Below are 57,671 nucleotides of genomic sequence, written 5' to 3' on the forward strand. Positions count from 1 at the left end.
TTTTATAGTGATACCAATAATTAAAACCTTACAAAATTTTTTAAAAATCCATTCTTTTTTTTATCCTTGTGAATTTCATGAAATTCATTTATATTAATTTTTTTATTTTCACAAAGTTTTAGAATCTCTTCTCTTATTTCACAAGGAATTCTGGCCGCTGTTCCACAGCTTGAGCTTACTTGTCTGGGTACAGGCATGAGCTTTATTGAAATATGTTCCTTTTTCATTTCTGATTCAAAAGACAGAGCTTCCTGGATATTGTGAAAAGTTATGACACAGTAGAAATCATCCATATATTTCACCTATTTTTTTATGTGAATTGTATATTCTTTATCTTTTTCCTTTACATCTACTTTGTATCCCTTACTTTTTACGAATCGAATTATATTTTCCTTAGCTACATCCAAATCCACAAGTATTTTAAATTCTCCGCCGGGATTATTGTCTATAGCCTTTTTTGTCATTATAACAGGTTCGGGACATGATCTTCCCCTTGCATCCACAATGTTAGGCATTCTTTTCAACCTCCTTTGATACTCTTTCCTGACCTTGTACATTTTTAATTACACTGTATCCGATGAATAAAACTACAATAAATCCAATAATTACAGCTAACTTTCCGTTAAAAGGAACACCCTTTGGACTGGCGGCAATTTGAAAATTGTGGGCCAAAGCGGCGCCAACTATAAGTCCAAACACAGTGATTCCCGAATCGGTATCTCCTTCAGAAGCCAATATAGTTTGTCTTAACGGGCATCCTCCGAGGAAAATGGAGCATATTCCCACAAGAGACATGCCTAAAAAGTTCCATAGGGATTCGGTATGTGCAATGGGTTGATTTGCAAAGCCTATATGAAATGTATCGAAATTTAAAATAAGATTGCCAACTAAATTGAAAATAAATATTCCTATTATTCCCCATAAAAAATGGTAGTCTTTAATGAGCAAGACATCTCTGAATCCGCCTGCAGTACATATTCTACTTCTCTGAAGAATCAAACCTACTATTATTCCGAGAATCAGCGATAATATTATAGGTGCTCTCATAGAACCCGGGCCTTCCGTACTGAAAGATATAAAAGATGGTTTTACAATTAAGAATATAAGTAAGATTATTGCGAAGATTGGTATAACATACCCTGAAATTTTTGTTTGGTTAAAGCTCTTTCCCAAGGAATAGCCTTTTTTGATAAATTGTATTCCGATAAATATTCCGAAAACGTATCCAATGAGTCCAATCAAAGCGTTTAAATCTCCGTTGGCAAGCCTTAGTATCATTCTTAAGGGGCATCCTAAGAATACCAATGCACCAAACATTAAAAAGACTGATAAAACAAATCTTATTATAGGAGATGAACCTCCCCTTGATCTAAATTCCCCCTTTAAAGATGCTGCTATAAATCCTCCGAATATAAACCCGATTATTTCCGGTCTTATATATCGGACAGTTTCTGCGCCATGGAGACCTAACGCTCCGGCAATATCCCGATAAAAACAAGCTATACATATTCCCATATTGGCGGGATTTCCAAATTTCATGAGAATAGCTGCAATTAAGCCTATAATACCTCCACAGATGAATATCTTTTTATTACTTCCCAATTTTAATTCCCTCCTTTGTATTATTTGTCCAAATAAATTATATAATAGGAGAAAGATTAAGAAAAATAAGAAATATCTATAGCATTTAAATAAATATAAATTTTATCTATTTTAATTATAATAAATAGGATGATTTGAAGATTTTATTGAAAAAAGGGTATAAAAGTTGTATAAATAATTAAGAAAAAGTAATATATAATCGTAAGAAAGGAAGATGAGATTATGATACCTAAAAATGCGCAGCTTTTTAAAGAAATACTTAAATCTTATTACGAAGGAGTATTAGATGAAAAAGTTGAAGAATTAACTAAAGATGAAGAAGTAGATAAAGAGATTTTGGCAAGAAGAATATCCGCAATATGCGGAGTTGAAGTTGAATATGGGAAGGATTTTTCCTCTCAGTTAAAAGAAGCATTAAAAAATTATATACAATCAAACAAGGTGATAGTTAATACCCATGATTGTGTGGCTGACTGTGTAACGGTAAACGGGAAGACTATTTGTGAGAATGCCTGTCCTTTTAATGCAATAATTATAAATAAGGAAACTTCACAAGCTGAAATAAATGAAAGAGATTGTGTGAACTGCGGAATATGCGTTGATATATGTAAAAGAGAAAATTTTATTGATAAGATTGAATTTATTCCTCTTCAAGAAATTATAAAAGAGAATAAGAAGGTAATAGCAGCAGTAGCACCTGCCGTATCAGGCCAATTTGGACCAGATGTATCTATAGGACAAATAAGATCGGCATTGAAGGCTATAGGTTTTGCCGATATGGTAGAAGTGGCATTTTTTGCTGACATGCTTACAATAAAAGAAGCCTCCGAATTTAACAAGTTTGTTTCCGAAAAAGAAGATTTTATGCTTTCTTCTTGCTGTTGTCCTATTTGGATAGGAATGATAAAGAAAAAATTTAATGAATTAATAAAATATACATCTCCTTCGGTTTCCCCAATGATTGCAGCAGGGAGAGTAATTAAGGCAATAGATCCTGAGTGCAAAGTAGTATTTATAGGTCCTTGTATAGCGAAAAAGGCAGAAGCGAAGATGGAAGATATAAAAGGAGCCATTGATTATGTCCTTACATTTACGGAATTGAAAGATATTTTTGATGTTTTGGATATACATCTTGAAAAGCTCCCTGAAGAATTATCCACTCAATATTCATCAAAAGGAGGAAGAATATATGCAAGAGTTGGAGGAGTGTCTGAAGCGGTAAGAGAGGCTTTAAATGAGATGTTTCCCGATAAAATATCTTTGTTCACCTCGGACAAGGCAAGCGGAGTCCCCGAATGCAGAAAGATGCTTTCAGATATTACAGAAGGGAAAATAAGTGCAAGATTTTTGGAAGGAATGGGTTGCATAGGAGGTTGTGTAGGAGGACCGAAAGCCATAGTTCCAAAAGAAGAAGGCAAGAAAGCAGTAGATAAATATGGAGACGATTCAAAAATTAAGATATCCGTGTATAATGAAATAATGAATCAGTTCCTTAATGAATTGGGTATAAAATCTCTGAATGATTTTGAAAACAAAGAAAAGATATCAATATTTGAGAGAGAACTGTGATAACTTATATGTATACTCATGAAGGATGTATTTAAAATATGTTCTAAAAATAGAGTATATCTTTGGAGCCTGAGCCTCAGGCTCTTTTTTTAATCCATAGGAAATTATGCACTTCCTTTTAATAGAAAAAATTTTAAATTTAGTTTAGTCATAATTTACGACATTTTTTTTATTCCTTGTTTTATAAGAAAAATTTATCAAAAAAATGAGGATATAAGGATATCAAAAAATATGTCGCTTTTTATTGATAATCAAATAGTTGTCATTTCCTATATAAATTTATCTTTTCGACTTATTGTAAAATAATAACCGAGATATAAATATTTTTCAAAATATAAAATCTTATTTAAATTTAAATACACATATTACTTTTAATAGAAATTTTTAGTATAATATTTTTTCCAGAATAAGGTTGTGTCGCTAAAAGATATTTCAAAATCTATTAATAAAATATATTTTACGATAAATTTTTAAAGTTTATCTATGAAAAAGCCTTTTTTAAAACGATTATAACTCCATTAAAAATTTACATATATATAATTTTAAATTTTGCAATTAATTATCAAATAAACAAAAATTATGTGTAAGAAATTTTTTTAAAAGTAGGATAAAAAGAAATAATTAGTTTTTTTATGATCTATGGGAAAGGCCTAATTTCCTTAATTTATTAATATTTCAATAGAACTTTTTTTATTACTAAATAAAAAGACATGGTATTATTTGCCTTTTTTAAAAGCAGAAATTCTCAATAGCGGTTTTGAGGTATAAATCGAATGATGCTAAAAAAACGTATATCTGAAGAAAATATTGATATCATGAATCCAAAAAATTTAAGATATTATTTAAGTTAAAACAGAAATTACGGTATTATTGTCGATATAATCGGAGGCTTCTTATTTATAACAAGAAAAATTAAATTGATTAAATTGTTTTTTTATCTGGGATATAAGAGAATAAATGGGTAATATGTAACTAACAATTTAAGGGAGGGGAAATTTAAATGAGGCAATAAATAAATCTTATCAAAAGCTTATAATATATATTGATAAATTATGAAGTTTTGTGTAGAATTAATGAATGATCACAATAAATTAAAGGGGGACATCAGCTTGAAAAAGAAGAAAATATTTGTAATTATTTTAATATGCATCATCGCGGTTATAGGTATATATATATATTCTAAATTTGCAGTTAAGAGAGAAACCAGCCTCCTTTCAGATACTATCGAGGAGAAAGTTGAAAAGTTAGCCGAACTTTCTGCTATTAAATACAATTATACTAATGTAGTTACGTTTAAAGATGCAAAACAATTTAAAGGTATTGATATACCATTTACAAGCAAAGGATTTTTAATTAAATATTCTGGGTATATTAAAGGGGGTGTAGAACTTAATAATCCCCAAATTGATGTAAAAGATAATCTCAGAGTATCTATTGTATTGGACAAGCCTAAAGTTTTAGAAAATGTAATAGACGAAGAAAGTGTTTATATATATGACGAAAGAGATTCGGTTTTTAATAAATTAAGTTTTAATGATTTGTACGATGCCTTAATAAAGGAGAAACAAAAAACAGAAAAAGAAATAATAGATAAAGGTTTTTTAAAAGAAGCGGAGAATAATACTAAGGAAATAATTTCGGATTTTCTTACATCCTTAGGATTTAAAGAAATCAAGATAGAATTTAGATAGTAATATGACAAAGAAATTCTTTGTCATATTACTATGGAATCAGGTAGCAATCAACTATTTCTCCATAATATAATGTATGATAATCTCCGTCTTTATAGCATTTTTCACATATTTCTTTGTCCATAACTTGTAAGTTTATATCATGTTTATATACTATTTTACATTCATAATGAAGGGAACAATTTTCTATAACGGGAGAGGGTGTGTTTATCCCATCTCTTAATATTAAATTACATTCCTTTATTTTATCTACATCTCTGCCGGATTTGGTTCCGCAATATATTAGCTCTTTATTCATGTCTTTTTCCAAAGGAATACTTACTGTGAAATTATTGCTGTTTTCAATAAGACTGTGAGTATACCTTGAATTTCTGACGGCTACAGTAAATATGGGTTTTCCCCATATAATTCCTATACTGCCCCATCCTATGGTCATTGTATTTATTTTTTCTTTACTTTTTACAGTCAAAAATAGGCCTTTTTCCATTTTATCCAGTACTTCTCTTAAGTATTTGTCGTATTTTATGTGTTTAATCATGATAACACCTTCCCAACTTTTAATTTAATTATATTTTACCACAACTGACTTAGATAATATTCAAATTATCCGACTATATTTAAGTTTTTGTTATGCTCAAAGGAATTTTTTTAGTTTTAAATAATTTTAGAGGGCATATACTGTATAAGAGGGGGATTGAATCTATGGGGAGGATCAAAATAATAATTTTTTCATTTATTATGATTTTAATTGTTGTGATTATAGGGAATTATATTCATTTGGTATTGGTAAAAGAGGATGATGAGGATACTTATTTAAAAAAAAATGAAGGAAATTTTGCTGTACTTATTGAAGTAGATATGAAAAGATTATCCCTCATTGATTTGGACAATAACGAGATTATAAAGGAATATCCGATAGCAACAGGAAAGGCCGGCAGCCCTACTCCTTTAGGAAGCTTTAAAATTATTGAAAAGGCAAGATGGGGAGGAGGATTTGGTTCAAGATGGATGAGGATTAATGTTCCGTGGGGGAGATATGGAATTCATGGTACAAATAAACCGGGGACAGTAGGATATAATGCAAGTGCAGGCTGCATAAGAATGAGAAATAGCGACGTAGAGGAACTGTACGATTTTGTTAAAGAAGGTAGTTTGGTAACTATAACTAATGGCGTCTATGGTCCTTTTGCTAATGGTTTTAGGGATCTTCGCCCAGGAGACAGAGGGGCTGATGTTCAAGAAGTTCAAAAAAGATTGAAACAGAAAGGATATTATTCGGGAGCTATTGATGGCATTTACGGAGAAGAGATGAAGAGAGGAGTCGTAAAATTCTTAAAAGATAATAAAATTCCTATTACAGATAAGATAGGATATGATATATATGAAAAATTGGATATTATACTTATGGACTGAATGGAGACAATAATATTTAAATAAAATATAAGATAGGTCAAAAGAGACCTATCTTACTTTTTAAAATGTATTTATCTACCAGTTCCTCCACCGCTAATGTTCTTCTGTGCCATCTCAACTAATCTCTTAGTCATATATCCACCAACATAACCGTTTTGTCTGGATGGTAAATTTCCTTTATCCATTGAATCGTAATTAGTCATTCCAAGTTCATTTGCTATTTCAAATTTCATTTGATTTAATGCTTGACGTGCAGCTGGTACTAAAATTTTGTTACTTCCACTGTTGTTATTAGTAGCCACCTTTTTTCACTCCTTTCAAGTAATTTAAATATAATTTATTGGTGTATTAGTATTATGTGTAGAAAATTTTCTTATAAACCATGTAAATTTGTGAAGTATTAATTTAAATTTCTATAATATCCATAGTTTTCAAATGTAATATTATTAAAATTGAGTAAGATTAGATATATATAATGAGACGGAAAGTAGGAATATAGTATTGAAAATAGGAAAATAGATTTTTGTAGTAAAAAACAGAGAAAAAGGAATTGAGAGAATCTAAGATGAAAGTATTCCTAAAATCGGTAAAAAGAATATAATTTTTTATTTCTTTTCTGTTGAAAAATACAAAAAAGAATTTTTTTATTTTTGGCATGTTTATTGCAAAGCATTATAAAGAAACGATTTAAAGACGCAGAAAGGGAGGAGACAGATGAGCAATTTTTATTTTGGAGAATGTGATACGGTAGAATTAGCAAAAAAATATGGTACCCCTTTGTATGTAATATCCGAAGATTATATTAAGGAGAGATGTGATGAAATCAAACATGATTTTCTTCTAAAATATAAAAAAACTATGGCTGTATATGCCAGCAAGGCATTTTTGACTAAAGAAATGGCAAGAATTATTGCGAGAGAGGGACTTGGCCTTGATGTAGTATCTGGAGGTGAATTATATACGGCAGTTAAAGTAAATTTTCCCATGGACAAAATAATATTTCATGGAAATAACAAAACGGAAGAAGAACTGGAACTTGCTATTAAAAATAATGTGGGAAGAATAGTGATAGATAATTTGAGGGAGATAGATTTAATTGAAAAAACAGCGGAAAAATATGACAAAAGAGTTAATATACTGTTTAGAATAAGCCCTGGAGTGAACAGCCATACTCATAAATATATAAGTACAGGTCAAGTGGATTCAAAATTTGGTATACCTTTAGATGATAATATAATTCACAGAGGGATTAAAAAAGTCATAAATTATAAACATATAAAGCTTCTTGGTTTTCACTTTCATATTGGCTCTCAGCTTTTTGAAAATGATACTTATATTAGAGCAGTAAGGGTAATAGCAGGACTTATGAAGGAGGTGAAAGACGAGCTGGGCTTTATAACTAAGGAATTAAATACGGGCGGAGGATATGGAATCCACTATGCAGGAAAAGGAGAAAGAAAACCCTTAAAATATTTTACGGATGCAATAATGGGAGAGTTAGAAAAATGTTGTACAGAATATAATTTGGAGAGGCCATTACTTATGATAGAACCTGGAAGATGGATAATAGGAGAAGGAGGAATAACTCTTTATACCATAGGAACTATAAAAAATATTCCCGGAGTTAGAACATATGTAGCGGTAGACGGAGGAATGCCTGATAATCCGAGACCTAGCTTATATAGCGCAAAGTATGAGGCAGTCGTAGCCAATAAAATATTAGATGAAAGGAATGAAATAGTCACGATAGCAGGGAAATGTTGCGAAACAGGAGATATTTTAATATGGGATTTAAAAGTACCTAAAATTGAATCGGGAGATATTTTAGCAATAATTTCTACAGGAGCTTATAATTATTCCATGGCAAGTAATTATAATAGAATACCGAAGCCGGCAGTAGTAATGGTAAGCCAAGGAAAAGATAAATTAATAGTGAAAAGAGAATCCTATGATGATATGCTAAAGAATGAGATATAATTTTGTGCTTTATATGCTATATTAAAAAATCCTGTATTTTATATTTTATTAATGTAAAATACAGGATTTTTTATAGCCCATAGGAAAATTCTAATTTTTTTAATTTAGTAATACTTCAATATGAGCCTTCTACTATTCCCCTAAAACTTGAACTTTGCAGTGCCTGTCACGTACTCTGTTCTGATCCCAGTCAACAAAATATATATATCCGACTCCGCCGATCTGAAGTTTTGAATCCTGAACAATAAATGTCTGACTTGATCCTATAAGAGTTCCTTTTAAATGAGCCTCTGTATTCAGTAATGATCTTCTGTCACCGTCCGGAACATATTCTGAACCTAATGTGTCACCAAAAGCTATATGTTTTGGCCCCGGATGATAATACTGGCGTTCAGTTACACACCTTGGGATGATCTTCTCAAGCATATTATTAAGGTCAACCTGAAGATATTCATCTCCAGCATAGTTCCTATCGTGGGAATATTCTTCAAGAAATACTGAACAAGTCGTATGCGGTGAAGCTACTACGCATATTCCGTTTTTAATTCCGCTTTTTTCTACTATTTTTCTTACTTTATCCGTTATCTCAAAATATGAAACTCTGTTTCCATTTGATCTTAAAATCAATTCATCATTATAAACTGTCATCTCAATTCCTCCATTATTTCATTTTTTCTCTGCCTTTTTTAGCCTTAGCAATTGCCTGTACCATTTCTTCCAACATTTTTGCCTTGTTCGGAGCTTTAAGTATTCCGCTTGTTGCACCAGTTCCATCAGCACCGTTCATTATCATTTTATAAACATCTTCTCCGGTGGTTATTCCCGAAGCTTCCATAACGAGAATATTTCTATCAATTTCTTTTATTGAATTTACGGTTTGGGTTACATAGTGAGAATCACTGGTCTTTCCGGTACCAATTAGTGCGGTAGGTTCACATAATAATATATCGGGTTTTAACTTTGCGATAGCTTTGGCTTCCTCAATACAATCCGCACAGATAATTGTAATGATTCCAAGATCTTTTGCTCTTTTCGTAGTTTTGACTAAATCAACGAGTTTGAGTGAATGTTCAGCATGATTTAAGAATACTGCTTCCACTCCGGCCGCTTTTAATGATTCAGGAAGCACGTGACCCATTCCACGTCCCGGAAGTAAAGGATCCATATGCTGTGCAGTTACCCTTATATATTTCGTATGAGCTTTTATATTTGCTAAGTCCGTATATGGTGCTGTAAAAAATATGTCAACTTCGTATTTTAAAGCGAGTTCATCTGCAGTAAGCGCCAGTTTTAGACTTTCTTCCCCATATAAATATGATTTTGGATTACATATGAAAAATGGTGTTTGTATTTTTCGCATGTTTTCGCTTCCTTATTTTTTGAATTTTTTTGTTCCAAACACATCATAATAATGTTCAAGGCATTCCTTCATGCCTTCCTTTTGAGCATCTCTCAGTTCATAATAGTTATTCCAATTGCTGTCCTTTACTTTTTTATATGCAGCATTTACTAAATCAGTATAAATGTTTATTTTGCATATTCCTTCTCTTGTGCATTTTGCAAGATTGTCATCACCTGTTGATGAACCTCCGTGAAGTACCAGAGGGATATCCACTGCATTTCTTATTTCTTTTAATCGTTCAAAATTTATAATTGGTTTTCCTTTGTAAATTCCGTGAGCTGTTCCTATGGATACTGCAAGGGAATCCACATCTGTAAGTTCAGTAAATTTTTTTGCATCTTCGACAGTTGTATAGATATTGTCGCCATCATTACTGTTACTATAATTTTCTCCGCTTCCCACATGGCCTATTTCAGCTTCTACTACTGCTCCTCTCAAATGGGCATACTCAACGATTTCTTTTGTTCTCTTTACATTGTCTTCGAATGAGTCCATGGAAGCATCTATCATTACTGATTTAAACCCCTTATCTACAGCTTTCATTATAAGTTCCATAGTGGTACCGTGATCAAAATGAAGTACTGCCGGTACCATTGTTTTTTTACCGTAATATTTGCCTAAACATACGGCATCATCAAAGGGCAAGAAATCCTTATGTGCTTCTGCATATGCCAGAATAACCGGTAAATTTAGTTTTTCTGCCACTTCTATATAAGACTCGATAGAATTCTGATCTACAAAGTTTGGTGCCGGTATTGCAAAATTATTTTTCATCGCTGCCTTAAATAACTCTTTTGATGAAACTAACAAAGTATCATCTCCCTAAAAATTAATCGCTTAACATTAAACAACCGAATATTTAAATATACGGGTATTCAAAGTAATGCAATACCCGTATATAAATAAAATATTAGAAGAATCTGTCTTGCAATTTCCTGAGCTGAAATATCAATGATGATTCGTCAAGATCAACCATATCATAAGTTATAACTTCGCCTTTCTTTACATTTTTTTTGAGAACTGTCTTTTTGTTTATTAATCCAAGGGGAACTGCATTTATTTTTTTTGCGGTCTTCGCAAGCTCGATTGTACCATATACCGTATATCCGCCTATTCCGTCTAAATTCTGTCCTGCCTTTAAATCTTTCTTTGCTATAGTGATTACTTCCGAAACTGGTGCTCCCATCGGTACTATAGTTGATTGATGGTCCAATACGGCTTTTACCGCAGATAATGGAGTCTCTAAACTTGCTAAATGATATGGCCTGTACAAAACATAGTTTGGGCCATCACCCATACTTAAGTATTTCATTTCAGCTTTTACAGTATCAAGCTTGCTCGATACGATTACGAATACCCCGGGGGCTACACCCTTTATATATTCAACAACTCCGTATTTGTTAAGCACTCCGCCTTCTTCCTTCAAACTAAGCACTGAAGTAAGCTCATTTACTTTTGCTTCTGCACCATGAGCACCCCTTATATCCGGAACAAATCCCGTAGCATTTGACATACAGGTAAGTTCAACCATTGTTTTAGTGCCGTCCTTGAATGATGCGAGCATATGAGGACTTACTCCTCTTCTTGTTGCTTCTTCCAATACCGTATCAGGATTGCAGTCAAGATCTACTTTATTATTTTTTCCCTTTCCTATTACTTTCACATCGAACCCCGCAGCATCTGCAAAATCATATAGTTCCTTTACGGCCCCGGGTTCGTCTCCTGCTGACCCTGTATAAACAACACCCGCATTATCGGCAAGCTTCTTGAGTAAAGGACCTATGCACACATCTGTTTCAACATTAAGCATTACTATATGTTTTTTATTATCTATAGCATCAAGTGCAATTTTTGCCCCTACTTCGGGGACTCCGGTAGCATCTATAGCAACATCTGTAAGATTTGCCTTTGATGCTATTTCAGAATTGTCGGTGACAATATACTTGCCTTGTTCCATTTTTTCATTGGCTTCTGCTATAGTTGAAACTTTTGCTATATCATCACTTTTAATTCCAGCATTTATATATGCATTAAATGCTCTATTAAGATCTATGTCTGAAACAACTGCAGGTTTAATACCTTTCATTAACATTACTTGGCTTACCATGCCCATACCCATCTGGCCGGCGCCAACTATGCCTAAATTAATATTTTTGCCTTTTTCTTCGAGCTCAGCTAACTTATAATTTACTCCTAACATTATTGCACATCTCCTTAATTAAAATATTCTATTAATGTCGATTAGTTTTAACATCAAGAAACATACTTTTCTTCAGTCAAAACTGTAATTAAAGTGAATCTTCATATCATTTTTACATTTGTTCAGATTCTTTATCTTTGTTCTAAAGTATTTTACTTCGCATTATTTTTATTGTCAATATATTTTAAGATAATTTTATAATATTTCTATAAAATCACCGATTTTAACATCCGGCATACATTCACCTCTAAGTTCAATCTGTCCGGGAAGTTTAACATCCGGATTGCCGCTGAATTTTAGTGTACAATGTCCTAACTGTTTAAATGTTTTATTTGCTTCATCTCCAACTGCGGTAACCTTATATTTTTTATTACCGATTATAAATAAATCTCCGACTTCTATTTCTGAATCAAATTTTTCTATAGTATGTAAAATTGATATTTCAGCTATTTCTTTCGGAGCATTATCATTAAAAATGATTACAAAACCCGATTTTAAAGAATCCGTAACCATTTCACCAAGTCCTGTTATTGTTGATTTATACTTCATAAAATACCACACCTTCTTTATGTTTTAATAAAAATTTGGATTTTTATAACCCATAAGAAAGTTGAGTTTTCTTTAATACATACTTTCCCATGGGTTTCAAAAAAGGCTTCCTCAGTATATTAACGCTTTAATAGAAACCCTTTATAATTTAGGTCTGCAAATATGAATAAATAAAAACATCAAAAATTTATAGCCCTTATAGTTAGGAGAATATTGATACAAAATTTTTGATAAAAACATTATTCATATTTACAGGCCAATTTTCATATGATAGAATAAGATTGTTAAATTAATATTTATTAATATATCATGAAGTAAAAATATTTTGTTGTGTTTTTACTTTGTGATATTTTTTTATCTATGGGCATATAATCCAATGCTAAAGGCATATGCAATAAGTACTGCTATCGGTCCGGTTATAAGTCTTGAAAACAATACCGCGGGTACGCCTATTTCTATAGTCTCGGGTTTTGCTTCACCAAGACTTAGACCTACAGGTATAAAATCACATCCTGCTTGCGCATCTATTGCAAATAAAGCCGGAAGAGAATACTGAGGGGGTATATGCCCCAATCCGATTTCCGTTCCCACAAGTACTCCGACTATTTGAGCTATAACTGCACCTGGTCCGAGTAAGGGTGAAAGTATGGGGATTGCACAAATTATTGATATAATAAGCAATCCGGGTAATGATCCCGCATATGGTGATATTGTCTTTGCAATCCAGTTTCCAATTCCGGTTTTAAGTATAATTCCTACAATCAGTGATACAAATGCCATAAATGGAAGTATGTTTTTGATCACGGAATCTATTGCCTCTCTGCCGGCTTGATAAAATATTCCTACAACCTTTCCGGTACCCTTGCCTATTTTGGTTAAAATATTTGTCTTCTCCTCCTGAGAATCATACGTTTTTGCTTTTGTATCGGTTTTATCATCGTTATTTACTGCATAGGATTCTTCTGGGGCATCTTCAAATAATTGAATATTTTCATTTTTTACACCTGATACATAATTGCTTTCTTTCATGTATTGTGCTAAAGGTCCTGATTGACCTACCGGAGTAATATTAACCGTCATAATACCTTTCTTGGGATAAACTCCACACCTTGCTGTACCGCCGCAATCAACAACAGCTACGAGAATTTCGGATTCATCATCTATTCCTGTCTTAAATCCATCTACAATATCGGCACCGGATAATTCCGAAATTCTTTTAGAAATTGGAGATATTCCTCCACCCGTTACATTTAAGATTATATGTTTTTTTCCCGTAGGCTTTAATATAAGAGGTCCTCCCCATCCATCATTACCCTTTTCGACTTTAATAGTTCTGTACATAATCAAATTCCCCCTTTCATAACTATACAGTTACTTTAACATTTTTTGAATTATGTTTTATATTTTTTCTGCTTATCATAATGGATGTTATTTTTTCAGTCACAATACCTCTTATGAGAATTACTATAATACCTACTATAAAATATCTGATTGCCAAATCACCGAGACCGAATCCTAATTTTCTGATTCCGTTTGCAATCCCCATATATACAAACAATTCGGCCGCATTTGCATGAGGGAAAAGGCCTGTAATCGGATGAACAAATGATACTGCAGAATCGTAAAATGCCGGTTTATATTTTTCTTTTAGAAATTTTCCAAATGTATAACACATCGGGTTAGTCAAGAAAAATACCGATAACAATGGGAAAACGGTATATCTTGTGATAAAATTTTTTGTCGCAGATTGCGCTAACTTTTGTACTCTTTCTTCTCCGATTAATTTGACTACTGCATTTACTGCTGTCATCAAGACTATTAAAGTCGGAAGAATACCCGTGATGTTGTTTACAAATTGTTCACCTCCTTTTTGAAACAGGCCGATAAATGCCTGAGCACCATGAGCTAATGCATTCATTATAAGACTCCTTTCTTAAATATATTTATTAGTAAAACCTTTAGAAAAGGTTTACTTGCTTGTTTATAACTTGATTTTCAATCGATTCAACGGCTTTTAATAATGAACTTTTTACTTTTGTACTTTGAGTTTCTAATTTGTTTTTTAAAGTATGTACATTTTGTCCAACATAATCGTGATTTTCTTTAAATCGCGAAAATACGGTTCTACCCTTCATTTCCGTACAATCTGTAATGATACCCTTTTCATCACAGGCAAGGATAGTTATACTTCCTTGTCTTATATTTCCTTTTTTTATACCTATGCCTATTGTACCTTTCTTGCTTAATTCTTTTATTTTATTCCTATAGTCTCTAAATTGAAAATAGGATAGTCCAAACTGAACTCCGATTAGTACAAATGCCAATATAGCCAAATTAGCCATAAATATCTCCCACCTTAAACAAATTCATTTATTTTTTTTGCACAACTATAATTTGTTATAAGCACATTTATATATTTGCCCTTTATTGCGCCAATGATTGATTCTGCTTTTTCATTTCCCCCAGCTACGCCTATAACTCTATCGATATTTTTAAGTTTTTGAAGTTCTATTCCAAATACTTTTTTGTTATCAGGAAATTTTTCATAATTACCATCAATATCAAAGAATTGTAGACAGATATCACCGACTGCTTTAAGTTTTTTTATATTTTTCATATATGTTGCATCAAAATATCCCGTTGCCATAAGGGTTGAGTTTTCTGTGGGCGCACCGATACCAACTATAGCGACATTCGCTTTATAGATATAATTTATAACTTCTTTCAAACTTTTTTCTTTTTCAAAATTTTCTTTTATATTTATATCTGAAATTACAGCTGGTGCATGAAGTAATTTGAATTTTCCCTTGAAAGCTCTTGACAGATCCATAACAATCTGATTAGCATGCAATTCTATACCTATTTGACCTACTCCGCCAATTAACGGTATAAATGTTGCGTCAACTTTGGATTCACTGCTGACAAATTTATATATTTCTTTCAATGTTGTACCCATCGATACACCCACAATATCTTTGTTCTTTAATATTCTTTCCAAATATCTTGCGGTTGCTTTGCCAAGTTCCTGTTTTAGAGTATTTTCATCATTTTCATCATTTACTATTATAACTTCCAAAAGTCCATACTTTCTTTCAATTTCATCTTCTAATCGTTCAAAATGATTATAATTCTCCTTAAAATCCTGTATCTGTATTTTTACAATACCTTTATCTTTTGCCTCCTTTAAAAGCCTCGAAACAGTCGGCCTTGAAATACCAAGAATATTAGATATTTCATTTTGGGTTTTATACTGCATATAGTACATTACACTGCATTTAATTAATAATCTCTTATCGTCTATAATTTTTCTCATTTAAATATCTCCTATAGTATTTTTACATATGTTCAGAGTTTTTATTTATGTACAATATTACTTTACTCCTATTATTAAATATGTCAATATATTTTAAAAAAGTTTTTAATAATCCTTTTTTCTACAGCAAATCGATTCTACCGTAATACTATTAAAAATTGAGCAAGATTAAATTATATGGTAAAATAAAAAATATAATCATTATATTAAGAACAAAAAAATAATTTTTATAATAAAAGATAGAAATAGGAGTTGAAAATATGAAATTTACTAAAATGGTAGCAGCCGGGAATGATTTTATTATATTTAATGGATTTGAATATACCATAAAGGATTATGAAAAATTAGCCTTAAGATGTTGTGATAGACATTTTAGTGTAGGCGGAGATGGAATAATGATCTGTGAAAAGAGCAGTTGGGCTGATATAAAAATGGTATATTATAACTCAGACGGTTCAGAAGGTGAAATGTGTGGAAATGGAATAAGATGCTTTGCAAAATATGTTTATGAAAATAAGCTGATAGATATTAAGACATTTACAATAGAAACATTATCAGGTATTAAAACCGTAGAATTAGAAATAGACAAAGACAATAAAGTAACGTCAGTGAAGGTTAATATGGGTTATCCTATATTTGAAAGCGCTCAGATTCCTGTAGATATTAACAAGAAAAAAGTTTTGCTGGAGAATTTAAACATCGGGGATAAGAAAATTCAATTTTCTTCAGTACTTGCGGGAGTTCCCCATACGGTCATATTTGTGGATAATATAAAAGAAATAGATATAAATAGCCTCGGAAGAAAAATAGAATTGAACAAAATATTTCCCAAGAAAACGAATGTGAATTTTGTAGAAATAATTGATAAAGGTCATATAAATATATATACATGGGAGAGAGGCGCAGGGAGAACGTTAGGCTGCGGAACTGGTTCCTGTGCCAGCGTAGTTATAGGAAATATTCTTGGAAAGTTAAACAAGAAGGTGGAAGTTAATATGGAAGGAGGAAAAATTCAAGTATGCTTAAATGATAATTATGATATATACATGAAAGGCAGTGCAGAAACCATATGTATCGGAGAATTTTTGAATTTATAAATTTTATAAAATGGGATGGAAATTAAATTAGTTCATGCTTGAAAAACGCTTTCTTTTAGTTTATAATGAAATTGGCTTTGTAGTACAAGCTATAATTTTATAAGTAAAAATATTGAGTTTCAGCATGGGAAGGTGGAGGGTAAAAACACATACATTTTAAAATACATACCATATATGCATATAAGAACAAGAGGATAGAGAATCTAAATATAAAGAGTGAAGAATGTTCAAAATGTAAAACAATCCATGATGGAGATATAAATGCGAATCAAGCGTGTCATGAAAAGACAAAAAATGTAATAAATGATATATAAATGGTAGGCGATGGCGGGTCGAAAACTATCTGAATTATGTTTAAGAGATACAGATTTATAAGATTAATAAAGCAGGAATGTCATGTTTTAATCATGGGGGGGTTAATTAAATAAAAGGGTATAAATTTAAGACTTTTATTTAATCGTTTTGTATTTAGATGAAAGTCTTTATTATTTAAATAAAAAGGTTCATGCATTAAAAAATGAAAATTACAAAAGGAGGTATTATTTTGGAACAATTATTAGTAGGAATCGAAGCTCTGACCATTAAGCAGATAGTGATGTTTATTATCGGAGGTACACTTATATTCCTTGCCATAAAAAAAGGGTACGAGCCGATGCTTCTTCTTCCTATAGGTTTTGGCGCTATTTTAGCTAATATTCCCGTGGTTCCCGGTATTGCGGGAATATCAAGTAACGAGGGGGTTCTTGGAATACTTAAAAATGCAGGAATAACCACTGAACTGTTTCCGGCTTTGATGTTTGTTGCAGTAGGTGCAATGGTTGATTTTACTCCTCTTCTTCAAATGCCGTCAATGTTATTCTTTGGAGCTGCTGCTCAATTTGGAATATTCATGACCATATTGTTTGCACTTATGTTAGGATTTAATATTAAAGAAGCTGCCTCTATAGGAATAATAGGCGCGGCAGATGGACCTACTTCCATATTTGTTGCCAGCAAATTTGCTAAGCATCTCTTAGGGCCTATTTCTGTGGCGGCTTATTCTTATATGTCATTGGTTCCTATTATCCAACCAGCAATTATAAAACTTCTTACTACAAAGGAAGAAAGAAAAATAAGAATGGAATATAAAGAAGTAAAGGTTTCGAAGACGGTTAAAATATTATTTCCAATATGTGTAACTATTGTGGCGGGAATTATTGCACCAATAAGCGTAACTTTAATAGGACTTTTGATGTTTGGAAATTTGATAAGAGAATGTGGAGTGGTGGAAAGGCTTTCCCAAACTGCTCAAAACGAATTAGCAAATTTAGTTACTATTTTATTAGGAATCACGATAGGTTCTACCATGACTGCAGACGCTTTCATAAATGTTAGAACGGGAATGATAATGGCATTAGGTTTGTTTGCTTTTATATTCGATACAGCAGGAGGAGTACTTTTTGCCAAATTTTTAAATTTGTTTGTTAAGAAGAAATACAATCCGATGGTCGGGGCGGCAGGGATTTCTGCTTTTCCTATGTCCGCAAGAGTTATTCAGAGATTAGCTAAAGAAGCGGATCCTACAAATTTTATTTTGATGCAAGCGGTAGGCGCTAATGTATCGGGACAAATTGGTTCTATAATAGCCGGAAGTGTAGTAATAGCACTTCTTTCTTAGGGGGATGGATATTATGTCTGAAGGGTTAAGGTTGCTTTTATATGGAATGATTACTACTTTTTTTATACTTATTGTGTTTTATTTTTTAATAAAATTGTTGAATAAGATTTTTCCGGAAAAATAAAAAAGGTCATAAAAAAACAGCCTCAATATTGGGGCTGTTTCTTATTTGAAATTTTTTCATTTTCTATAAGATTTTTTGTTATTTGCTCATTTGAATTGTCTTTATGTGATATATTTAATATACTATTTTCTAATCCTAATTCTCTGCTCATTTCAATTTTGAACTGTTCTATCGCAATTTTTGCATTGGAATCGATATTTTTCATTAAGTTCACCTCTTAAATGAGTTTGTGTATTTTATTTTCACCATAATATTTAATGAAATACAAGGAATATTATAGCTATTTATTTTAATAAAGGTTGATTATGTAATTATTGACTGAAATTTAAAAAATTAAATGAAATTGTTATAAAAAAATATGAGTTATCTGATAATAAATAAGAGAAAAACTTTGCCTGATTTGTTATAATAAAATAAGCCAATATGCAATAAAAAATAGAAACAATTTAAATAGGCATGGGAGTGAATTATATGATAATAGAAGCTCTGGGACTTTCATTAATTGTAGGAAAATTAAGAAAAGGTAAGATTAAAAATTTAGGTTTTTTTCGTATAAGGGGAAGTGGTTTTATTTTTTTTAGTTTTATTATTAATATTGCAAGTATACTGATTGCAAAACAGGAAAATTTTTTATCAATATTTATTAATGAAAATTTTATATACATACGCGGATTAGCTTATATTCTTCTTCTCATAGGTATCGGGCTTAATATTGAAGAGCTAGGAATGAAAATAATTTTTGCCGGTACAATTCTTAATTTTATATGTATCATTTTTAATAAAGGGAAAATGCCCGTTGCAATAAATGAAATGAATGGTTCATATTTTTTAGAACAAATAAGGATTCTCAAAGAAAATAAGTTATTAACTCATACTTTTGCTAATAGTAACACTAATCTTTACTATTTAAGTGATATAATACCTATTTCTAAACCTTATTTTTTTCCTAAAATGATAAGCATAGGAGACATATTGATTTCTTTGGGTATATTTATATTGATTCAAAAATGGATGATAAATAAGAGATTTAATTCATTTGGGAAGAATATTGAAATATAATAATTGATGTGATATTATATTTTTATATGTTATAAAATTTCAGTTTTATGAACAAAATATTAGATATTGATAATTTATAGGGGGCTGTGAAATGTATATTGAAAAAGCAACTTTGTTGAATGAAACAGGACTTCATGCAAGGCCTGCAAGTTTATTTGTAAAGGAAGCTTCAAAATTTGAATCTGATGTTAAAGTTATGCTGGATGGAAAGGAATTTAATGCAAAGAGTATAATGGGAGTGCTAAGCATGGGAGCAACAAAAGGGGATACATTGGAAATAAAGGCTGAAGGGAAAGACGAAAAAGAGGCTGTAAAGTCTCTGGTGGACTTAATAAAAACCAAGTTTAATGAATAGGAGGCAGCTTGATGAAGGGAATAGGTACTTCAACCGGTATTTCTATAGGAAAAGCGTTTTTGAAGATAGAGCCGGAAATAAAAATTGTTAAGAAACATGTGGATGATCCGGAAAAAGAAATTCTAAGACTGGATAATGCAATAGAAGAAAGCGTTAAAGACATTGATGATTTATATAGTCATACTCTTAATACTGTTGGAAAAGAGGAAGCAGATATATTTAGTGCTCATTTAATGATTTTGAAAGACCCTGAATTTATTGGACAGGTTAAGAAAGAAATTAATAATAGTAGTGTTAATGCAGAATGGGCAATAAATAAGAGTGTGGAAGATTATTCTAACTTATTTGCAACTATGGAAGATGAATATATAAAGGAAAGAATATTAGACTTAAAAGACGTTTCAAAGAGATTACTTTTTAAACTTCTTAATATTAAAAGTGTAGATTTATCCGAACTTAAAGAAGAATGTATAATAGTATGTGTAGATTTAACTCCTTCGGATACGGCACAGATGAGAAGAGATAAAGTATTAGGGTTTGTGACTGAACAGGGAGGCAGAACTTCTCATACGGCTATTATGGCAAGGACTCTTGAAATACCGGCTGTGGCTGGAGTTTCAGATATTACTAAAAAGGTTAAAGATGGCGATACGCTGATTATTGATGGCGAGAAGGGCGTTGTCATACTTAATCCTACTGAGAAAGAAATAGCAGAATACAAGGAAAAGAAAAAATCTTATGAAGAATTTGTTTTAAAACTGAAAGAAATGAAAGGAAAACCAACCTTATCAAAGGACGGAATAAAGGTTGAAATTGCAGGAAATATTGGGACACCAAAGGACATAGATAAGGTTATAGAAAATGACGGTGAAGGAGTAGGATTATACAGAACTGAATTTCTTTATATGGATAACGATAAACTTCCAACAGAAGATGAACAATTTAAGGCATATAAAGTAGTTGCAGAAAAACTTCAAGGGAAACCTTTGGTTATTCGTACTTTAGATGTAGGGGGAGATAAGGAAATTCCATATTTAAATCTTCCAAAAGAAATGAATCCATTTTTAGGATATAGAGCTATAAGACTGTGTCTGGATAGAAAAGATATATTTAAAACTCAACTTAGAGCAATATTGAGAGCAAGTATTTATGGAAATGTAAAGATAATGTTTCCGATGGTATCTAACATAGCGGAATTGAGAGAAGCAAAAAGGATTCTTGAAGAAGTAAAAAAAGAGCTGGAGTCAAAAAATATTCCCTTTGCAAAGGACATAGAAGTAGGTATAATGGTAGAAATTCCATCTACGGCAATACAGTCTGATATCTTTGCAAAAGAAGTAGACTTCTTTAGTATAGGGACAAATGATTTGATACAGTATACTTTAGCGGTAGATAGAGGAAATCAAAATATTTCTTATCTATATAGTCAATATCATCCGGCAGTTCTCAGACTTATAAACATGACCATTAAAAATGGACACAAAGCAGGAATATGGGTAGGAATGTGCGGAGAAGCTGCAGGAGATGCTAAACTTATTCCTTTGCTGTTAGGAATGGGGCTTGACGAGTTTAGTATGAGTTCTTCATCTATACTAAAGGCAAGATGGACAATAAGCAAGACTTCCAAGAAGGAATCTGAAGAATTAGTTAATAAGGCATTAAATTTGAGCACTATTCAAGATGTAGAAGATCTTTTAAATAAGATAAATGTGGAATAAGAAATACTTTCACCGAAAGAGGCTGTTGCAAAACAGTTACGCCGAAAAGTAGTACACAGAAGATGCGCTTTGATTGGGCTTTCAAAACCGTTTCAAGGCGCATTCTCTTATATTTCAGGCTGTTGCTTTGTACAATTTGTTATCTCAAATTTGTTTTGCAACAGCACCTTTTGATTAACTATAATAGTGCAAAATATTTTGCTTATGCAAAAAAAATATAATATTTTTGTTGATATGATGGCTTATTATTTTATGCTAAATTTTATTAAAACAAGCATATTTCAGTATCTGGAGTATTTCTTAATTTTATAAGATAATTGGTACTATTTATGCATATATAATTTTATGATATAATTTATTAGTAGGTTATAATTAATAGTTATGTCATTAGTTACAGAAATAAAATTAAAGGAGGAATGAAAATGTCATCATCTCAAGATTCTCAACAAAAAAATATTGGTAACAAGCAACTAAATTTGGGACGGCTCATTGCTATAATTGTGGGATCTACAATTGGATCCGGAATATTTAGCTTGTCCGGAGATTTTGCTGCAAAAGGGGCAAGCCAAGGGGCAGTGTTAATTGCATGGGCTATTTGTGGAGTCGGAATGATATCGTTATCATTATCTTTTCAAGAATTGGCTTTAAGAAAACCGGAACTAACAGGCGGAATTTACACTTATGCGGAAAAAGGATTTGGAGGTTATGTAGGTTTTAATTCTGCTTGGGGATATTGGGTTAGTGCCTTATTGTGTAATGTGTCCTATGCAACTTTGTTGTTTGCAGCAATAGGATATTTTTTCCCTGTATTTGGGGAAGGCAATAATTTAATATCTATTATTTGTGCTTCAGCTTTTATATGGTTTATTAATTATCTTTGCTTAAGGGGAACAAAGGAAGCGGCTACTGTAAATATAGTGGTAACCTTCTCAAAGATTTTACCTATATTTATATTTATTCTTGCTGTAATATTTGTAAAGGCTTTTGATTTTGAAATATTCAAACAGAACTTCTGGGGAGATGGCTCTATGCCTGTCATAGAGCAAATAAAAGCGACTATGGTAACTACTGTATGGTCGTTTATAGGTATTGAAGGAGCAGTTGCAATTTCAGGGAGAGCTAAAAAGTCAAGTGATATAGGAAAAGCAACTGTAGGAGGATTTTTGGGAATATTTATTATTTATGTATTGATTTCAGTATTGAGCATGGGTATTATGCCAAGAGCTGAGTTGGCGGAATTAGGAAATCCCTCTCTTGCATTTATTTTTGAGAAAGCAGTAGGAACATGGGGAGCTGTTCTCATTAATTTGGGAGTTATAATTTCTTTAGTAGGAGCAACCTTAGGATGGACTATAATTGCTTCTGAAATGCCTTATGTGCTAGGTGTCAATGGAATGTTCGACAAAGCTTTTGCAAAGGAAAATAAAAAGAATGCTCCTGCAAATGCATTATTCTTAACAAATGGCGTTATAGAAATGTTCCTGATAATTACTTTCTTTAATGCAAGCACCTATCAGATATTCTATGCATTATCTACAAGTATGATTTTAGTTCCTTACCTTTTAAGTGCTCTTTATTTGTTAAAGATATGCATAACAGGGGAGGCGTTTGAAAAATCCAAATCAAAGAATCATGCAGGAGTTACTATAGTAGCCTTAATAGCAACGATATATGCAATTTGGCTTATTTATGCCGGAGGAATGGATTACCTGTTAATAACCTCTGTACTTTATGCTCCCGGAACAATAGTATATTATAGAAATAGAAAGAAGAGAAATCAAATAACATTTGAAAATAATTATGAGAAAGTTATATGCGGAATATTAGTGATATTAGCAGTTATATCATTAGTGTTAATAGGTAAAGGAACGATAAAACCATTCTAATTTATTCACAATGATATAGTATTTTATAACCCAGAGAAAAGCTATATTTATTTTAATATAACTTGACTTTAAATGGGTTTCAAAGAAGGCTTCCTTAATTTATTTGTATTTCAATGGAAGCCTTTTTATATTTTTTGTTTTTTTTGAAATACTATATTGAGATACTATATATGAGAAAAAATAAAGGAGGACGATTAATTGAGCATAAGACTTTTTGTAATAGCGATTATTCCTGCGTTTGTTATAATATTCGGGATATATTTAAGTGACAGATACGACAGAGAACCTTTAAAAATATTGATGGCAACTTATTTACTGGGGGCCTTTTCCGTTATTCCTTCCATTATAGTAGAAGAAATGCTGAATTTCATAAATATTTTTCCCGGTATATTAAGCAATCTTTTTACTGCATTTATAATAGCGGGATTTACCGAAGAATACTTTAAAAGACTTGTAGTGCTGAAACTTCCTTACAAGACTAAATATTTTGATGAAAAATTAGACGGAATAGTATATGCGGTATTTTCTGCCATGGGATTTGCTACAGTTGAAAATATTATATATGTGGCATATAGATTTACCAATAATCATTATATAGGTTTATACAGAGGAATTTTTTCAGTTCCTGCTCATGGTGTATTTGGAATCACTATGGGGTACTATCTTTCCTTAGCGAAATTTAGCGATAATGAAAGAATCAAGAGGAAGAACATGAGAAGATCACTTTATATGCCTATGATTTTTCATGGAATATTTGATTTTATTCTTATGGCAGATATACCTCAAGTCACTTTAATATTTGTTCCCTATGTAGTATATTTATGGTGGTTAAACGAGAGAAAATTGAGCAGATATCTTTTTGACTCAAGATCCAAAATTATTGGTATAAAAAGAGAAAAATAAATGGATTGAAGAATTGTACAGAAATGTATAGAATGTTTATATAAAGGGGGAGTAAGATGAAAAAGTGGAGAAACAGATTTATTATATTTGTTTGTTTAATTGCTGCCGTTTTTTGTGGAGTATATACAGTTTATCGCCTCCAGCAGGAAAAAATGGAGACAAGCTCAATATATGAAGACAAATCGGAAGAATTAACTGCAGTTCAACAAGAAGAAGTTTATCCTGAACCTAAAGAAGCTACTATTCTTGCAGCCGGCGATATAATGTTTCATGAACCTCAAATAAGAGCTGCTTACAATGAGGGAAATGATACTTATGATTTTAAAGATACATTTAAATGGGTCAAGCCTTATATTTCTTCCTCGGATCTATCCATAGCAAATCTTGAAACGGTTACAGCAGGAAAACAATATGGATATAAAGGTTATCCAAATTTCAATTCTCCCGAAGAAGTAATCGAGGCATTGAAGTATGCCGAATTCAATGTTCTTTCAACGGCCAATAATCATAGTTTGGATCAGGGGAAAAATGGAATAATTTCTACTATAGATAATATTGAAAAGTATGGACTTAAAAATTTAGGGACATATAAAACGCCTAATCATTCTGTACTTATAGAAAATGTAAATAATATAAATATAGCTCTTCTTTCTTATACATATGGATGTAATGGAATGGAACAAACCTTGACTTCAGATGAATTGGGTTATATGATAAATCTTATTGACGAAGAAAAAATCAGATCAGATATAGAAGAAGCTAAAAAACAAAAAGCGGACTTAATAGTTGTGTTTATTCATTGGGGAAATGAATATCAACGTAATCCCAATGAAAATCAGATTTCCTTGGGAGAAAAAATGGTTAAATGGGGAGCAAATATAGTATTTGGGAGCCATCCCCATGTAGTTCAGGAATCACAGATTATTAAGAAGGATGGAAAAAACAACTTTATTATATATTCCCTGGGAAATTTTTTGTCGAATCAGAGATTGGAAACAGTTGATAATAAGTATACGGAAGATGGTGTAATGGTACAAATTCAAGTAGAAAAAAATTATGAAAGAAACGAAACCATTATTAAAAATATTACATATATTCCTACATGGGTGCGTAAATATAAAGATGGAAATAAATTAAAATATGAGATAGTTCCGGTAAAGGAATTTTTAGATAATAAGGAAGAACAGGGACTTTTGACTACAAAGGAATATACAAGGATAGAGGACTCATACAAAGATACAATGGATAAAATGATTAAATAACAGAAAATTATTAACATTTTTTAATCTTAATATTAAATTTTGATATCAATATAATATTCCTATTAAAATTTATTTAAATTAACATTTATTTGTTATATAATAGATTATAGATTGTAATAATATTTAATCAAGATGGAATAAAGAGGTGGGAACCTATTGCAATACATGAAAGAGCTCTTTATGAATATTAGAATCAGAGATATTATCGATATTTTAATAGTAGCCTTTGCCTTTTATAAACTTTTCATGTTAATAAGGGAAACCAGAGCAGAACAGCTTATAAAGGGAATTTTAGTGCTTTTTATTGCGACAAAAGTTAGTGAGTGGCTGGAGCTGTATACAGTTTACTGGATATTAGATAAAACTATGACTGTTGGAGTTATAGCTATTCTTATTGTGTTTCAGCCTGAACTCAGAAGAGGATTGGAATACATTGGCAGGAGCAGATTTTTTACTAAATCTTTTGTTGAAATAGAGGATGAAAGTTTAAATAAAATAATGGATGAAATAGTAGATGCAGTTGCTTCTCTTGCAAGGCAAAAAATAGGAGCCTTAATAGTGATGGAAAGGGAGACCGGTTTAAATGAAGTGGTAGAAACTGGGACCAAGATAGAAGGAAAAGTTTCCAGCGGTCTTCTTATAAATATTTTTATTCCTAATACTCCCCTTCATGATGGCGCGGTAGTTATAAAAGAAGATACAGTCAAAGCGGCAGGATGTTTTTTGCCTTTGACTGAGAATGCATCGCTGAGTAAAGAATTGGGGACGAGGCATAGAGCTGCATTAGGTATTTCAGAAAGATCCGATTGTATTGCAATCGTGGTTTCGGAAGAAACAGGAGCGATTTCTGTTGCGGAAAATGGAAGCTTATCAAGGTATTTGGACGTAAAAACATTAAAACAAATACTTATGGATATGTATAAATATAAGGATCAGAAACAAATTTTCTTGTTGAAGTGGAGGCATAAAGATGAGCAAGGAAAAGAACAATAACCTCACTATCAAAATCTTTGCTTTACTCATTGCTATTGTTTTTTGGAGCTATGTAATGAATGATGTAAATCCGAGAATTACAAAGGAATATAGAAATATAAATGTTGTTTATTCTCAAACCGAGCAGTTAAAAAAATCTGGAATAGTAGTTACATCTCCTGAGGAAATAAAGGTGAATGTGAAAATTGCCGGCAGGAGAAATGATATATTGGCTATTACGGATAAAGATATAACTGCAAAAGTAGATTTAAGCGGGTATTCTGCAGGTGAAAAGAGAGTCTCCATAGATGTTGACGTTCCGAGCAAAGTGGAACTGGTGGACTATAGTCCTAAGGAAGTATTGTTCGATTTTGATAATATTGTAAATCGTGAAAGACCTGTTACAGTTGAAACTACCGGGAAGGTGGCGTCAGGATATATTTTGGCTGATAAGGAAATAAAGCCCCAGTCTGTTTTTATAAAAGGTCCGAAAACTTTGGTGAACCGTGTTTCAGAGGTAATTGCTTATGTGGATGTATCTGAGAGTACTAAAGATCTAAATGTGACAGTTCCCATAAAGTTAGTGGATGTAGATGGAAAAGAGGTAAATGGGTTAGAAAAAGAACCTAATGTAGTGGATGTGTTTATTCCTGTCAAGAGGGTAAAAACTGTTCCTATTGAAATTCAAACTGAAGGGAATATTCCACAAGGGTATGAAATGGGAGACATAAAAATATCTCCGAGTACTGTAAAAATAATGGGAGACGAGGATGAACTTGCTGCTGTTAAATCTATTAAAACTGAAGTTGTGAATATCAGCACTTTTTTAGAAAAAGAAAGTGTAGAATTAAAGCTTATAATTCCGGAAGGAATAGAACTTGCAGAGCCGTCCATAAAACCATCTGCTGATATTGATATACACAAAATAATTGAAAAAACCATGGAATATAATTTGGATGAAATTTTAGTCAATAATTTGGGAGGAGGATTGTCTATCGATAATAATGCAACTACGCCTTCTCATATAGCTGTAACGGTAAAAGGGTCCGATAAAATTATAGAACCGTTGACTAAAGAAGATTTGCCTCTTTTTATAGACTTAGATGGCCTTGGAGAGGGAGCTCATACGGTTCCCGTTAAGGTAAATGAAATAAATGGCGTGGAAATCGTGAATATTAATCCATCGGAAATCCAAATTCATCTAAAACAATAGAAGGGGGAATATCGTATTGAGAGAATATATACTCGCTATAAATCCGGGTTCTACTTCAACAAAAGTAGCTATATTTAAAGGGGAGGAAAATATAAAGGAATATAAAATTCAGCATAGTATTGAGGAAATTGAAAAATTTGATAAAGTTTCCGATCAATATAGCTATAGGTTGAAATTGATTTATGAGTGGCTAAGGAGGGAAAAAATAGATACAAATATGCTGTTGGCTGTAGTAGGACGAGGAGGTCTGTTAAGGCCTATGCCAGGAGGCACCTATTTAGTTACGGAGAAGATGATAGATGATTTAAAAATAGGAATTCGGGGAGAACATGCATCTAATTTAGGTGGAATGTTGGCAAAAGGAATAGGCGATAAGGAAGGCATAAAATCATATATCGCAGACCCTGTTGCCGTAGATGAATTTGAGGATATAGCAAGAATATCCGGATTGGCGGAAATAGAAAGAATATCGTTGGTTCATGCTTTAAATATAAAAATGGTTTCTTACAGACGAGCCGATGAAATAGGAAAGAAGATAGAAGATGTGAATTTTGTGGTAGCACATATGGGCGGAGGAATATCTGTCGCTCCTTTTAAGCATGGGAAGATAGTTGATGCAAATAATGCCAGTGAGATGGGGCCTTTTTCTTCCGAAAGAACAGGAGGTCTTCCTGTCGGAGACTTAGTTGATATGTGTTATTCTAAGAAATATACACTTAAAGAAATGAAGCTAAAGATTAAAGGAAAAGGTGGTTTGGTAAGTTATTTAAATACCAATGATGGTAAAAAAGTTGAAGAGATGATAAAGAAAGGTGACAAAAAAGCAGAGCTTGTATATAGTGCCTTGGCATATCAGGTAGGAAAAGAAATTGGTGCAATGGCTACAGTTTTAAACGGAAAGGTTGATAGTATTATATTGACCGGTGGGTTTGCATATTCGAAATTTTTAGTTGAAATAATAACAAGCATGGTAAAATTTATAGGGGAAGTAGTTGTTTATCCCGGAGAGGATGAAATGAGAGCATTAAACCAAGGGGTACTGAGAGTACTTAAAGGGATTGAAAAAGAGAAAATATACGAAGACGAGGTGGATTTTTAATGGCAAAAAGTTTTAAGGAATTATTGGATTTAGCTAAAAGAAATGGTGCAAAAAAAATTGCAGTTGCTGTTGCGGAAGATTTTGATGTATTAAGTGCTGTAAAAGAAGCTTATGATCAAAATATAGTAAAACCTATCCTAATAGGAAATGAAGAAAAAATTAAAGATGTAGCAAAGAAAGTAAAATTGAATTTAGATGGTATTGAGATTATCGATGAAGGGGAAAGCATAGAAGCATGTAGGAAAGCAGTATCCATTGTGAGCTCTCAAAAAGCTGACATATTGATGAAAGGGCTTGTGGATACTTCTATTATTATGAAACAAGTTTTGGACAAGGAAATTGGTTTGAGAACAGATAAGGTTATAAGCCATGTAGGAGTATTTTGCGTTCCCACTTACCCTAAGCTGTTTATTTTAACAGATGCAGCAATGAATATTGCTCCGAATTTAGAATATAAGAAAAAAATACTGGAGAATGCAGTAGAATTTGCTCACAGTTTGGATATTAAAAATCCAAAGGTTGCGGTAGTATGTGCTAAAGAGAAAGTTTATAAAAAAATGGAATCAACGATTGATGCTAAGGAATTGGAAGATATGAATAAAAGAGGAGAGATAAAGGATTGTACAGTTATTGGCCCTCTGGCTCTTGATAATGCTATATCAAAAGAGGCTGCAATTCATAAGGGAGTGGATAATCCGGTTTCGGGAGATGTGGACATATTTTTGATGCCTAATATTGAAGCCGGAAATATAATGTATAAAACTTTAACGTTCTTGGCTAAAGCACAAAATGCTGCTGTTATAGTCGGAGCAAAATCACCTATAGTGTTAACTTCAAGAACTGATACTGCGGAAACAAAGTTAAATTCAATAGTATTGTCAGCTCTTATGGTATAAAAATGTCAGAAGGGAGTTTAAAAATGAAAAAAGAATTTAAAATTTTAGTTATTAATCCCGGTTCTACATCTACTAAAATTGGGGTTTTTCAAGATGAAAAATTGTTATTTGAGGAAGTTTTAAGACATTCAACAGAGGAAATTTCAAAATATGAAAGAACTTACGATCAATATGCTTTCAGAAGGGATATAATAGTTGAAACTTTAAAGAAGAACAACATACCTTTGAAATCTTTGAATTGCATTGTAGGAAGAGGTGGAATGTTAAAACCTGTTGAAGGCGGGACTTATGAAATAAACGAAGCTATGATTGAAGACTTAAAAGTGGGAGTTCAGGGAGACCATGCTTCTAATCTGGGAGGAATAATTGCAAAGGAAATAGGAACGGAGATAGGAGTGCCTTCCTATGTCGTAGACCCGGTAACAGTGGATGAAATGGAGGATATAGCAAGGATATCAGGATTAGCGGAAATTAAGAGGAGAAGTATAGTTCATGCTTTAAATCACAAAGCTATTGCACGTAAATGGGCTAAAGAAAACGGTAAAAAGTATGAAGAGGCAAATTTAATTATAGCTCATTTAGGTGGGGGAATATCGGTAGGCGCTCATAAAAATGGTAAAATAATAGATGTATTCAATGCTCTTTATGGAGACGGGGCCTTTTCACCTGAAAGATCGGGAGGACTTCCCGTGGGAGACCTGGTTAAACTTTGTTATTCGGGAAAATACAGCCACAGTGATATGAAGAAAATGATTAAAGGCAAAGGCGGAATTGTATCATATTTAGGAACCCAGGATGTAAGAGAAGTTAAGAAAATGATTGAAAAAGGAGATAAGAAGGCCGAGCTGATATATAACGCTATGGCGTATCAAGTCGCAAAGGATATAGGAGCATGTGCGGCAGTTTTGAAAGGAGAAGTTGACGGAATATTACTTACCGGAGGAATTGCTCATGATAGTGATTTTACTGCTTTGATAGAGGAGAGAGTTAAATTTATAAGTAAAGTATATGTATATCCGGGAGAAGATGAATTAGATGCCTTGGCTTTAGGCGGACTAAGAGTGTTGAGGGGAGAAGAAATGCCAAAAGTATATAAGTAGGAGCTGATCTGTTATGTTAGATGATAAAAGGATAAGAATAGTTACAGGTCATTATGGTAGCGGAAAGACGGAATTCAGTGTTAACTATGCGGTAGAACTTGCTAAAATAAAGAGAAAAGTCGCATTAGTTGACTTAGATGTAATCAATTTATATTTTAGAAGCAGAGAAAAATCTTCGCTTTTAGAGAATATGGGCATAAAGGTGATTTCGAGTTCAATAAACGCCCCTGCTGTGGATGTTCCCGCCATATCAGGGGAGGTATATGCTCCCCTTGAGGATGAAAGCTACGATGTAGTTTTGGATTTAGGAGGAGATCCGGCAGGAGCAAGAGTTCTGGGAAGATATGAGGAATTTTTTGTAGATGGGAAATATGATATGTTTTATATACTTAATGCCAACAGACAGGAAACGAGTACCGCCGATAAGGCTATAGAATATTTAAAAAGAATAGAAAATATGGCAAGGATAAAGGTTACAGCCTTAGTCAATAATACCCATATGCTTAAAAGTACAACTGTTGATGATTTACTTAGGGGTCAAAAAGTAGCCTTAGAGGTATCGGAAAAATTGGATATACCAATTAAATATATATCAGTAATTAAAAATGTTGCAGCCCTTTTACCTAAAGATATGAAGGGTGAAATATTCCCTATGGATTTATATATGAGGGAAGAATGGATGGTTTAAATTAAAGGAGGGGTCAAAATGGCAAAAGTTAAAGGGAAAGTGACATTCAAGGAAAACATTTGCAAAGGTTGCGGGCTTTGTACGACCGTCTGTCCGATGAAAATCGTATTACTTGATAAGGAAAAAATTAACTCGAAGGGTTATCACCCAGCAACAGTGAAAGAAATGGACAAGTGTATAGGTTGTGCAAATTGCGCGACAATATGTCCTGATGTTGTTATTACAGTAGAACGATTTACAGAATAATAATTTAAGGAGGGTTAATTATGGCGAAAGTTCTCATGAAAGGAAATGAAGCTGTTGGCGCTGCAGCTATCAAAGCCAATTGTAAGTATTTTTTCGGATATCCTATAACGCCTCAAAGTGAGTTACCTGAATATATGTCAAGAGAATTACCTAAAGTAGGAGGAGTGTTTTTACAAGCAGAAAGCGAGATAGCTGCAATTAATATGGTTTATGGGGCCGCAGGATCCGGAGCAAGGGTTATGACCTCATCTTCAAGTCCGGGGATTTCTCTTAAACAGGAAGGGATTTCATATATTGCGGGAGCTGAGCTTCCATGCTTAATAGTGAACATGATGAGAGGCGGTCCGGGACTTGGAAGTATTCAACCTTCTCAGACCGATTATTTTCAGGCTACAAGAGGAGGCGGAAATGGAGACTACAGATTGGTGGTTCTTGCCCCTTCAAATATTCAGGAATTAGTTGATTTGGTAATAGAAGGATTTGATATAGCAGATCAGTACAGAAATCCTGTAATGGTTCTGGGTGATGGAATGATTGGACAAATGATGGAACCAGTCGAGTTTAAAACTCCTAAAAAGAGAGAATTGCCAAAGAAGGATTGGACAACTACAGGTACAGGAGGTAAGAGAAAACCTAATATTATTAATTCTCTGTATCTGGCAGCCGAAGCATTGGAAAAACATAACAATGAAATTCAAAAAAAATATGCCATTATAAAACAGAATGAAGTAAAAGTAGAGTCATATAATATAGAGGATGCAGACGTAGTAATTGCCGCTTATGGAACAACTTCAAGGATTGCCAAAACAGCAATAGCAAAACTTGAAAAAGAAGGATTTAAGGTTGGGCTTATCAGGCCTATAACCTTATGGCCCTATCCTTATGATGAATTTAAAAAGATTAACAGTAAATGTAAAGGTATATTAACGATAGAGATGAATGCAGGACAGATGTTGGATGACGTAAAAATTGCAGTAGAAGGAAAGTTCCCTGTTTATTTCTATGGAAGAACTGGAGGAATGGTGCCTACACCAAATGAAATGGTAGATCAAGTGAAAAAAATTATGGGAGGTGAAAAGTAATGGCAATAGTATTTAGCAAAACAAGAGGATTAACTGACGTCCCAACCCATTACTGTCCCGGATGTACCCATGGAATAGTTCATAGGCTGGTGGCCGAATGTCTTGAAGAACTGGGAGTATTGGATAATGCCATAGGAGTGGCACCGGTAGGTTGTTCTGTATTGGCATATAACTATTTTAACTGTGATATGCAAGAAGCGGCTCATGGAAGAGCACCTGCTGTAGCTACTGGAATAAAAAGAATTCAACCGGATAAATTTGTATTCACTTATCAGGGTGACGGGGATTTGGCATCTATAGGAACAGCAGAGATAGTTCATGCTGCTCATAGAGGGGAGAAAATTTCAACTATATTTATTAATAATGCCATTTATGGAATGACAGGAGGACAAATGGCTCCTACTACATTGGTCGGCCAAAAAGCGACTACGGCACCTTATGGAAGAGACGAAGCCCTTTGCGGAAGACCAATAAGGATAGCGGAGATGCTTGCGACAATACATGGAGCGCAGTTTGTAGAAAGAGTGGCCGTTAATAGTCCTGCACATATAAGAAATGCGAAAAAAGCCATAAAGAAATGTTTCCAGACTCAAATAGACAGAAAAGGGTTTGGAATTGTAGAGGTTCTTTCTACCTGTCCTACTAACTGGGGGTATTCTCCTGCGGATGCAATGAAATGGCTTGAAGATAATATGATACCTTATTATCCTTTAGGCAACTTTAGAACTCCAGAGGAGGTGGAAAAATAATGGAAGAAAGATTGGTTGTAGCGGGATTTGGCGGACAGGGAGTAATGGCAATCGGTCAGCTTTTAACTTATGCGGGTATGATAGAAAATTATAATGTTTCCTGGCTTCCTTCTTATGGACCTGAAATGCGTGGAGGCACGGCAAACTGTAGTGTAATAATAAGCGGCGAAGCCATAGGCTCACCGTTAGTAGTAGAATCTGATTCGGCAATAATAATGAATAAACCGTCCTTAGATAAATTTGAAAAGGATGTATTGCCAAATGGAAAATTATTTATAGATTCATCCCTTATTGACAGGAAGTCATCAAGAAATGACATAGACGTATATTATATTCCGGCAAACGAAATTGCCAACAGTCTGGGGAATGATAAAGTTTCAAATATGGTTATGCTGGGTGCTTACTTGGAAATAACAAATGTAGTAAAGATAGAATCTGTTTTAAAGGCTTTCACAAAAGTATTTGGAGAAAGAAAGGCTAAGTTTATTCCATTAAATAAAGAAGCTCTGGAAAAAGGTGCTGAGGCTGTAAAGAATCAAAGAAAGGTATTAGTATAATAGTATAAAATAAAAAAGAAAGGGAGTGTCGCAAAACTGCCGAATAAGTGGTTAGAGATGCTCCCTTTTTTCTGTAAATTAGAAGTTGACTGGTATTATCCGTTTACCTTGATTTATAGTTGACCTAAAATGGGTTTTAAAAAAGGTTTTCTTAGTTTATTAATGTCCCGTCATGATCTTTAAAATTTCTTTATCGGTGCTTTTCATGCCTTCTCTGGCCATTCGCCCCACATTGGAAATTGTATTGTCTACTCCTTTTGTAACGATTCCGTCTCCGCTTCGAAATTGCTGACCGTTTTTATACATTTCGTAGCCCAATATCCCTGCATCTACAGATGCAGCAATCTTAGCAGCACATGACGGCTTTGCCCCGTCACATACGATTCCTGATACGATAGCCAAGGCATTAACAATAGTATGAGCTATTTCTTTATAGCCTCCTCCATGAAGATATGCGATTCCTGCACCTGAACCGCACCCTGCACAGACAGCTCCGCAAAAAGCAGACAGTCTTCCTATACCCGTTTTCTGATAAATTGTAACTAAGTCGGAAAGTGCCACAGCACGATATAATTTATCCTCTGATACATTAAGCTCTTTTGCATATTCTATTACCGGAAGAACTGCCGTTATCCCTTGATTTCCGCTTCCAGACACGATAATTACCGGTTTTTCGCAACCCCCCATACGAGCATCGGAGCCTGCCGCGGCGGCAGCTTTTGCTCTCATGGCAATATTTGTACCGTAGGTTTTCAATATTGTTTTTCCGACATTAGCTCCCCAATTATGTTTCAGCCCTTCTTCAGAAATAGTACTGTTATAAGCAATTTGTCGGCCTATAGGTTCTCTGAAATCTTCAATATCGGCAATATTAGCAAATTCAACGATATCTTTTATGTTTAAAAGCCCTTGATTAGAAAAATTATTATCGGGATTTTCTGTTCTTTCAGCTTGAAATAGTACTTTTCCATTTAATTTCATTTGAGTAATATTAGTATGATATCCTTCAATAATGACTTCACTCCATTGGTCGCTATTTTGCAATATAATATCAATATAAAAAATCATATCGTTATCTGCTGGCACTACGGCAATAGGGTGACTTAAGAGATATTCGCGGATTTTGGGTTTCATTTCTTTTGTAATATTGGATAGTACCTCTAATTTCTTAGACGCATCCCCTGCTATTATTCCCGCGGCAACAGAAGCTTCGATTCCCTTTAAACCGTTAGTATTTGGGACAACAACACTTTTTACATTTTTGATTATGTTTCCGCTGACTTCTATTCTACATTGTTCGGGTAGTTTTCCCAAAAGTTCCATTGCCTTTGCGGCTGCATAGGCGATGGAAATCGGTTCTGTGCAGCCCATAGCCGGCACTAATTCTTCCCGTAAAACTTTTAAATAGGATTTATATTGAGCATCATCTTTTTTCATAAGTACCCCCTGATTTATATTTTATTGAAAAGGTTTTCGTAACATTTTCAATAAATTTTTTTGACTTTTACTTTACAATATTTTTCATCTATCATTATATCACTCCACTTGTTTAAAAATCTATTAATTTTTGTTGAAAATTTCCTGATTTCGAAGCGGCAGTCCAAATAATAAATTGTATAAATACTGTAAGTAAATAGTTCGAAAAATTTGGTAATTTTTTTAATAAAATAATTGCAAAATTAATTAATTTAGTATATAATATATCTAATAAGATAAATTTGTTAACTTTTACTGCTATTTATTTAAAGACTTTTCTTATATATTTATACCTTATATTATATCTTGTAAATTTTCTAATTTTAATAATTTAAGTATTACTAATTTGTGATATTATTTTTTTTAACTTAAATATTTTTCAATTTTTTCCAAATGATTTTAATGATATTGATTATTATTTTTATTAAAATAATAAATTTTATAGGGCATTAGTTAACATTTTAACAATAAATTTAATATTTGCTTAATTCTGAAATTCAGAGAAGCGGGGGAACCAATTAAATGGGGTGAATCCATATGGTAGGGCAAGCCCTTTTGCCCGAATCCGACAGCTAACCTCGTAAGCACTAAAGGGGAAGTAATTCTTATATAAAGACTATGCTTCCATAGTCTTTTAATTTTCCCTCATGTTTTACAACCCATAGGAAAATCTTAAATTACCTTAATGTGAACTTTTCATAAAATGGATTTCCAAGAAAGGTTTCCTCAATATACGACTTTTTAATAAGAGCCCTTTATAAGTAAATACCGGTTTAGATTATGACAGAAAATAAATTTAAAGGAGGAAATTGCATGAATAAAAAAATACGATATTCAGTGTTAGGAGCAGGAAATGGGGGCATAGCAATAGCCGGATATATTGCTATGAAAGGATATGAGGTAAATTTATATAATAGAACTGAAGAAAATATAATGTCATTAATCAAGAATCCAATTATACATTTAACCGGTGAGATAGAAGGTTGCGGACGGTTAAACAAAGTTACTGATAATATAAGGGAAGCTATAGAGAATACGGATATAATTATGGTTACGGTTCCTGCTGTAGGTCACAAATTTATTTCTCAAAACATAGCACCTTACTTAGAGGATGAACAGATTATAATATTGAATCCGGGAAGAACAGGGGGAGCATTAGAAGTATATGAAAATATCAGAAATTCCGAATGCACTGCTCAAGATGTAGTCGTAGCAGAAGCTCAATCCCTTATATATGCATGCAGGATAACCGGAAACAATGAAGTTCATATATTCAAAAGCAAAAAAGAGGTATCTTTATCAGCCATACCTGCGAGCAGAACCGAAGAAGTAATTTCAAAAATTTCACCCATATTTTCTCAATTCATACCTGCCAAGGATGTAATGGAAACAAGCTTAAATAATTTTGGAGCCATATTTCATCCGGCACCTACTTTATTAAATAGCGGTCATATAGAAAGAGGCATAACGTTTGATTATTATACTGAAGGAATAACTCCATCTGTAGGAAGGTTTATTGAACGGATGGATAAAGAGAGAATGGAAATAGCTGATAAGTTAAACATAGATACTATGTCTGCAAAAGACTGGCTATATGAAACTTATGGCTCAAAAGGAGATACCTTATATGATGCTGTTCAAAATAATCCGGCCTATAAAGGGCTTAAATCTCCTAAAGGTCTTAATATCAGATATATTTACGAAGATGTTCCTTGTAGTCTTGTTCCCATGTCATCTTTAGCAAAGCAATTAGATATAGAGACTCCGGCAATAGATTCAATTATAGTTCTTTCAGAAATAATTACCGGAAAAAATTTCTGGGAAGAGGGAAGAACAGTTAAAAAATTGGGATTGGAAGGACTGGATAAATTTCAAATACACCATTTGGCCAGAACGGGAAAATTATTAGATAATAAAGAAGGAGTGGTTGCCTAATGAAAAAAATGTCTCTTTGTACAATAGGAAATTGTGTGCATGTAGCCGGTGTAATGAACTTTTCTGCTTTAGCGGAGAGGGAAGGATATGAAGTAGATTTTATGGGAATATCTTTACCTATTGATGATGTGATTGAAAATGTAAAATGTTCCGATCCGGATGTAATAGGGTTAAGCTATAGATTAAGTCCGGAGCCTTTGGAAGCTATTCTGAATGAGTTAAAAGAGAAATTGGAGAAATCAGATTTGAAAGATAAGATATGGCTCTTTGGGGGAACGGAACCGACAGGGAAGGTAGCCGAAAAAAGTGGTATATTTAAGAAAGTATTTTATGGAGGTGAAGACGTAGACGAAGTAATATCCATTTTGAGAAATAAAAAATTAAGAGTGGAGGAAACGTATCCCAGAGATTTAATATCAAGGATTAATTGGAAATATCCATATCCTGTACTAAGACATCATATAGGACTTTCATCGGTTGAGGAAACTGTCAGAGCTATTGATAAAATATCGGATTCAAAGGTTCTGGATGTAATATCCATTGCTCCGGACCAAAATGCTCAGGAATACTTTTTTGACCAGGACAAAATGGATTCGAGGTTAGATGGAGCAGGAGGAGTTCCGCTAAGGACAAAAGAAGATTTCTCGAAGTTATATGAAGCAGCTCAGAAGGGGAATTATCCTCTGATGAGATGTTATAGCGGAACAAAAAACTTGATTAAGTACAGTGAAATGCTTCAGGAAACTATTCATAATGCCTGGTGTGCTGTCCCCTTGTTCTGGTACAGTGAGTTAGATAAAAGGGGACCCAGAGAAATAAAAGAAGCAATAAGGGAAAATCAAAAAGTTATGAAGTGGCATGGCCAGAGAAATATACCTGTAGAGGCAAACGAATCTCATCATTGGAGTTTGAGAGATGCTCATGATGCTGTAGGAGTGGCTACGGCTTATTTGGCAGCCTATAATGCAAAGAAAATGGGAGTAAAAGATTATATTTCACAATATATGTTTAACGTTCCTGCGTCAATATCTCCTAAGATGGACTTAGCCAAGATGTTAGCAATGATAGAGCTTATTGAAAGCTTAGAAGATGAGAATTTTAGGGTTTACCGTCAAGCAAGAGCCGGCCTCGCAAGTTTTCCTACTAACCTATACCAGGCAAAAGGACAGTTGGCATCATCTGCTTATCTATCTATGGCTATAAAACCTCATATATACCACGTAGTAGGATATTGTGAAGCTCATCATGCGGCAACAGCAGATGATATAATAGAATCCTGTATGATAGTTAGGGGAGTTTTGAAAAATATATTCTTGGGAGATATAAATATGGTTGACGATATAGATGTTCAGAGAAGGAAGGCTCAGCTTATAAAAGACGGCAGCATAATAATAAATTCCATTAAGAGTCTATCTAACAGTTCAAAAGATCCTCTAACAGATCCTGTTATTCTTGAAGAAGCGGTTAAAATAGGTATTCTTGATGCACCTCATTTAAAAGGAAATAGTGCTGCATGCGGGAAATTAACTACAAGAATTGTAAATGGAGGAATGTACCCCTTTGATGAGAAATTGAACAGGGTAATTACTGAAGGAGAGAGAATTGAAAGAATAATGGCCGGAGATATTGATTATGAAATAAATATTTCATAAAAATAGCTATAGAGTTTTAAAATAAACTATTGACTTTTTTTTGAATATGAATTATTATGAATGTATAGTAATTTAGTATGAATTAAATTTTAAACGCTATGATCAAGGAAAGTATGATATGAAAGATATACAGAGAGGAGTTCAGATGGTGAGAGAACTCTATAGTTGGACATATCAAAAGTGCTCTTGGGAGTGTTAAGTCGAAACCGTAGGGAAAGTAGACTGTTACGGGATTCTTCCGTTATAGAGATAAGGCATGAAAGTGCCGGATTTAAAGATGGATGTTTGTTCATCTAAACAGAGTGGGACCGTGGAAGCAAAACTTCTGCCTCTGAAATTGTTTATTTCGGAGACAGAAGTTTTTTTGTTTCAATAAATTTAATGCTTTTTAGTAATTCATAAAATAATAATATTTTGTGAATGAAGAAAGGCTTCCATTGAGACATTAATATATTAAGGAAACCTTTCTTAAAACCCATTTTACGAAAAATCTATATTAAGATAAATAGGATTTTCCTGTGGGTTATAAAAAAGTTTAAAGGGCATAAATTTAGTATTAAAATATTAATTTGGAGGGATTTAAATGACAGTTGCAACAAATGTATTAGAGCTAATAGGTAACACACCTATCGTCAAATTAAACAAATTGGTAGGAAAAGATTATGCGGATATATATGTAAAACTTGAATATTTTAATCCGGGTGGAAGTGTTAAAGATAGGCCGGCACTATATATGATTGAAAAAGCTGAAGAGGAAGGAAAGTTAAAAAAAGGATATGTAATAGTGGAACCAACAAGCGGAAATACCGGAGTAGGTCTTGCCATGGTAGGTGCTGCAAAGGGATATAAAGTTATTCTTGTTATGCCGGAAACTATGAGTATAGAAAGAAGAAATTTATTCAAAGCTTTTGGAGCAGAGGTTGTTTTAACTCCTGGCTCAAACGGGATGAAGGGAGCGGTAGATAAAGCAGAAGAACTTGCAAAGCAAAATTCAAATTATTATATACCTTATCAGTTTGGCAATGAAAATAATACTCTTTCCCATATTGAAACTACAGCTCAAGAAATACTCAAAGATCTGGGAAGTAACATAGATGTATTTATTGCAGGTATAGGTACAGGAGGTACAGTTACAGGAGTAGGGGAGGTTCTAAAGGAGAAAAACAGTAATGTGAAAATAGTAGGCGTAGAGCCCAAATCTTCACCTTTATTGTCTGAAGGAAAAGCAGGTCCTCATAAAATACAAGGAATAGGAGCTAACTTTGTTCCAAAGATACTGGATCTTGATTTATTGGATGATATAAATACGGTATCTAATGAAGATGCCATTGAAACTACAAGACAACTGGCAAGGGAAGAAGGGATACTTGTAGGAATTTCATCGGGAGCAGCGGTCTATGTAGCACTACAATGGGCAAAGAAATTAGGAAAAGGCAAAACTGTATTGGCTATTGCTCCGGATAATGGAGAGAGATATTTAAGTACGGGAATATTTAGCTAAAATCAATTTATTTGTTGAAGTATTATTACCATAAAATTTACAAAACTAAAAAATAATACGGATTTTTTAAAATCCGTATTATTTTTTTAACTATAGGAAAATTCCATTTACCCTAATTTGGATTTTCCGTAAGATGGGTTTCAAAAAGTTTGGAGGAGTTAATTTATATTAAAAAAGAAACTTGCAATTTTAAATATGGTTGCAAAATTAAATTGTTAAAATTCATTAGCTTCATTCTTTAATTGATATTCAAACTCGTCTTTAATTTCTTTCAACAATTTTTTATTTAGAATTAATTTTAATCCTGTTAAAGCCAATGCCTCAGCTCCCAATAAAATGGCTCTGTCACCATCCTTTGAGCGAGCGGCTTCCCTAAATTCTATTGTATGTCCTACTAAATTGTCAGGACCTATTTTAACTGAAGGCTGAATAGTTGGAACTACATGACTGATATTTCCAACATCACTGGATCCACTGGCTTTATTTTCCGGCGAATGAATATCTAAACCAAAGGATTCTCAGATTTCTTTAAAAACATCGTCAAATTTTTTATTAGGCAGAATATTATCAACTGAATTTTGAAATTCAATAATATTTACCTTTGCTCCGGTAGCAAGAGCGGCACCATTAGCAATGCCTTTTATTCTTTGAGTGACTTTGTCGCATTTAATTTTTGTATCTGCTCTTATGAAAAAGCGGGCTTTGGCATATTCAGGTATAATATTAGGCGCATCTCCACCATGGGTAATTATTCCATGAATTCTTACATCACTTGTTACATGCTGACGCAGAGCATTTATCCCATTAAATAAAAGTATAACTCCATCTAAGGCATTAATCCCCTTTTCGGGAGCTGCTGATGCATGAGCGGATTTTCCTATGAATTCAAAATCAAGGGGATTTACCGCAAGAGATTTTCCTGTAGTATATGTTTTATTTCCGGGATGAACCATTAAACAAGCATCGATTCCTTTCAATAGATTATGCTTTACAAAACTTCCTTTGGCACTTCCGTTATTTCCTCCTTCCTCGGCAGGAGTGCCTAAAACTACAACTTTTCCTCCCGTTTCGTCCAATACTTTTCCTAAAGCAATTGCTGCCGCGGCACTACTGACTCCTATGATGTTATGGCCGCAAGCATGACCTAATTTAGGAAGTGCATCATATTCGGCTAAAAATCCAATGGTAGGACCCGATAAATGAGAAGATTCCTTTTTTGCAATAAATCCTGTGGGATGACCTGCTACATTTTTTTCTACGTAAAAACCTTCTGATATTAAAAGCTGTGTCAATAGATTACTGGCCAAGATTTCCTCATTTCCTATTTCAGGGTGATCGTGAATCTCGTGACTTATGGAAATATACTTAGAACTATTGGATTCTACATCTTTTAAAATCCTTTGTTTTATTTCTTCTGACATTTTAAGCATCACCTTCTTTTGACATATTATGAAAATGAAAAACCTCTTCTTAATTTAAAGTAAGAAGAGGTTTATATCAAAAGATGATACGTTCGCTCTTCTTATCTTCCAAGCTATAAAGCTTGCTGGAATTGGCACAGCATTCTCTAATGAAAAGAATCCGCTGCCGAAGTTTCATAGGGCCAGTCCCTCCACCTCTCTGGATAAGAAGTTTTTCATATTCAATTATTAATAATAAATTATACGAGCATTATTTAAAAATGTCAACAAATTTTTTTATAATACATCGTCACTTTACTTTATAGCATATAAGGCTTAAATAGGGTATAATGGATTAAATAACAAAATAATAAGAAATATTTTAAGTACAATTTTATGTGGCAGCTAAACGTTAAAATATAAAATTTAATGTTTAGCAAAGAAGGAGAATAAGATAAGTATGAAAAGGAACAAGGATAAAGTATATAATTTTTTAAAAGTTATGTCTTTAGATTTGTGTAATAACAAAAAGAGAGGTGTAACTGCCAGCGAAATATCAAAAGAATTAAATATCAAAAGAAATGTTGCAAGTCATTTGCTGAATGAATTGTATATGGAAGGCAAAGCAATAAAAATTAATACGAGACCTGTTTATTTCATAGACAGGGATGCCTATGAAAATAATTCTATATTGCAGAAAACGGTTGGTCATGTGGAAATCGGAAGAGGAACGGCAGTTGAAAAATACGATCCCTTTGACAAGATAATAGGAAGTCATGGAAGTCTTAGAGAACAGGTCAAAATGTGCAAGTCGGCTGCTACATATCCTCCTGACGGTCTTCCTCTGCTTCTTATAGGAAATAGCGGTACAGGTAAAAGTTTTATGGCACAAGTTGTATATGAATATGCAAAAAATAATAAAATAATAGCTGAAGATGCTCCCTATGTCATATTTAATTGTGCAGAATATGCAGACAATCCGGAATTGTTGTCGGCAAATTTATTTGGATTTGTAAAAGGTGCTTTTACAGGTGCTGATAAGGATAAAATAGGACTGTTGGAGGAAGCTAATGGAGGCTATTTGTTTTTAGATGAAGTTCATAGGCTGACTCCGGAAGGACAGGAGAAACTTTTTTTATTTCTTGATAAAGGAATATTCAGAAGATTAGGAGAGTCTAATAATTGGAGGTCATCAAAGGTTAGATTTATCTTTGCTACGACGGAAGAACCGTCTTTGAGTCTTATTAACACATTTTTACGTCGTATACCTTTAGTTGTAAGCATACCGGATTTGTTCGGAAGGCCTGTTCAGGAAAAATTGCAGATGATATACAATTTTTATCAGGAAGAATCAAAAAATATCGGAATAGATATTGTTGTCAGTAAACAGGTGATGGATGTTTTATTAAAGATCAATATATCGGGAAATATAGGAAAACTGAAGAATGCAATCAAATACAGTTGTGCGTCGGCTTATGGTGCATATGTAATGGACAGTGTTAAGATATTGAAAATACATTTATACGATTTACCTGCAGAAATTAAGACCAAAGTTGATTTTATTTTAACAGGAAGTATATTCAGCAGCATGTTTGTATCTAAAGATATACCTAAAGATTATGCCCCCAATGATATATTTGAAGATTCCACGATAAATAAAGAAACAGAGGTACTGCTTGATTCTATTCGGGATTATAAGAATAATAAAACCGATATACGGAATTTCAAGAAAAAAATGACGACAACCATAGATAAAGTTTTAGATAAAATTATATTTGAAGATATAGAAAATTATAATGACACTGTTTTTTATAATGAAACTAAGAAGGTTATACAGAATATTTTGAAAATTATGGAGAACTTATATGGAATCAGATATTACGGCAATGCATCCATCGTTTTTACATATTTGATAAATATAATGTATGATGGTATTACAAAAAAACTCGAAGGTAACTATGACTTTGAGGCTGCTTTGAATATTATAGAAGATGTTTTCCCAAAGGAATTTTTAATTGCAAAAAAGATGACAGGACTTATTGAGGTTAATCTTGATATGAAAACCGACAGATTAATATTAATTTATTTTACATTATATATAAATACATTTAACCAAGAAAATAACGGGGAAAATATTACCGCTGTAATTATTTCTCACGGATATTCTACAGCGAGCAGTATTGCAAGCGTTGCAAACAGGCTTCTGGGGCAGTTTATTTTTGAAGCTTTTGACATGCCTATAGAAATGTCTATTCAAGAGATTATGCATAAAATATGCAGTTATCTAAAGGGCATAAATACGTCTTCAGGGGTTATTATATTGGTGGATATGGGTTCTTTGGAGGAAATATACAGATCCATTGGGGATATTGTAAATGGAGATATAGGGATTGTGAACAATATTACTACTCAATTGGCCATAGGAGTAGGCAACAAGATAATAAGAGGAGAAGAATTAGAAAAAGTTGTATCGGAATCTGTAGCTGAAAATAATAATAGGTATAAATTTATTAAATATAACAGAAACAAAAAAGATGCCATAATCGTGACTTGTATGACCGGAATAGGAGTCGCGGTAAAAATAAGGGATTTATTTGCCAAATGCCTCATGGATAACAATATAGAAATAATTGCCTATGACTATAATAAACTTAAAGGAAATGGAACCGAAGATAAAATATTTAAGGAATATGAAGTAAAATTGATAATAGGGACGATTAATCCGGGGATTCAAGAGATTCAGTATTTGTCTTTGGAAGATTTAATACTCAGCAAAGGCTACAGTGCTCTTAAAAAGGCACTGAAAAATATTGCAGGTAAAGAAGATGTAGAGAAGATTAATCAGGCTATAGTAAAATTATTTTCACTGCAAAATGTTATAGAAAATATAACTATATTAAATTCCAACAAAATAATCGATCAGGTTGAAATTATAATAAATGATCTTGAGCGAAGACTAAAAAAGTATTTCACCAATGATTTAAAGATAAGTTTGTATATCCATATAAGCTGTCTTATAGAAAGATTGGTGATGAAGGAACCCATAATGTCATATAAAGGGATGGATGAATTTAAACAGTGTCATAGACAGTTTATAAATTATGTTGAGGAATCTTTTAGTGTCATAGCCGATGTTTACAAAATAGAAATACCTGTATCAGAGATTGCCTATATTTATGATATAATTAATTTAAAAATAAGTGATTTAAAGTTATAAAAAGTTGAGTAAATATTGAAATACTACAGTTTAAAGGTGTCTAATATTGAATTGAGGCACCTTTTTTTATTTGTTTTTTTATTATATTTATATGTTACACTGGTTGGTATGAATTTTGCGGTAGATAAATACCAAAAGGAGATGAAAATATGCCAATTGTATTGACAAGAATTGATAACAGGCTTATACACGGACAGGTTGCTGTATCCTGGTGTTCGGAGGTCAATGCTAATTTAATAGTAGTAGTTGACGACAAGGTTTGTGGAGATAAGACTCAGCAGCTACTGCTGGATATGGCTGCTCCTCACGGAGTAGGTACTCGTTATTTTAGTATTGAAGAAGCTATTAAGAAACTGCCAAAGGCGGGACCGAACCAAAATATTTTTTTAATAGTAAGAGATGTAAGCATCATTATTAAGCTTATTGAAGGAGGTATTCCTATTAAAGAAGTAAATGTCGGGAATATGCATTTCAAGGAAGGTAAAAAACAAATATCTTCTGCTATTTCAGTTGATGAAGAAGATATCAACGCTTTTAAAAAGTTGGGAGAGATGGGCATTAAATGTGAAGCTAAAAGGGTACCGACTGAAAACGGAACCGATATGATGAAATTAATAAAGGAGGCGGAATGATGTTATTAAAAGTACTGTTAATATCCATATATTCGGGGATATGCGGTTTGGATAGTGATAATGGTAATCTACAGATTTATAGGCCTCTTGCGACTGGGGCAATAATTGGGCTAATTCTTGGGGATATTCAAAAAGGATTAATTGTTGGGGGTACTTTGGAATTGGTATTCCTGGGAGTAATGGCAATAGGAGGAGCGCAGCCTCCAAACAGTGTCATTGGAGGAATATTGGGAACTTCCTTTGCAATACTGACGAATGTTGATGCTAAAGTTGCAATCGGAATAGCCGTACCATTTTCTATAGCCGTTCAGGCCATCAGCAATTTAATATATACCGCAAATGCCGGATTTATTCATAAAGCTGATAAATATGCTGAAAAAGGCGATACGAAAGGTATAGAACTAATGAACCTTGCCGGAATGATTCCAATGTTTACTTTCTTTTTCTTAATTGCTTTTTTGCCTTTATATTTTGGGGCAAGTACAGCTAAGGCGGTGATCGATTCCATACCTGCCGTAATCCTTGATGGTCTTCAGGTAGCCGGAGGAATGATGCCGGCCGTAGGTTTTGCCATATTGCTTAAAATAATGCTGAAAAAGGATTTGGTTTATTTTATGTTTCTGGGATTTGTGCTGGTAACTTATTTTAAATTATCTATAATAGGTGTTGCAATTATAGCGGTTATAATAGCGGCTTATACTTACTATAACGGAAGATCAGATGATGATGAAGATAAGGGGGCTATTTCGAATGACGGAATCTAATAATGAAAAAGGTTTATTAACAAAAAAAGATTTAAATAATATGGCGTGGAGATCTTTTTTCCTTCAATCCTCTTTTTCTTTTGAAAGAATGCAGGCGGGAGGATGGGAATATATTTTAATGCCGGCTCTAAGGAAAATTTATAAAAACAACCCGGAAAAATTAAAATCCGCATTGAAGGATCATTTAGAGTTCTTTAATATAAATCCCTTTGTCGTTACTCCTGTTGCAGGTGTTATAGCAGCTATGGAGGAAAAGGGGGAAGACAGGGAAGCCATACGAGGTGTTAAATATGCTCTAATGGGACCTTTTGCAGGAATAGGAGATGCTCTTATATGGCTTACGATATTTCCCATTTGCCAAGGGTTAGGAGCTTCTCTTGCTATACAAGGTAATTTTGCGGGGCCCATATTATCCCTTGTTTTGTTTAATGTACTGCATTTTGTACTCCAATTTGGAGGAATAGGATACGGTTATAGAAAAGGATTAAGTGCGTTGTCGAAACTTAGAACTGGGACAAAGCAACTTTCTAAATTGGCTTCCATTGTTGGTCTTACAGTGCTGGGAGCGCTGATTGCTTCGTATGTAAGCATGAGTACACCTCTTGTGATAAACGCAGGTAAAGTATCAATAAAATTGCAGGAAGATGTTTTGGATAAAATTATGCCAAATATGATTCCATTGGCTTTTACTTTTTTAGTTTATTGGCTTCTGAAAAAAGGGTTAAAGCCGTCTTATATATTTGGAATTATTATAGTGTTTGGAATAGTTACTAAGTACTTTGGAATTTTTTAGAAAATAAGGGACTATAGAATGGAGATATATAATGGTAAAATTGATAATTACAGGTCATGGCAGATTTTCCGATGGAATGTTGGACGGAATAAATTTTATAATGGGTATTCAGAAAGATATTATAAAAGTTGAATTTAATAATATAGATTTAGAGATATATTCAAACAAAATAGAAGATATTATTAAAAACTCAAAGGAAGGTACATTAATATTTACGGATATTATCGGCGGTACTCCATTTAGGATATCTACTATTTTAGGCATGAAATATGACAATGTATATGTTGTAACCGGAACCAATATTTCGATGATAATAGAATCGATTATTAAAAGAGAAGTAATGCCGTTAAAAGAATTAGTTGAGCAGATAACAAATGTAGGGAAGAATGCTGTTCAGGTTTTTGATAAAAAATCAATCACAGAAAAAAGCAGGAACATTAACAACCTTAATTGAAGCAGCAAACCAAAATTTTATAAAAAGGAGTGAAGCCTAAATAATATGAGGAAAATAATAAAAAATGCTCAAATACCTTTTAATGGTATGATGACGAAAGATAATGATGTCCTCATAGAAGACGGTATTATTAAATATGTGGGGCAACTAAAAGAAAAAGAATTTAAAAATAATGAGATAATAGATGCTTCTAATTATTATTTAATCCCAGGATTTATTGACTGCCACGGAGCTAATGGCTATGATGCACATGAATTGAAGCAAATGGCGATTGACTATGCGGGTAGAGGTGTTACCGGTTTTTATGTGACCATTGGACCTGAAAGCAATCAAGAATATTTTAGGATGTTTGAAGAATGTAGAAAAGCTTTTGGTTCCGATTATTTAGGAGCTTGTTTTTTAGGAATTCATCTTGAAGGACCATTCTTAAGTTTAGAAAAAAAAGGTGCTATGGACGAAAAAAAGCTTAAACAGGTAGTAACTCCCGAAGAAGTAGAAGAATTAATTGATGCAGGGGCTGATGTTATAAAGATAATAACAATATCTCCGGAATTAGAGGGAGCTTATGAGGCAATAAATAAATTTGCAGAAGCAGGAATAGTAGTTTCATTGGGTCATTCTATGGCAACCTATAAACAGGCCATGAGAGGTATCGAAGAAGGGGCTACTCAGGTAACTCATATGTATAATGCAATGAGAGCGTATGAACATAGAGAACCAGGCATCATGGGGGCGGCAATTCTTAGTGATGATATATATTGTGAACTTATAATGGATTGTGTCCATGTCAGTGAAGAAGCAATGAAAATATTAATTAAATCAAAAGGGACAGACAAAATTATGGCAGTATCTGATGGAGATATTAAGTTTGGGCATGATTCTTCTGACAGGGAAACTGAAGATTATATAATAAAGGACGGAGCAATTTATCTAAAAAACGGAGTACTGTATGGCAGCACAAGAGATGTGGCAGATCATTTCAAAACAATAATTGTTAAATTAGGGTTAGGTATACCTGATGCTGTAAAAATGACTTCTACAAATTGCGGAACACATATGAAGATAAAAAAAGGTAAAATTGAGAAAGGATTCGACGCTGATTTTAATTTTGTGGACAGTTCTTTTAAAGTCCGTAAAACCTTTATATCCGGACAAGAAATAATTTTATAACAGAAGATAAATTTTTAAAAATCTCCCGCTTAGAACTAAAGGCGAAGTTCTAAGCGGAAGATTTTATAATCCATAGGGAAATTATAATTTCCCTATGGATTTTCAGTAAAATGAGTTTCAATAGAAGCTTTTTATCCTATGGCAAACAAAAATTCCGCTTCACAAACTATTTGCCCGTCAACTTCTGCTTTACCCTTTCCTACGCCTATTGCCCCTCTCAGCTTGGAAATTTCTACTGTCATTAATAGTGTATCTCCGGGGACAACTTTTTTTCTAAATTTAACTTTATTTAATCCTGCAAGAAACGGGGTCTTTCCTTTAAAATTTTCTTGGCTTAATATAACTACAGCTCCTGTTTGAGCCATTGCCTCTATTATGAGCACACCGGGCATTACAGGATATTCCGGAAAATGGCCTTGAAAAAAATATTCATTAATGGTAATATTTTTATATCCAATTCCCTTCATTCCTTCTTCTATGATTTCTACTTTGTCGACAAGCAGAAAAGGATATCTGTGAGGGATGATATTTTTTATTTCAGTTACATTCAATACATTTTTCATTAAGAACACCTCACTATACTATATTTTGGAAAAAGAGAAAGAAAAATATTGATATTATATCTCCACTGATATAAAATATCTATAATATCCTTTAAAGGTTTATATGTAAACTTAACAATTAAATTATATTATAAAATATATCTTAATTCAAATATTTAAATTAAACATAAATTGGAGGTGCATATTTTGAATACTTTGTATCCCGTTGGAATTTCGGGAGTAGGAAGCTATGTGCCTGAAACGACACTTACAAATTTTGATTTGGAAAAGATGGTGGATACATCTGATGAATGGATAAGGACAAGAACTGGAATTGAATCGAGAAGAATCGCCGATAAAAGCATGGCAACATCTGATTTGTGTACTTTTGCCGCTCAAAAGGCAATGAAAGATGCAGGCGTTGAACCTGAAGATGTTGATCTTGTAATTATAGCAACAGTTACGTCTGATATGGCATATCCTTCTACAGCATGTTTAGTCCAGAAAAATTTAGGGCTGAAAAATGCAGCTGCATTTGACATTTCTGTAGGTTGTTCAGGATTTTTATATGGACTTGCTATAGGTTCAAATTTTATTAAGACAGGAGCTTGTAAAACTGTATTGGTTATTGGAGCTGAAATACTTTCAAGAGTTCTTAATTGGACTGACAGAAGTACGTGTGTTCTTTTTGGAGATGGAGCAGGAGCATGTATTCTTCAAAGATGTGAGGAAGGCAAGGGAATCCTTGCTTATAATTTAGGGGCAGACGGAGCAAATGGTCATTTTTTGACTCAGCCTGCAGGCGGTTCGAGGATGCCCGCAAGTATTGAAACTGTTCAGAAAAAACTTCATACGGTACATATGAATGGAGGAGAAGTGTTTAAATTTGCGGTGAGATCCATGGAAAAAACTGCCCTTGACACATTAAATGATGCGGGAATGTCCTTAGATGATATAGATTTTCTTATTCCTCATCAGGCTAATATAAGGATTATAGAGTCTGTTGCCAAAAGACTTAAGGTACCAAAAGAAAAGGTGTTTATAAACTTAAATAAATATGGCAATATGTCTTCCGCATCAATTCCTGTAGCCATTGATGAAGCTGTATCCAAAGGATTAATTAAGAAGGATGACATAGTTCTTTTGGTTGCTTTTGGAGCGGGACTTACTTGGGCTTCCGTAATTTTAAAATGGTCTAAATAAAAGGGGTGTTTATTTTGTTTAATACGAGAGTATGTGAAATTTTAAATATAAAATATCCTATTATACAGGGAGGAATGGCATGGGTTGCTACTCATAGTTTAGCAGGAGCGGTATCAAACGGAGGAGGACTTGGAATTATAGCGGCAGGGAACGCACCTAAGGATGTAATTCGTGAGGAAATAAGAAAAACTAAGGAAATAACGGACAAGCCCTTTGGAGTTAATATAATGCTTATGTCTCCTTCTGCCGAGGATATAGTAGAATTGGTTTGTGAAGAAAGAGTTCCTGTTGTGACCACCGGAGCAGGAAATCCGGGAAAATATATAAAAAAATTTAAAGAATATGGAATAAAAGTTTTACCTGTGGTTCCTTCGGTAGCTTTAGCTAAAAGACTGGAAAAAGAGGGAGTAGATGCACTGATAGCGGAAGGTACGGAAGCAGGTGGGCATATTGGAGAACAGACTACTATGTGTCTTGTTCCCCAAGTAGTAGATGCAGTAGATATTCCGGTAATTGCGGCGGGAGGAATAGCTGACGGAAGGGGATTTCTGGCAGCTTTAAGTTTAGGTGCCGAAGGTATCCAAATGGGAACAAGATTTGTATGTTCTACAGAATGCAGTACCCATGAAAATTATAAAGAAGCAATACTGAAAGCCAAGGACAGAGATGCTATAGTTACGGGAAGAAGTACAGGATATCCTGTAAGAGTATTGAAAAATAAATTTGCAAAGGAATATTTAAAACTTGAAAAAGAAGGGGTTCCCTTTGAAAAATTGGAAAATTTAGGCGTAGGCAGACTTAGAAAAGCAGTGGTTGATGGAGATATTCCAAACGGTTCTTTAATGGCCGGACAAATAGCGGGAATGATACATGATATAAAACCATGTCAAAGGATAATTGAAGACATAGTTAGAGAAGCTGAAGAACAGCTAAATATGTTATCGAAGAGAAATGGGGAGGAATAAAAGATGGGGAAAGTTGCTTTTATATTTCCCGGGCAAGGAGCACAATATGTAGGAATGGGAAAAGATTTTTATGAAAGATTTTCTGTTTCCAGGGAAGTCTTTGACGAGGCAGATGAATCTCTCAATATGGGTTTAAGTTCTCTGTGTTTTGAGGGAGACGAGGATGAATTAAAAAAAACAGAAAATACTCAACCTGCTATTCTTACAACCAGCATTGCAATATTAAGGGCTGTAGAGAAAATGGGGATTGACTGTGATTATACAGCAGGTTTAAGCTTAGGAGAATATTCTTCTTTAGTAAAAGCCGAATCTATTAGTTTCTCAGATGCAGTAAAAGTTGTTAAAAAAAGAGGAAAGTATATGCAGGAAGCAGTTCCGGAAGGAAAGGGAGGCATGGCTGCAATATTGGGATTAGATAAAGAAGGTGTTCTTAAAGCAATTGAAGAATCAAGGCAGTATGGAGTAGTTGAAGTAGCTAATTATAACAGTCCTGAACAAATAGTTATTTCGGGAGAAATTTACCCTTTGAATGTGGCGTGTGATAAGGCAAAAGAACTTGGAGCTAAAAAAGCTGTTATTTTGCGTGTAAGTGCACCTTTTCATTGCAAATTGCTGGAACCTGCCGGAGAAAAGTTAAAAGATGAATTAAAAAATATAGATATTTTCCCATTGAAAAAAGAAGTCATTGCTAATGTGGATGCAAAACCTGTTAAAAGAGAATCTATAATTTCAAATCTTATAAAACAGGTAAGCAGTCCGGTTTTGTGGACTGATACCATATCTTTTATGTTAAAAGAAGGAACAGATACTTTTGTAGAGATAGGACCTGGGAAAAGCTTGACAGGCTTTGTAAAGAGAATAGCAAAGTATGAAAATGTAGAGGTAAATGCTTATAATGTCAGTAATATAGAGGAATATAACGAATTGTGTGATTTTTTTAACAAAAGGAGGTATTAGTTTGACTATTAATGGTAGAAATGCTATAGTTACAGGAGGTACAAGAGGAATCGGAAGATCGATAGCTTTGGGACTTGCACGAAATGGCGTAAATGTAGCAATAACATATATCTCTAATGATGATAAAGCAAAGGAGGTGATAGATGAGATAAAGAAATTTGAAGTGAAAGGAATAGCTGTAAAAGCGGATATTTCAGAAGAGAAAGATGTAAAAAATATGGTTGAATTGGTACTAAAACAATTTGACTCTGTAGACATATTGATAAACAACGCAGGAATTACAAAAGATGGTCTTTTAGTGAGGATGAAATCGGAGGATTGGGATTCAGTTATCAATACTAACCTGAGAGGAACATATCTTGTTACAAAGGCGGTGTCAAAGAACATGATACGACAAAAGTCTGGAATAATTGTAAATATTGCGTCTGTAGTTGGATTGACGGGTAATGCCGGACAAAGTAATTACAGTGCTTCTAAAGCCGGTATTATAGGTTTTACAAAAACGGTTGCGAAAGAACTGGGAGGCAGGGGAATAAGGGTTAATGCTGTCGCACCGGGATTTGTAAAAACGGATATGACTGAAATTTTAAAAGATGATGTGAAGAAAAAGATGATTGACTCAATACCTCTGAAAAGATGTGCCGAACCGGAAGACATTGCTAATGCAGTTTTGTTTCTGTGCAGTAGGGAAGCCAGCTATATTACCGGTCAGGTAATAAATGTGGATGGCGGAATGGTAATGTAAAAGCATAATTGATATGAAGGAGGAAATTTATATGAATGTATTTGAAAAAATAAGGAATATTATTGCGGAACAACTTGAAATAGATGATTCGGAAGAAATAACCCTTGAAACTTCTATTATGGGAGATTTAGATGCAGACTCCTTGGATGCCGTTGAAGTAATGATGGGAATTGAAGATGAATTTGACATTGAGATTCCCGATGAAGATGCGGAAAAGTTTAAGAATATAGGAGATATTGTTAATTACGTGCAATCCAAAATAGCTTAAGGTTTAGGGGGGAATTTAGTTGAGAAGAGTAGTTATAACCGGTATTGGCCCTATAACTCCTATAGGCATAGGAAAAGAGAAATATTGGAATTCTTTAATAGAAGGGAAATCCGGTATTGGAAAAATTACATGTTTTGATGCTGAAGATTTTTCTGTTAAAATTGCAGGACAGGTAGATGATTTCTGTCCTGAAGACTACATGGATAAGAAGCAGGCCAAAAAAATGGACAGATTTGCCCAATTTGCAGTAGCAGGGACTGAGATTGCCATAAAAGACAGCGAAATGAATTTGGACAAAATTGATAAAAAAAGGGTTGGAATTATAATAGGTTCAGGGGTAGGAGGAATACAAACCTTTGAGAAAGAGCATACAAAATTGTTGGAAAAAGGTCCAAAAAGGATTAGTCCTTTTTTTATACCTATGATGATTTCTAACATGGCTCCGGGACAGGTATCAATGTTTTTTGGGTTCAAAGGACCTTCCCTTGATATTACTACAGCGTGTTCTTCCGGGACTCATGCAATAGGAGAGTCCTTTAGAATGATACAGAACGGTACAGCCGACATTATTATAACCGGCGGAAGTGAAGCATCCGTATGCCCTATGGCGGTAGCAGGGTTTTCTTCTATGAGAGCATTGTCCACAAGAAATGAAGAACCTGAAAGAGCAAGCAGGCCTTTTGACAAGAACAGAGACGGTTTTGTTGTAGGAGAAGGAGCAGGATTAATTGTACTGGAAGAACTGGAGCATGCGTTGAAAAGAGATGCTCATATATATGGAGAAATAGTAGGATATGGAATTACTTCAGATGCTTATCATATTACAGAACCGGAACCTGATGGAGAAGGGGCGGCAGATGCGATGAGACTGGCATTGGAAGACGGAAAAGTTGATTATAAATCCGTAGACTATATTAATGCTCATGGCACCAGTACTTACTATAATGACAAGTTGGAAACTTTAGCCATAAAGAAGGTATTTAAAGAGCATGCTCATGAAATCTCAATAAGTTCAACAAAATCTATGACAGGACATCTTTTGGGAGCAGCGGGAGGAATTGAAGCAATAGCTACTGTTTTGACTGTAGAAAGGGGAATAATTCACCCCACCGTTAATTATGAGTTTCCTGATGAAGAATGTGATCTTGACTATACTCCCAATAAAAGCAAAATTAGAGATGTAAAATATGCCCTATCTAATTCTTTTGGTTTTGGTGGTCATAATGGATCAATACTTATAAAAAAATTTGAATAATTTATGCTGCCTCCCAATTGAATTCGGGAGGCATTTTTGTGATATAATATATGTTATGTGTTTTAAGTATCAGTATGGAGTGATTTTATGGATATTAAAATACCTCAATATGTGGAATTTATATTAAACAGATTGGAAGAGGAAGGTTATGAATCATATCTGGTAGGAGGGTGCATAAGAGATATTCTTATGGATAAGGTTCCTCAAGATTTTGATATAACTACTAACGCTCTTCCCGAACAAATTCAGAGTGTTTTTAATAACATAAAAACTATAGATGTAGGGAAGAAATTCGGTACTATAATAGTTTTGTCGGAAGGACACCGGGTGGAAGTTACCACGTTTAGAGTGGAGGGGAGTTATTCCGATGGCAGAAGACCTGATTGGGTAAATTTTTGTACTGATATTAAAAAAGATCTTTCAAGAAGAGATTTCACAATAAATGCATTAGCATATAATAAAACAGAAGGAATAGTTGATCCCTTTCACGGAATGGAGGATTTGAATAATGAAATTATACAAACCGTGGGGGATCCTGAAGAGAGGTTTAAAGAAGATTATCTTAGAATATTAAGAGCTATAAGATTTTCTTGTGAGCTGAAATTTAAAATAGAAAGAAAAACTTATTTATCCGGGAAGAAAAACGCGGATAAAATTCGAGATATTAGCATGGAAAGGATACAGAAGGAATTTTTCAAAATGCTTCTTTCAGAGACTCCTTCAACCGGAATAAGGTTAATGGAAGAAATGGGAGTTCTTAAAATAATAATCCCCGAGATTATTCCTGCCATAGGATTTGACCAAAAAAATCCTCACCATGATAAAGATGTATATAACCACATTCTTTGCGTATTGGATAATACTCCTTCTGTACTCAGCATACGTTTGGCCGCACTTTTCCATGATATTGGGAAACCTTATACTTTTACTGTTGATGAAAAAGGAATAGGCCATTTTTATAATCACGATAAAAAGGGAGCGGAAATAACTGAAGAAATATTGGAAAGATTTAAATGTTCAAAAGAACTTACAGAAGAGGTAAGAGAGTTAGTAGAATTACATATGAAACACGGCAGAAATTTTGGAGATAAAGGATTAAAAAGACTTATAAGAAGAATGGGGAAAGAAAAAATATTTTCTTTATTTACCCTTCAAAAGGCAGATAAAAAGTGCAGCAGCGGAGATTATGAATTTGAACATATTATTCAAATGGAGAATCGTACCAAAGAAATAATTAAAAATAAAGAGGCGTTTCAATTAAAGGATTTAGATATAGATGGAAGAGATTTAATTAATTTAGGATATAGAGAAGGAAAAGTCATAGGAGAGATATTAAATTATTTATTGGAAGAAGTTATGGGGAATTCAAAATTGAATAAGAAGAAAAGTTTAATAGAATTGGTTAATAGAAGATATCCCCTGAAATAGAAAAGTTTTGTTTCAAAAAATATTTGTTAATATAATTGGCTTGTGCTATGATAATAATGTTATATTTCTACATGGGAGGTAGAATTGATGGGTAGATTGTTTGGAACTGATGGAGTAAGAGGAATAGCTAACAAGGATTTAACACCGGAACTTGCCTTTAATATTGGAAGAGCAGGGGCGTATTTTTTGTCTAACGGCAAAAAGGGTAATATTGTTGTTGGAAGAGATACGAGAAAATCCGGAGATATGTTGGAGCAAGCCTTGACAGCTGGGATATTGTCAGTCGGGCTGAATGTTATATCCGTAGGAATAGTCCCCACTCCTTGTGTTGCTTATCTTACAAGAAAGTATAATGCTTTAAGCGGAGTAGTTATTTCGGCATCCCATAACCCGGTAGAATACAATGGGATCAAATTTTTTAATGAAAAGGGATATAAACTTGATGATAGTATAGAAGAGAAAATAGAAAGCATAATTTTAGATAGGGGTGTCATAGATTTAAGGCCGATTGCAGGAGATATAGGAGAAAAAATAGTATCTGAGAATGGAGCAAGAGATTATATAGACCATTTGAAAAAAACAATAGATACTGATTTGAATGGGCTTAAAATTGCCATTGACTGCGGAAACGGAGCAGTATACGATATTGCCCTTAAACTTTTTACAGAATTAAACGGAGATGTGGTAGTCATAAATCGTGAGCCAAACGGAGTCAATATTAACGTGAATTGTGGGTCTACTAATCCTGCTATGATTAAAAAATTGGTTTTGAAAACAAAAGCTGATATAGGGCTTTCTTATGATGGAGATGCAGACAGATTGATAGCTGTAGATGAAAAAGGGAATATTGTAGATGGAGATCATATATTAGCTATATGCGGAACACGGCTTAAAGAGGAAGGAAAATTAAAAAATAACGGGATAGTAGGAACGGT

General features: G+C 33.4%; 58 protein-coding genes and 2 riboswitches (1 of these 60 running past the window's edge). Of the genes, 40 read left to right on the forward strand and 18 right to left on the reverse strand.

Annotated elements, in window-relative coordinates:
• Positions 1-20: 20 nt before the first annotated feature.
• The 3 genes from PP176A_RS12645 to yedE are packed head-to-tail and all read right to left on the reverse strand — an operon-like array spanning position 21 to position 1,602.
• Positions 21-293, reverse strand: coding sequence for a DUF3343 domain-containing protein (locus tag PP176A_RS12645; protein ID WP_071140848.1), 273 nt, complete (start codon positions 291-293; stop codon positions 21-23).
• A 9-nt stretch (positions 294-302) separates the two neighbouring features.
• Complete coding sequence (locus PP176A_RS12650) at positions 303-515, reverse strand: sulfurtransferase TusA family protein (RefSeq protein WP_071140849.1); 213 nt, start codon at positions 513-515, stop codon at positions 303-305.
• A complete protein-coding gene (yedE, locus tag PP176A_RS12655; RefSeq protein ID WP_071140850.1) occupies positions 508-1,602 on the reverse strand; it encodes a YedE family putative selenium transporter in 1,095 nt (364 codons plus the stop codon). The genes PP176A_RS12650 and yedE overlap by 8 nt, the downstream gene beginning before the upstream one ends.
• A 222-nt stretch (positions 1,603-1,824) precedes the next feature.
• On the opposite strand from yedE, the gene PP176A_RS12660 reads away from it, so the two are divergent.
• Both PP176A_RS12660 and PP176A_RS12665 read left to right on the forward strand, forming a co-directional pair.
• Positions 1,825-3,171 carry a [Fe-Fe] hydrogenase large subunit C-terminal domain-containing protein gene (locus tag PP176A_RS12660; protein ID WP_071140851.1) on the forward strand — a complete coding sequence of 449 codons (1,347 nt, stop codon included), beginning with the start codon at positions 1,825-1,827 and terminating at the stop codon, positions 3,169-3,171.
• Positions 3,172-4,280: 1,109 nt separating this feature from the next.
• A complete protein-coding gene (locus tag PP176A_RS12665; protein WP_071140852.1) occupies positions 4,281-4,862 on the forward strand; it encodes a DUF4230 domain-containing protein in 582 nt (193 codons plus the stop codon).
• A gap of 31 nt (positions 4,863-4,893) precedes the next feature.
• Here the strand turns inward: PP176A_RS12665 and PP176A_RS12670 are convergent, their stop codons facing one another.
• Positions 4,894-5,400 (reverse strand): flavin reductase family protein, encoded by a 507-nt coding sequence (locus tag PP176A_RS12670; RefSeq protein WP_071140853.1) that lies wholly within the window; start codon positions 5,398-5,400, stop codon positions 4,894-4,896.
• Between the two features lie 164 nt (positions 5,401-5,564).
• Here PP176A_RS12670 and PP176A_RS12675 point away from each other — a divergent pair, with 164 nt between their 5' ends.
• Entirely contained in the window at positions 5,565-6,275 is a 711-nt protein-coding gene (locus PP176A_RS12675) for a L,D-transpeptidase family protein (protein ID WP_071140854.1), read from the forward strand.
• Between the two features lie 71 nt (positions 6,276-6,346).
• On the opposite strand, the gene PP176A_RS12680 is transcribed toward PP176A_RS12675, so the two are convergent.
• The gene (locus PP176A_RS12680; protein ID WP_071140855.1) at positions 6,347-6,577 is read right to left on the reverse strand and encodes an alpha/beta-type small acid-soluble spore protein; all 231 of its coding nucleotides are present in this window, start codon (positions 6,575-6,577) and stop codon (positions 6,347-6,349) included.
• Positions 6,578-6,989: 412 nt separating this feature from the next.
• Between PP176A_RS12680 and lysA the strand changes: the two genes are divergently transcribed.
• The gene (gene lysA / locus PP176A_RS12685; protein ID WP_071140856.1) at positions 6,990-8,252 is read left to right on the forward strand and encodes a diaminopimelate decarboxylase; all 1,263 of its coding nucleotides are present in this window, start codon (positions 6,990-6,992) and stop codon (positions 8,250-8,252) included.
• A 132-nt stretch (positions 8,253-8,384) separates the two neighbouring features.
• On the opposite strand, the gene PP176A_RS12690 is transcribed toward lysA, so the two are convergent.
• The 9 genes from PP176A_RS12690 to PP176A_RS12730 all read right to left on the reverse strand — a co-directional run bounded on the left by PP176A_RS12690 (position 8,385) and on the right by PP176A_RS12730 (position 15,716).
• The gene (locus tag PP176A_RS12690) at positions 8,385-8,900 is read right to left on the reverse strand and encodes a YjbQ family protein (RefSeq protein WP_071140857.1); all 516 of its coding nucleotides are present in this window, start codon (positions 8,898-8,900) and stop codon (positions 8,385-8,387) included.
• A gap of 13 nt (positions 8,901-8,913) precedes the next feature.
• A complete protein-coding gene (locus PP176A_RS12695; protein WP_071140858.1) occupies positions 8,914-9,612 on the reverse strand; it encodes a triose-phosphate isomerase in 699 nt (232 codons plus the stop codon).
• A gap of 12 nt (positions 9,613-9,624) precedes the next feature.
• Positions 9,625-10,464, reverse strand: coding sequence for a class II fructose-bisphosphate aldolase (locus PP176A_RS12700; protein WP_071140859.1), 840 nt, complete (start codon positions 10,462-10,464; stop codon positions 9,625-9,627).
• A gap of 100 nt (positions 10,465-10,564) precedes the next feature.
• Complete coding sequence (locus PP176A_RS12705) at positions 10,565-11,854, reverse strand: NAD(P)H-dependent oxidoreductase (RefSeq protein WP_071140860.1); 1,290 nt, start codon at positions 11,852-11,854, stop codon at positions 10,565-10,567.
• A gap of 195 nt (positions 11,855-12,049) precedes the next feature.
• A complete protein-coding gene (locus tag PP176A_RS12710) occupies positions 12,050-12,403 on the reverse strand; it encodes a PTS glucitol/sorbitol transporter subunit IIA (RefSeq protein WP_071140861.1) in 354 nt (117 codons plus the stop codon).
• Between the two features lie 354 nt (positions 12,404-12,757).
• A complete protein-coding gene (gene srlE / locus PP176A_RS12715; RefSeq protein ID WP_143037694.1) occupies positions 12,758-13,744 on the reverse strand; it encodes a PTS glucitol/sorbitol transporter subunit IIB in 987 nt (328 codons plus the stop codon).
• A 22-nt stretch (positions 13,745-13,766) separates the two neighbouring features.
• Entirely contained in the window at positions 13,767-14,321 is a 555-nt protein-coding gene (gene srlA / locus PP176A_RS12720; RefSeq protein WP_071140862.1) for a PTS glucitol/sorbitol transporter subunit IIC, read from the reverse strand.
• Between the two features lie 40 nt (positions 14,322-14,361).
• Entirely contained in the window at positions 14,362-14,745 is a 384-nt protein-coding gene (locus tag PP176A_RS12725) for a transcriptional regulator GutM (protein ID WP_071140863.1), read from the reverse strand.
• Positions 14,746-14,759: 14 nt separating this feature from the next.
• Positions 14,760-15,716 carry a sugar-binding transcriptional regulator gene (locus tag PP176A_RS12730; RefSeq protein WP_071140864.1) on the reverse strand — a complete coding sequence of 319 codons (957 nt, stop codon included), beginning with the start codon at positions 15,714-15,716 and terminating at the stop codon, positions 14,760-14,762.
• A 260-nt stretch (positions 15,717-15,976) separates the two neighbouring features.
• Between PP176A_RS12730 and dapF the strand changes: the two genes are divergently transcribed.
• The 3 genes from dapF (at position 15,977) to PP176A_RS15920 (ending at position 18,594) form a co-directional block, all read left to right on the forward strand.
• Complete coding sequence (gene dapF / locus PP176A_RS12735) at positions 15,977-16,813, forward strand: diaminopimelate epimerase (protein WP_071140865.1); 837 nt, start codon at positions 15,977-15,979, stop codon at positions 16,811-16,813.
• Positions 16,814-17,357: 544 nt separating this feature from the next.
• On the forward strand, positions 17,358-18,470 hold the full coding sequence (locus PP176A_RS12740) for a sodium ion-translocating decarboxylase subunit beta (protein WP_071140866.1): 1,113 nt from the start codon (positions 17,358-17,360) through the stop codon (positions 18,468-18,470).
• A gap of 13 nt (positions 18,471-18,483) precedes the next feature.
• A complete protein-coding gene (locus PP176A_RS15920) occupies positions 18,484-18,594 on the forward strand; it encodes an OadG family protein (protein WP_159429067.1) in 111 nt (36 codons plus the stop codon).
• Between the two features lie 22 nt (positions 18,595-18,616).
• Here the strand turns inward: PP176A_RS15920 and PP176A_RS12745 are convergent, their stop codons facing one another.
• Positions 18,617-18,799: a hypothetical protein gene (locus tag PP176A_RS12745; RefSeq protein ID WP_071140867.1), complete on the reverse strand. Its 183-nt coding sequence runs from the start codon at positions 18,797-18,799 to the stop codon at positions 18,617-18,619.
• A gap of 266 nt (positions 18,800-19,065) precedes the next feature.
• Between PP176A_RS12745 and PP176A_RS12750 the strand changes: the two genes are divergently transcribed.
• From PP176A_RS12750 to PP176A_RS12825, 16 genes are all read left to right on the forward strand, one after another.
• Positions 19,066-19,653: a DUF5317 domain-containing protein gene (locus tag PP176A_RS12750; protein ID WP_071140868.1), complete on the forward strand. Its 588-nt coding sequence runs from the start codon at positions 19,066-19,068 to the stop codon at positions 19,651-19,653.
• Between the two features lie 91 nt (positions 19,654-19,744).
• Positions 19,745-20,008, forward strand: coding sequence for an HPr family phosphocarrier protein (locus PP176A_RS12755; RefSeq protein ID WP_071140869.1), 264 nt, complete (start codon positions 19,745-19,747; stop codon positions 20,006-20,008).
• A gap of 11 nt (positions 20,009-20,019) precedes the next feature.
• A complete protein-coding gene (gene ptsP / locus PP176A_RS12760) occupies positions 20,020-21,726 on the forward strand; it encodes a phosphoenolpyruvate--protein phosphotransferase (protein ID WP_071140870.1) in 1,707 nt (568 codons plus the stop codon).
• Positions 21,727-22,148: 422 nt separating this feature from the next.
• A complete protein-coding gene (locus tag PP176A_RS12765) occupies positions 22,149-23,612 on the forward strand; it encodes a basic amino acid/polyamine antiporter (RefSeq protein ID WP_071140871.1) in 1,464 nt (487 codons plus the stop codon).
• A gap of 198 nt (positions 23,613-23,810) precedes the next feature.
• Entirely contained in the window at positions 23,811-24,515 is a 705-nt protein-coding gene (locus tag PP176A_RS12770) for a PrsW family intramembrane metalloprotease (RefSeq protein WP_071140872.1), read from the forward strand.
• 56 nt (positions 24,516-24,571) lie between these two features.
• A complete protein-coding gene (locus PP176A_RS12775) occupies positions 24,572-25,777 on the forward strand; it encodes a CapA family protein (protein ID WP_083381961.1) in 1,206 nt (401 codons plus the stop codon).
• 165 nt (positions 25,778-25,942) lie between these two features.
• On the forward strand, positions 25,943-26,770 hold the full coding sequence (cdaA, locus tag PP176A_RS12780) for a diadenylate cyclase CdaA (protein ID WP_071140911.1): 828 nt from the start codon (positions 25,943-25,945) through the stop codon (positions 26,768-26,770).
• Positions 26,748-27,962: a CdaR family protein gene (locus PP176A_RS12785; RefSeq protein WP_071140873.1), complete on the forward strand. Its 1,215-nt coding sequence runs from the start codon at positions 26,748-26,750 to the stop codon at positions 27,960-27,962. Before cdaA ends, PP176A_RS12785 begins: the two co-directional genes overlap by 23 nt.
• Before the next feature lie 16 nt (positions 27,963-27,978).
• Positions 27,979-29,061 (forward strand): butyrate kinase, encoded by a 1,083-nt coding sequence (buk, locus tag PP176A_RS12790; protein ID WP_071140874.1) that lies wholly within the window; start codon positions 27,979-27,981, stop codon positions 29,059-29,061.
• Complete coding sequence (locus PP176A_RS12795) at positions 29,061-29,957, forward strand: phosphate butyryltransferase (protein ID WP_071140875.1); 897 nt, start codon at positions 29,061-29,063, stop codon at positions 29,955-29,957. The genes buk (PP176A_RS12790) and PP176A_RS12795 overlap by 1 nt, the downstream gene beginning before the upstream one ends.
• Positions 29,958-29,980: 23 nt before the next feature.
• Positions 29,981-31,057, forward strand: a complete 1,077-nt coding sequence (gene buk, locus PP176A_RS12800; protein ID WP_071140876.1) for a butyrate kinase — start codon at positions 29,981-29,983, stop codon at positions 31,055-31,057.
• A gap of 13 nt (positions 31,058-31,070) precedes the next feature.
• On the forward strand, positions 31,071-31,745 hold the full coding sequence (locus PP176A_RS12805) for an ATP-binding protein (RefSeq protein ID WP_071140877.1): 675 nt from the start codon (positions 31,071-31,073) through the stop codon (positions 31,743-31,745).
• A gap of 18 nt (positions 31,746-31,763) precedes the next feature.
• Positions 31,764-31,991, forward strand: a complete 228-nt coding sequence (locus PP176A_RS12810; RefSeq protein WP_071140878.1) for a 4Fe-4S dicluster domain-containing protein — start codon at positions 31,764-31,766, stop codon at positions 31,989-31,991.
• Between the two features lie 20 nt (positions 31,992-32,011).
• The gene (locus PP176A_RS12815; RefSeq protein WP_071140879.1) at positions 32,012-33,073 is read left to right on the forward strand and encodes a 3-methyl-2-oxobutanoate dehydrogenase subunit VorB; all 1,062 of its coding nucleotides are present in this window, start codon (positions 32,012-32,014) and stop codon (positions 33,071-33,073) included.
• Positions 33,073-33,822, forward strand: a complete 750-nt coding sequence (locus PP176A_RS12820) for a thiamine pyrophosphate-dependent enzyme (protein ID WP_071140880.1) — start codon at positions 33,073-33,075, stop codon at positions 33,820-33,822. Before PP176A_RS12815 ends, PP176A_RS12820 begins: the two co-directional genes overlap by 1 nt.
• Positions 33,822-34,379: a 2-oxoacid:acceptor oxidoreductase family protein gene (locus tag PP176A_RS12825; RefSeq protein WP_071140881.1), complete on the forward strand. Its 558-nt coding sequence runs from the start codon at positions 33,822-33,824 to the stop codon at positions 34,377-34,379. Before PP176A_RS12820 ends, PP176A_RS12825 begins: the two co-directional genes overlap by 1 nt.
• Positions 34,380-34,538: 159 nt before the next feature.
• Here PP176A_RS12825 and PP176A_RS12830 read toward each other — a convergent pair whose 3' ends face one another.
• Positions 34,539-35,816 carry an L-cysteine desulfidase family protein gene (locus PP176A_RS12830; RefSeq protein WP_071140882.1) on the reverse strand — a complete coding sequence of 426 codons (1,278 nt, stop codon included), beginning with the start codon at positions 35,814-35,816 and terminating at the stop codon, positions 34,539-34,541.
• A 510-nt stretch (positions 35,817-36,326) separates the two neighbouring features.
• Positions 36,327-36,457: riboswitch (cyclic di-AMP (ydaO/yuaA leader) on the forward strand.
• Between the two features lie 211 nt (positions 36,458-36,668).
• Between PP176A_RS12830 and PP176A_RS12835 the strand changes: the two genes are divergently transcribed.
• The 3 genes from PP176A_RS12835 to cysK all read left to right on the forward strand — a co-directional run bounded on the left by PP176A_RS12835 (position 36,669) and on the right by cysK (position 40,943).
• Positions 36,669-37,790, forward strand: coding sequence for an NAD/NADP-dependent octopine/nopaline dehydrogenase family protein (locus tag PP176A_RS12835; RefSeq protein WP_071140883.1), 1,122 nt, complete (start codon positions 36,669-36,671; stop codon positions 37,788-37,790).
• On the forward strand, positions 37,790-39,442 hold the full coding sequence (locus PP176A_RS12840; RefSeq protein ID WP_071140884.1) for a cobalamin B12-binding domain-containing protein: 1,653 nt from the start codon (positions 37,790-37,792) through the stop codon (positions 39,440-39,442). Before PP176A_RS12835 ends, PP176A_RS12840 begins: the two co-directional genes overlap by 1 nt.
• Before the next feature lie 583 nt (positions 39,443-40,025).
• Complete coding sequence (cysK, locus tag PP176A_RS12845; RefSeq protein ID WP_071140885.1) at positions 40,026-40,943, forward strand: cysteine synthase A; 918 nt, start codon at positions 40,026-40,028, stop codon at positions 40,941-40,943.
• 518 nt (positions 40,944-41,461) lie between these two features.
• On the opposite strand, the gene PP176A_RS12850 is transcribed toward cysK, so the two are convergent.
• Complete coding sequence (locus tag PP176A_RS12850; RefSeq protein WP_234958937.1) at positions 41,462-42,364, reverse strand: M20 family metallopeptidase; 903 nt, start codon at positions 42,362-42,364, stop codon at positions 41,462-41,464.
• 98 nt (positions 42,365-42,462) lie between these two features.
• Positions 42,463-42,574: riboswitch (SAM riboswitch) on the reverse strand.
• Between the two features lie 229 nt (positions 42,575-42,803).
• On the opposite strand from PP176A_RS12850, the gene PP176A_RS12855 reads away from it, so the two are divergent.
• From PP176A_RS12855 to nagA, 6 genes are all read left to right on the forward strand, one after another.
• Positions 42,804-45,560, forward strand: a complete 2,757-nt coding sequence (locus PP176A_RS12855; RefSeq protein ID WP_071140886.1) for a sigma 54-interacting transcriptional regulator — start codon at positions 42,804-42,806, stop codon at positions 45,558-45,560.
• Positions 45,561-45,709: 149 nt separating this feature from the next.
• Positions 45,710-46,192, forward strand: a complete 483-nt coding sequence (locus PP176A_RS12860; RefSeq protein ID WP_071140887.1) for a PTS system mannose/fructose/N-acetylgalactosamine-transporter subunit IIB — start codon at positions 45,710-45,712, stop codon at positions 46,190-46,192.
• Entirely contained in the window at positions 46,192-46,956 is a 765-nt protein-coding gene (gene agaW, locus PP176A_RS12865; RefSeq protein WP_071140888.1) for a PTS N-acetylgalactosamine transporter subunit IIC, read from the forward strand. Before PP176A_RS12860 ends, agaW begins: the two co-directional genes overlap by 1 nt.
• Complete coding sequence (locus tag PP176A_RS12870) at positions 46,943-47,749, forward strand: PTS system mannose/fructose/sorbose family transporter subunit IID (protein WP_071140889.1); 807 nt, start codon at positions 46,943-46,945, stop codon at positions 47,747-47,749. The genes agaW and PP176A_RS12870 overlap by 14 nt, the downstream gene beginning before the upstream one ends.
• Before the next feature lie 31 nt (positions 47,750-47,780).
• Complete coding sequence (locus tag PP176A_RS12875) at positions 47,781-48,203, forward strand: PTS sugar transporter subunit IIA (RefSeq protein ID WP_071140890.1); 423 nt, start codon at positions 47,781-47,783, stop codon at positions 48,201-48,203.
• 45 nt (positions 48,204-48,248) lie between these two features.
• The gene (nagA, locus tag PP176A_RS12880; protein ID WP_071140891.1) at positions 48,249-49,373 is read left to right on the forward strand and encodes an N-acetylglucosamine-6-phosphate deacetylase; all 1,125 of its coding nucleotides are present in this window, start codon (positions 48,249-48,251) and stop codon (positions 49,371-49,373) included.
• Positions 49,374-49,504: 131 nt separating this feature from the next.
• Here nagA and fabZ read toward each other — a convergent pair whose 3' ends face one another.
• Positions 49,505-49,936 carry a 3-hydroxyacyl-ACP dehydratase FabZ gene (gene fabZ, locus PP176A_RS12885; RefSeq protein ID WP_071140892.1) on the reverse strand — a complete coding sequence of 144 codons (432 nt, stop codon included), beginning with the start codon at positions 49,934-49,936 and terminating at the stop codon, positions 49,505-49,507.
• Positions 49,937-50,113: 177 nt separating this feature from the next.
• Between fabZ and PP176A_RS12890 the strand changes: the two genes are divergently transcribed.
• The 8 genes from PP176A_RS12890 to glmM form a co-directional block, all read left to right on the forward strand.
• Complete coding sequence (locus tag PP176A_RS12890; protein WP_304441913.1) at positions 50,114-51,118, forward strand: beta-ketoacyl-ACP synthase III; 1,005 nt, start codon at positions 50,114-50,116, stop codon at positions 51,116-51,118.
• 14 nt (positions 51,119-51,132) lie between these two features.
• Entirely contained in the window at positions 51,133-52,083 is a 951-nt protein-coding gene (gene fabK / locus PP176A_RS12895) for an enoyl-[acyl-carrier-protein] reductase FabK (protein ID WP_071140894.1), read from the forward strand.
• A gap of 3 nt (positions 52,084-52,086) precedes the next feature.
• Positions 52,087-53,040, forward strand: a complete 954-nt coding sequence (gene fabD / locus PP176A_RS12900; protein ID WP_071140895.1) for an ACP S-malonyltransferase — start codon at positions 52,087-52,089, stop codon at positions 53,038-53,040.
• 1 nt (position 53,041) lies between these two features.
• Positions 53,042-53,785, forward strand: coding sequence for a 3-oxoacyl-[acyl-carrier-protein] reductase (fabG, locus tag PP176A_RS12905; RefSeq protein ID WP_071140896.1), 744 nt, complete (start codon positions 53,042-53,044; stop codon positions 53,783-53,785).
• Positions 53,786-53,816: 31 nt separating this feature from the next.
• Positions 53,817-54,053 (forward strand): acyl carrier protein, encoded by a 237-nt coding sequence (gene acpP, locus PP176A_RS12910; RefSeq protein WP_071140897.1) that lies wholly within the window; start codon positions 53,817-53,819, stop codon positions 54,051-54,053.
• Positions 54,054-54,072: 19 nt separating this feature from the next.
• Positions 54,073-55,308, forward strand: a complete 1,236-nt coding sequence (gene fabF / locus PP176A_RS12915) for a beta-ketoacyl-ACP synthase II (protein ID WP_071140898.1) — start codon at positions 54,073-54,075, stop codon at positions 55,306-55,308.
• 87 nt (positions 55,309-55,395) lie between these two features.
• On the forward strand, positions 55,396-56,736 hold the full coding sequence (locus PP176A_RS12920; protein ID WP_071140899.1) for a CCA tRNA nucleotidyltransferase: 1,341 nt from the start codon (positions 55,396-55,398) through the stop codon (positions 56,734-56,736).
• A gap of 87 nt (positions 56,737-56,823) precedes the next feature.
• Positions 56,824-57,671, forward strand: partial view of a phosphoglucosamine mutase gene (gene glmM / locus PP176A_RS12925; protein ID WP_071140900.1) — the 5' portion only. Its footprint extends 523 nt past the window's final position; the window shows 848 of its 1,371 coding nt (coding positions 1-848); the start codon lies at positions 56,824-56,826; its stop codon lies off the right edge, out of view.

This window comes from Sporanaerobacter sp. PP17-6a, assembly GCF_900095615.1.
Classification (GTDB): domain Bacteria; phylum Bacillota; class Clostridia; order Tissierellales; family Acidilutibacteraceae; genus Acidilutibacter; species Acidilutibacter cellobiosedens.

Coding starts and splice junctions, on each gene's coding strand:
- PP176A_RS12815 (WP_071140879.1), top strand. CDS start 32,012: ATGGCGAAAGTTCTCATGAAAGGAAATGAAGCTGTTGGCGCTGCAGCT.
- PP176A_RS12825 (WP_071140881.1), top strand. CDS start 33,822: ATGGAAGAAAGATTGGTTGTAGCGGGATTTGGCGGACAGGGAGTAATG.
- PP176A_RS12835 (WP_071140883.1), top strand. CDS start 36,669: ATGAATAAAAAAATACGATATTCAGTGTTAGGAGCAGGAAATGGGGGC.
- PP176A_RS12690 (WP_071140857.1), bottom strand. CDS start 8,900: ATGACAGTTTATAATGATGAATTGATTTTAAGATCAAATGGAAACAGA.
- PP176A_RS15920 (WP_159429067.1), top strand. CDS start 18,484: ATGTCTGAAGGGTTAAGGTTGCTTTTATATGGAATGATTACTACTTTT.
- PP176A_RS12875 (WP_071140890.1), top strand. CDS start 47,781: ATGGTAAAATTGATAATTACAGGTCATGGCAGATTTTCCGATGGAATG.
- dapF (WP_071140865.1), top strand. CDS start 15,977: ATGAAATTTACTAAAATGGTAGCAGCCGGGAATGATTTTATTATATTT.
- PP176A_RS12920 (WP_071140899.1), top strand. CDS start 55,396: ATGGATATTAAAATACCTCAATATGTGGAATTTATATTAAACAGATTG.
- PP176A_RS12870 (WP_071140889.1), top strand. CDS start 46,943: ATGACGGAATCTAATAATGAAAAAGGTTTATTAACAAAAAAAGATTTA.
- agaW (WP_071140888.1), top strand. CDS start 46,192: ATGTTATTAAAAGTACTGTTAATATCCATATATTCGGGGATATGCGGT.
- PP176A_RS12725 (WP_071140863.1), bottom strand. CDS start 14,745: ATGGCTAATTTGGCTATATTGGCATTTGTACTAATCGGAGTTCAGTTT.
- PP176A_RS12670 (WP_071140853.1), bottom strand. CDS start 5,400: ATGATTAAACACATAAAATACGACAAATACTTAAGAGAAGTACTGGAT.
- lysA (WP_071140856.1), top strand. CDS start 6,990: ATGAGCAATTTTTATTTTGGAGAATGTGATACGGTAGAATTAGCAAAA.
- fabD (WP_071140895.1), top strand. CDS start 52,087: ATGGGGAAAGTTGCTTTTATATTTCCCGGGCAAGGAGCACAATATGTA.
- PP176A_RS12795 (WP_071140875.1), top strand. CDS start 29,061: ATGGCAAAAAGTTTTAAGGAATTATTGGATTTAGCTAAAAGAAATGGT.
- PP176A_RS12650 (WP_071140849.1), bottom strand. CDS start 515: ATGCCTAACATTGTGGATGCAAGGGGAAGATCATGTCCCGAACCTGTT.
- PP176A_RS12850 (WP_234958937.1), bottom strand. CDS start 42,364: ATGTCAGAAGAAATAAAACAAAGGATTTTAAAAGATGTAGAATCCAAT.
- fabZ (WP_071140892.1), bottom strand. CDS start 49,936: ATGAAAAATGTATTGAATGTAACTGAAATAAAAAATATCATCCCTCAC.
- PP176A_RS12710 (WP_071140861.1), bottom strand. CDS start 12,403: ATGAAGTATAAATCAACAATAACAGGACTTGGTGAAATGGTTACGGAT.
- PP176A_RS12805 (WP_071140877.1), top strand. CDS start 31,071: ATGTTAGATGATAAAAGGATAAGAATAGTTACAGGTCATTATGGTAGC.
- PP176A_RS12840 (WP_071140884.1), top strand. CDS start 37,790: ATGAAAAAAATGTCTCTTTGTACAATAGGAAATTGTGTGCATGTAGCC.
- buk (WP_071140876.1), top strand. CDS start 29,981: ATGAAAAAAGAATTTAAAATTTTAGTTATTAATCCCGGTTCTACATCT.
- PP176A_RS12705 (WP_071140860.1), bottom strand. CDS start 11,854: ATGTTAGGAGTAAATTATAAGTTAGCTGAGCTCGAAGAAAAAGGCAAA.
- nagA (WP_071140891.1), top strand. CDS start 48,249: ATGAGGAAAATAATAAAAAATGCTCAAATACCTTTTAATGGTATGATG.
- ptsP (WP_071140870.1), top strand. CDS start 20,020: ATGAAGGGAATAGGTACTTCAACCGGTATTTCTATAGGAAAAGCGTTT.
- PP176A_RS12855 (WP_071140886.1), top strand. CDS start 42,804: ATGAAAAGGAACAAGGATAAAGTATATAATTTTTTAAAAGTTATGTCT.
- acpP (WP_071140897.1), top strand. CDS start 53,817: ATGAATGTATTTGAAAAAATAAGGAATATTATTGCGGAACAACTTGAA.
- PP176A_RS12820 (WP_071140880.1), top strand. CDS start 33,073: ATGGCAATAGTATTTAGCAAAACAAGAGGATTAACTGACGTCCCAACC.
- srlA (WP_071140862.1), bottom strand. CDS start 14,321: ATGAATGCATTAGCTCATGGTGCTCAGGCATTTATCGGCCTGTTTCAA.
- PP176A_RS12745 (WP_071140867.1), bottom strand. CDS start 18,799: ATGAAAAATATCGATTCCAATGCAAAAATTGCGATAGAACAGTTCAAA.
- PP176A_RS12645 (WP_071140848.1), bottom strand. CDS start 293: ATGGATGATTTCTACTGTGTCATAACTTTTCACAATATCCAGGAAGCT.
- cysK (WP_071140885.1), top strand. CDS start 40,026: ATGACAGTTGCAACAAATGTATTAGAGCTAATAGGTAACACACCTATC.
- PP176A_RS12830 (WP_071140882.1), bottom strand. CDS start 35,816: ATGAAAAAAGATGATGCTCAATATAAATCCTATTTAAAAGTTTTACGG.
- PP176A_RS12695 (WP_071140858.1), bottom strand. CDS start 9,612: ATGCGAAAAATACAAACACCATTTTTCATATGTAATCCAAAATCATAT.
- PP176A_RS12775 (WP_083381961.1), top strand. CDS start 24,572: ATGAAAAAGTGGAGAAACAGATTTATTATATTTGTTTGTTTAATTGCT.
- PP176A_RS12755 (WP_071140869.1), top strand. CDS start 19,745: ATGTATATTGAAAAAGCAACTTTGTTGAATGAAACAGGACTTCATGCA.
- PP176A_RS12765 (WP_071140871.1), top strand. CDS start 22,149: ATGTCATCATCTCAAGATTCTCAACAAAAAAATATTGGTAACAAGCAA.
- cdaA (WP_071140911.1), top strand. CDS start 25,943: ATGAAAGAGCTCTTTATGAATATTAGAATCAGAGATATTATCGATATT.
- PP176A_RS12785 (WP_071140873.1), top strand. CDS start 26,748: ATGAGCAAGGAAAAGAACAATAACCTCACTATCAAAATCTTTGCTTTA.
- PP176A_RS12860 (WP_071140887.1), top strand. CDS start 45,710: ATGCCAATTGTATTGACAAGAATTGATAACAGGCTTATACACGGACAG.
- PP176A_RS12750 (WP_071140868.1), top strand. CDS start 19,066: ATGATAATAGAAGCTCTGGGACTTTCATTAATTGTAGGAAAATTAAGA.
- PP176A_RS12730 (WP_071140864.1), bottom strand. CDS start 15,716: ATGAGAAAAATTATAGACGATAAGAGATTATTAATTAAATGCAGTGTA.
- srlE (WP_143037694.1), bottom strand. CDS start 13,744: ATGTACAGAACTATTAAAGTCGAAAAGGGTAATGATGGATGGGGAGGA.
- PP176A_RS12675 (WP_071140854.1), top strand. CDS start 5,565: ATGGGGAGGATCAAAATAATAATTTTTTCATTTATTATGATTTTAATT.
- PP176A_RS12660 (WP_071140851.1), top strand. CDS start 1,825: ATGATACCTAAAAATGCGCAGCTTTTTAAAGAAATACTTAAATCTTAT.
- PP176A_RS12810 (WP_071140878.1), top strand. CDS start 31,764: ATGGCAAAAGTTAAAGGGAAAGTGACATTCAAGGAAAACATTTGCAAA.